This is a genomic window from Tessaracoccus bendigoensis DSM 12906 (assembly GCF_900141915.1).
Classification (GTDB): Bacteria; Actinomycetota; Actinomycetes; order Propionibacteriales; family Propionibacteriaceae; genus Arachnia; species Arachnia bendigoensis.
Genome location: NZ_FQZG01000013.1, coordinates 1 through 57,671 on the forward strand (window position 1 = coordinate 1; position 57,671 = coordinate 57,671).

A 57,671-nucleotide genomic window follows, 5' to 3' on the forward strand; every position below is an offset into this window, starting at 1 on the left:
ACCCAACCCCCGCCCCACCCAAAATGAGCAGGATCCGACACTCAACGGGAAGCTGACGGCATCGTCAGCAGACAACGCGACGACGCCGTCAATGAACAGTAAATCCTGCTCAAACCCGCACCCAACCCCCGCAAGTCAGGCGACCGGGTCCACCTCGGTCGACCCGAACGGGCCAGACGGCTCCTCGCCGACGAAGTCCGTCAACCGCCCGAACGACGCGATCAGCATCTTCTCGTTGCTCTGCCACGAGTACTTCTCAGCCAACTCATGCAGATGGGCCTGCGGCACCGGGTGAGCCAGTTGGGCCGTCGCCTTCTCCGCGAGGTCCACCGGGTCGCCGGTGGTGAACACGTTGCCCATGCCGTTGTCGACGACGAACTGCGCCATCGTCTTCGCGTCCGACGACACGAGCGGCAGCTCCGCGTGCAGGTACTCGAACAGTTTGTTCGGCAGCGTCCGGTCGTGGTTCGGCGACCCGCCGGGAAGCGGGTGGACGGCGACGTCGGCGCCGTGCAGGTAGTAGGACAGGTTCGCCTGGTTCACCGGGTCGAGGTAGTGGATCCGATCGCGGACCCCCAACTCCTCGGCGAGCGGGTCGAGCTTCGTCTGCATCGGGTGCGGCAGCGGCATCGTCACGATCGCCAGGTGGATCTTCTCATCCAGGTGCGCCATCGACTCGATCAGCGTCTCGATCCCACGCGCCCAGCTCATCACCCCGGCGTAGACCAGCAGAGGCACGCCATCCCCCAGCCCCGCGGCCTCACGGACCGTGACGTCGCCCACCATCGGCTGGAAAACCGACAGGTTGACGACCGTCTCTGGCAGCACCGGCAGCTTGTACTTGTCCTGCAGCAGGTGGGCGTGCGACTCGGTGACCGTCATCACGTAGTCGGCCAGTGGCATGAACGCCCGCTCGGTGCCGAGCAGCGCCTCATGCGCGGCCGGGTTGCCGATCTCCTTGGCCGGCAGACCCGCGAAATCCTCCCGGACGTCGTAGGACAGCTTCACGAAGCGCCCGTTCTCCCGCAACTCCCGGGCCGCGGCCCACGCAACTGGAAGCACCAGCGGGTTGTGCGCGTGCAGCACGTCGGGTTCGAGTTCGACGAGCAGATCTTTGAGCGTGTAGACGAGGTTGTGCGCGACCGGCAGGTTACGCGGCATGTCGAGGCCCTCGAACGGGTCGTCCGACCTCCGCAGCTTCGCACGGACGGCCTTACCCCTGGTGACCAGCCGGTCCTTGACCGTCAACGACCCGACGACGCAGAGCTTCGCCGTGGTGATCGCCCACTTGGCGACCGACTTCGCGGAGGCGACGTCGAGGCCTCGGACACGCCCGGCGTACACGTCCCGCTGCCTCCTCAACCGCGAAGCGCGACCGGCGTTCGGGTTGGGCTTGGGCGCCTGCTCGGTCGGCCAGGCCTGGAGCGGCACCCGGATCACCCGGGTGTGCCCGCCAAGGAGGAACTCGCCGGACTCGCCGCCTGCGGGCTCCGTCGAGATGATGATTGGCTCGAATCCGCCACGGTGCAGCGTCGTCGCGATGCGCTTGATTCGCGAATCGAAGTCGACGGGCGCGTGCCGGAACAGCACGATCCTGGGCTTGGGCACGATCAGTTCCCCTTCCCGAGCGAGATGAACGTGGTGCCCGCGAATCGCGCGGCGTCGAGGACCCGACGTCCGTCGACGACGACGCCAGCTCCGGGCAGGTCCTCTGCCCCGAGGTCGCGGTACATGGCGTGGTCGGTTTGGACGATGGCCGCGTCGACCTCGTCCCCGATCTGATAGGCGTCGAATCCCATCGCCGCGAGTTCGGCGTCGCTGAACAGCGGGTCGTGCACGAAGGGCCGTGCCCCCCGCTCGGCAAGGGCCTTGACAACCGGGAACACCCCGGAAAGCGCGGTCTCCTTCACCCCGCCGCGGTAGGCGGCGCCGAGCACGGCGACCCGGCGTCCCTCGAGCGACCCGAGTGCCTCGGCGGCCAGGTCGACGGCGTAGGCGGGCATGGCGGCGTTCGCCTCACGGGCGGTGGCGACGATGCTGGCGTCGGGGTCCGTCCAGAGGTACAGCTTGGGGTAGACGGGGATGCAGTGGCCGCCGACGGCGATCCCGGGGCGATGGATGTGGCTGTACGGCTGCGAGTTCGACGCCTCGATCACCTGGAACACGTCGATGCCGTGGCTACCGGCGAACCGGGCGAACTGGTTCGCCAAACCGATGTTGACGTCGCGGTACGTGGTTTCGGCCAGCTTCGCCATCTCTGCCGCCTCCGCGGTGCCGAGATCCCAGACCCCGTTGGGCCGGGGAAGGTCGGGGCGCTCGTCGAAGGCGAGGACGGCCTCGTAGAACGCCTTGGCGTGGGCGGCGCCGTCCTCCGAGAGGCCCCCGATGAGCTTGGGGTACTTACGCAGGTCTGCGAACACCCGGCCGGTGAGGACCCGCTCTGGTGAGAACACCAGGTGGAAGTCACGGCCCTCGGTCAGGCCCGATACTTCCTCAAGCATCGGCTTCCAGCGGCCTCGGGTGGTGCCGACAGGAAGGGTCGTCTCGAAGCTGACCAGCGTCCCCGGCTTGAGGCCACGACCGATGTTGCGGGTCGCCTCGTCCATCCAGCCGAAGTCCGGTCGCGCCTCGGCGTCGACCAGCAGGGGCACGACCACGACCACGGCCTCCGACTCGGCGACCGCCGCGGCCACGTCGGTGGTGGCTCGCAGCCGACCGGCGGGGACCACCTCGGAGAGCTTCTCCTGGAGGTGTGCCTCACCGGGGAACGGCTCGGTCGCGGCGTTGACCAGGTCGACAGTCTTCTGGTTGACGTCGGCACCGATGACCTCTTGCCCGGCGTCGGCGTACTGGACGGCGAGCGGCAGCCCGATCTTGCCGAGCGCTACGACCGCAATCTTCATGGGTTTCTCCTCCCGGGCCTTGGCCCTGGGTCAGCCTACGCGCCGCAACGCACGGCACCTATCCCGGACGCGGCAACCGCGCCGCACAGTGGTGCGGCGCGGTCGGCGTCATGCTTTTCAGCTCTGCAGCGCGACGAACCTGCCGGTGGCAGCCGATTCGATCATCGCCTCGCACACCTCGACGACGCGGGCGCCCTGCTCCATCGTGACGATGTCGGCGCCTTCCTTACCGAGGACGGCGTCACGGAAGTTCTCGTGCTCCGTCCGCAGCGGCTCCGGCTTGGGGATCGCGAACCGGGTGACGTCGCCCTCGGTGACGCCACCGAACTGCGCGATGTCGTCCCAGCTCTCGTGCACCTGGCCGTTGGCGTAGAACGTGAGGTCGGCGGTCAAGGTGTCGGCGATGAACATGCCCTTCTCGCCTGTGACGATGGTGAGGCGTTCCTTGGTCGGCGTCAGCCAGTTGACCAGGTGCGAGGTCATCACACCTCCGGTGAGCTGGCAGGTGGCGGCGACCATGTCCTCGTACTCACGCCCGGCCTTCGACACGGTGCGGGCCGCGACCAGTTCGTAGTCGCGCTGCGTCACCCAGGCGGTCAGGTCGATGTCGTGCGACGCGAGGTCCTTGACGACGCCGACGTCGGCGATGCGGGCCGGGAACGGTCCCTGACGGCGGGTGACTACCTGGTAGAGGTCGCCGAGTTGCCCGTCTGCGAGTCGACGGCGAAGTTCCTGCAGGGCAGGGTTGTACCGCTCGATGTGGCCGGTGGCACCGACCAGGCCGCGCGACGAGAATGCCTCGGCGAGCCTACGGGCAGCCGCGGTGTCGACCGCGAGCGGCTTCTCGACCAGGGCGTGCACGCCGGCCTGAGCAAGCGCGGTGCCGATCGGCTCGTGGAACTTCGTCGGCGTGGCGACCACCACGTAGTCGAGGCCCTGTTCGATGAGAGCCTCGACGCTCGGCAGCACCTCGAGCCCGCCTGCGACGCCGAACGCGTCACCTGCCGGGTCGGCTACCGCGACCAGGTCGACCCCGGAGATGGCGCGCAGGTTGCGCGCGTGGTGACGGCCCATGGAGCCGAGGCCGATGAGGCCGGCGCGGAGGTTCGCCATGGTCACGCACCGGCCTTGGCGAGGGTGCTCACCGCGGTGACGATGCGCTCAAGGTCGGCTTGCGAAACCGACGGGTGTACCGGGAGGGAGAGGCACTCAAGGGCCGCCTGCTCGGTGTTGGCCAGGTGGTAGTCACGCTGGAACGTCTTGAGGCGGTGGTTTGGAACCGGGTAGAACATCCCGGAGCCGATGTTGTACTCGTCCTTCAGCGCCTTCGCGAGGCCGTCACGGTCGCTCGCGACGCGGATCGTGTACTGGTGGTAGACGTGCACCGCGCCGTCGGCCACGGCGGGGACGATGACGCCTTCGAGGTTCGCAGACAGGAATGCCGCGTTGTCCTGGCGCTGCTTGGTCCAGGCGTCCACCTTGGTGAGCTGCACCCGGCCGATGGCGGCGTGGATGTCGGTCATTCGGTTGTTCAGGCCGACGACCTCGTTGTGGTATTGCTGCAACATGCCCTGGTTGCGGTAGAGGCGCAGGTTGCGCTCGATCTCGTCGTTGGCGGCAGAGACCATGCCGCCCTCGCCGGAGGTCATGTTCTTGGTCGGGTAGAGCGAGAACATCCCGAACACACCGAATGCGCCGACGGGGGTGCCGTTGAGCGAGGCGCCATGCGCCTGGGCCGCGTCCTCGAAGATCATCAGGCCGTGCTTGTCGGCGACGGCCTGAAGCTCAGGCATCTTGGCGGGGTGCCCGTAGAGGTGCACCGGCATGATCGCCTTGGTCTTATCGGTGATGAAAGACTCAACCGATGCCGGGTCGAGCGTGAAGTCGTCAAGCGCGATGTCTGCGAACACCGGGGTGGCGCCGGTCAGCGCGACGGAGTTGGCCGTCGCAGCGAACGTGAACGACGGGACGATGACCTCGTCGCCCGCACCGATGCCGGCGCTCAGCAGCCCGAGATGCAGGCCGGAGGTGCCGGAGTTGACCGCCACACATGCGCGTCCGAGGCCGAAATGCTCGGAGAACTCCTTCTCGAAGGCCGCAACTTCCGGGCCTTGCGCGATCATGCCGGAGCGCAGGACACGGTCGACGGCCGCGCGCTCCTCATCGCCGATCAGCGGCTTGGCCGGTGGGATGAAGTCGTTCACTTTGAAACCTCCACGAGGATGTCGTCTTGTTCTTGGTACTGCTGGCCGGTCTCGGGGCAGACCCACGAGCCGTCGGCCTCGCCGGGTTCGAGCGGCACACCGGCACGCCCCACCCAGCGGATGCGTTTGGCGGGAACCCCCGCCATGAGTGCGAAATCCGGCACGTCCCTGGTGACGACCGCACCGGCGGCGATCATGGCCCAGCGGCCGATCGTCACAGGCGCGACGCACACGGCCCTGGCGCCGATGGACGAGCCGGTAAGGCAGGTGACGCCGACCGCCTCCCAGTCGTCGCCGCGCTTGAGCTTGCCGTCGGGGTCGACCGAGCGGGGGAAGTGGTCGTTGGTGAACACGACGGCGGGGCCGACGAACACGCCGTCCTCCAGCACCGCGGGCTCGTAGACCAATGCGTAGTTCTGCAGTTTGCAGTTGTCGCCCATCTTCACGCCGGTACCGACGTAGGCCCCACGCCCAACGATGCAGTTCTCTCCGAGTACCGCGTCCTCACGCACCTGCGCCAGATGCCAGATTGAGGATCCCTCGCCGATTGTGGCGTCGGGTGAGACGTCGGCGCTTTCCTGAATGCGGACCATCCACCAATTCCCTTCGATCGCTGAGGGTGAGCATACCGCGCGGAGTTTCGTTGTCTGGGGTCAACCCGTGAGATGCGCGGGCACGCTGGTCATCGAGGTGGGCCTCAACCACCGTCAGGTCGCGGCTGAGGAGCGCCGGGGGTTGGGCCGACTCCCGAGGGACTGCCGAAGAGGGCCGGACGCTGGGACGGCGACTCCCGAGGGGACTGCCGAGAACCCACGAGGGACTGTCGACACCCCGAAGGACTCCCGACAACCCCCGACACCCCCGAAGCACTCCCGACACCCCGAAGCACTCCCGACACCCCGAAGCACTCCCGAAAATCGACCAGTGGCCAGTTCTGATCCGTCTTGCCTGGAAAATCGACCACTGCCGCTTTTCCGACCACAACCCAGGACACCCACACAAGGCAGTGGCCGATCCTCGACACCAGACAAAGCACAATCGACCACTGGCCGATTTTCCGAGTCGGGACCGGGGACGGGGCGTCCGGACCAGGACGGGGGCGAGCCGGGACCGAGCCGACCCCGGGAGTGCCCGCATTGGTCAGGTGTTCGAGCGTCTGAGCCTTCCGTCCGGCCTCGTCGTCCGCGGAAGTTCAGCGGTGCACGAGTTCCAGGATCCGGGCCGCGGCCTCGTCATAGGTGTTGTGCCCCGCCCTGGACGCGACCGCCGCCTTCTTCGCCGCCGCACGCAGGCCCGCTCGCCATTGCGGGTCGGTGGCGAACCTACGCAGCGCCTCCGTCGTCTCGGGCACGTCACGCACCAGGGTCCCCGCGCCAGTGCGGCGGATCAGGTCGGCGACCCTGGGCAGCGGCGTCGCGATCGTCGGCAGCCCACAGGCCTGGTATTCGTACACCTTCGACGGCATCGCCTCCACGAATGCCGGGGTGTCGGCCAATAGGCACAGGCCGACGTCGGCGCCCTCCGCGACCCGCCACGCCCGCAGCGGCTCCTGCCTGCCATGCGAGGTGATCCGGCGGGCGTCGGGCTGCGTCAACCTCTCGGCGAGCCAATCCCGATCGGTGTCTGCCACCGGGCCGACCAGGTCAAGCGTCCAAGGCTCCTCATCCCCCGACGTCGCCGCGACGGCCTCGACCATCGTGCGCAGCCCCCTTGTCTCCCGGTTGTCACCGATGTAGATCGCACGCCACGGCGCCTCGTCGCTCATCTCTCCCGGTTCGGGGAGCAGCGAGAAGTCGGGCTCGTTGCGCATCACGTACCTGCTGCGGGCCACGCCGGGCGGCACGTGCTCGTCGGCCACCAGAACCAGGTCGGCCCGCGCGATCAGCCTGGTCAGGAGCCGGACCGCGCCCTGCAACACCTTAAGCAGGGGCATCGGCACCCAGGCCCGGTCCCTGAGGAGCGACGCGTAATCCTCGTGCACGTCTGCGACCCAGGCAGCCCTGCCACGGGTGGCGAGGAAGGCCGCAAGCGATGTCTCCGGGTCGATCGTGATCAGCACGTCGGCGGTCGGACGCCACGGGAGGGCGAGGGCCTGCACGGCCCGCACGACCTTGTGCGCCCTGCGCCGCGAATGCACCCGGCATCCGACCGGGCCGCGCTGCGCGTCACCCAGACCGAACACCTCGACGTCGAAGCCGGCCCGGCGGAGTGCCGCGGCCGTGCGGTGCAGCCTTGCGTCGGCGACGTCATGCCCAGTTGTGACGATGGCTGCCCTGGGGTTCAGAAGTCCTCCATCACTACGGCCTCGTCCCCGACCTTGAGGAACTCGAGATACGCGTCGCAGATCTCCTTCGGTTCGCCGCGGCGGATCAGCCGTCCCTTGTGCAGCCAGATGACCTCGTCGGACATCTCCTGGATAGAGGTGAGCGCATGCGAGACCAGGAGCATGGTGCCGGCCGTCTCCATCAACTCAGACATCTTCTGGCTAGCCTTCTGCTTGAACTTCGCATCTCCTGCGGACAGCGCCTCGTCGATGATGAGGATGTCGGGGTTCATGAACACCGACACCGAGAACGCCAGTCGTGAACGCATGCCGGAGGAGTAGGTGCGCAGGGGCATGTCGATGAAGTCGCCGAGATCCGCAAAACCGGCGATCTCGTCGAACCTCTCGTTGACCTGATCGCGGGAAAGCCCCGCGGCCATCCCGCCGAGGAGGACATTCTCGCGGCCGGTCAGAGCGGTGTTGAAACCGACGCCGAGCGCGAGCAGGGTGCTGACCTTGCCACGCACCTCGATGCGGCCCTTCGTCGGGGGAAGGATCCCTGCGACGGCGCGCATCAGCGTCGACTTGCCAGCACCGTTGGCGCCGATGAATCCGGTGCACTTCCCGGCAGGCACGTCGAAGGACACGCCTTTGATCGCCTTGACCTCACGGTAGCGGACCTGCTCATGCCTGGCTTTGCGCACAAGGGCGTTCTTCAGTGAGTTCTTGCGCTCAAGACTCACCCGGTAGGTGATGTCGAGGCCGTCGACGACTACGGCAGCGTCGTCTGAGTAGAGGGTGGGCGCGGCGACCGACTCGTCGCTCTTGGGCTCCTCGGCCCCTGGGTCGCGCTCGATTGGTTTCTCAGAGGCGGACAGCGAACTCACGCTCCCTTGACATGTAGACGAGGCCACCGACGATCGTGAGCAGGAGGCTCCAGCCGACCGCGATGACAATGTAGGTGAGGGAAGGATTGGCGGCATGCGTGGCGTCGCCCCAGATACCGAGCACCGAGGTGGCCGGGTTGAGCTGCACGAACGGGCCCATGTGCTTCCCGATGGCGGTGTCGAGGAACTGCTCTGCCGTGTAGAGCACCGGCGAGGCGTACAACCAGATCCGGATGATGTAGGGCAGGAACTGGGCGGTGTCACGGAAGTAGACCTGCAGCGTGGCGACGAGCGCCCCGATGCCCATCCCGACCATGGTGGCGCAGAGAATCGCGAGCGGAATCCAGAGCATGTGCACGGTGAACGGCTTGCCCCACAGCAGGTGGATCACCAGATACACGAGCAGCGTAGGGAGGTAGCGACGCACCGCCAGATATGTGTTCGACACGATCAGCAGCAGCTTTGGGAAGTTCATGTTCAGCACGAGCGACCCGGAGTTTGTGACCGAAGTGGCGCACGACTGGATGATTCCGGTGATCAGGAAGAACAGGAACAGGCCGCCTGCGATCTGGGGGAAATCCACGCTGCCGCCACTTGAGCCGCGCAGCACGACAACCAGCAGGAAGTAGACCGCCGCCAGCAGCAGCGGGTTGACGACCAGCCACAGTTGCCCGAGCACCGTGTTGGTGTTCGCGGCACGCATGTTGGTGTTTGCCAGTTCCATGGCGAAGTCCCAACGCCGCCACAGGTCCCGGAAGTACTCCCCCATCCGGGGAAGGCCCGCCTTGTGCGGGGTGTAAATGTGTACGTCCGAGCGAGACTCGGTCTTTCCCTTCACCTTCTGACCCCGTCATTCTGGGCGAGGCGGCACCGCTTCACGATGTCCTCTCCTCCCTCGTGCGATCCAAATCTGCGTATACCGCCACCAGACGGTCGGCGTCGCTTTCCCAGCTGAGCTCGCTACGCGCTGCCCTGACATTACCTGCCCACCGCGGATAATCTCGTACCACGGTCCCTATCGCGCAGCGCAACGATTCAGCATCGCCCGGTGTGTAAAGCGCGCCCAGGTCGTATCGGCGTACCATCCGGGCCAGTTCACCGACATCCGTGGCGACGAGTGGCACCCCGAGGCTGACGGCGTGGAACAGCTTGTTCGGCATCGCGAGGCGGTGGTTGAGCCACTTGTTCGAGTGGGTCACCAGCGATACGCCTGCCTCCTGCAGCAGTTGCGACGCTTCTTCGAGGGGCCGGGCCGGCTGCACGTCGAGGCGGGCGCGGTCGAAGGTCGTCAGCCAGGTCTCGTCGGCGGGGCCGATGACGGTGATGGGCAGGTCGAATCCCCGGCTGGCTTCCGCGATCGTCTCGAGTTCCCGGAATGCGGCGACACGGCCTGCGTAAACGAGCCCCCGGGGCCGCGGCAACGGTTCAGGCAGGTCGTCGCGGAGGGGGAAACTGTTGTGCACGACGGTGACGTTGTCCCAGCCGTACAGGTTCCGCAGGGCGTCTGCGACACCCTCACCGACGGTGAGCACCGCGGCGGCGCGGCCCCCGAACTCGGCCTCCTCCCGGCGCTCGCGGCGGTCGGCCAGCGGTGTGGGGCGATATTCGCGCGGCAGCCCTGGCCAGAACTCGTGCGAGTCATAGACGAACGGCACATTCCGCTCGCCTGCCAGGGTCGCCGCCGCCCTGAGTGCGGTGAAGTCGTGGGCGTGTACGACGTCGAACTGACGGCCACGCCCGTCCTCGATCGCGCCGTCGGCCCATCGTCCGAAGGCGGAGTGGCGGTGTTGGGGCAGGAGCGCCCAGCGGGCGAGCCGCGTCACCGGGGACATTTTCCTGCCTTGGAGCGACGACCCGCCCTCTGCCCTGAACACCGACGAGGTGCCGACGCTGGAGACGGTCAGGCCGTCACCCGGGTCGAAACCGTCTGGCACCGAGCGGCCGACGATGTGGACGCTGTGTCCGGCCTGCACCAGGGTGCGCGCCTCCCGGAGGACCCGGGTGTCGGTCGCAACCGAGGTCGCCACCAGCATCAGGATGTTCACGATTCGACGCCCTCAGAGGCCCATGAATCCGGAGAGCACCTCGGCGCTGCGGGTCCCGTCGTGCCACTCCCGGACGTAGCCACGTCCGGCCTCGGAGATTTCCGCGGCCCGGGCGGGGTCGGTCAGAAGGTTGCGGAGCACGTCTTCGAGGGTGTGTGCATCGGCCTCGACGATCGGCACGTCGCCGGGGATCCGCTCACGGACCCGGTCGGCGACATGCCCGATGACGAGCTTGCCACCGGACATGGCCTCGACCGCGGTGATGCCGTAGTCGCCGAGCCTGAGCTGGTCGATGACGATGTCGGCGTCCATCATCCTGGCCCGCATCTGATCGCGGGTCAGGTGTTCGTCCCGCACGTAGCGGATCAGCCCCTCAGATTGCAGCAGCTCGCACACCTCGTCTACCCGGTCGCTGCCCTTCATCGACCCTCTGCTCGGGACATGGAAGACGATCGGGGCCCCGTCCCGGGTCAGCGGCACGACGTCGCTGTGCCAGAAACCGGTATCGACGACGATGGGCAACCAGGACGCGCCGGGCAGGTAGTCGAGCAGGTCATTTGTGGTGACGTAGACGGGGCCGTCGAACGCCAGCACGTGCGGGGTGATCGCCTCGACCTGCTTCTGCAGCACGGCGGTCAGTTCATCGCTCGCGTCCACAAACGGCGAATCCGGCTCCAGTTCCGTGTGCCTCCGCGGGTTCCGGATGTCGGAGCCGTGGAACACCAGCCCCTGCCGGATGCCCTGCTGACGGAAATAGTTGGTCTCCTCGTAGAAGAACTTTCCGAAGTGGGCGCCGACGCTCGCGCGGGCCGATTCGGTGAGGACGTGCGATACGCGATTCTCCAGCTTGCGCATCAGGTTTCGCTGCCAGGCAGGCGAGACCCACTGCTGATAGGTCACCGTCTCGTCTACCGGGAACTTGAGGGGACCTTCGCGGTAGATCCAGACGGACTCCGCGATCGCCTCTGGGTGTTCGCGCATCAGGCTGGTCGCCCACAGCTGGGGTTGACCGCCGGTGTTGGCCGTCCCGATCCGCAGCCGGGGACGCGGCTCGAAGATCTCGGAATCAGACAAGCTGGCGCGCTGGCGGAGCATGTCGGAGCGGATGGCGGCGAGTTGCCCGTGCAGGCTGCCGGGGCGCAACCCCTCCTTGGCCCGCTCGGCCGTGACCCCGAGCACGACCTTCTGGACCGTCGGCTCGAACTCCTCGAACGTGTGGGACGCGACGAGTTCGTCGGTCAGCCTGGCACGGTACGAGTCGAGGTCGCCTAGCAGCTTCCTGGTCGCCTCGACGATCGACGCCGGGTTGGAGTGCTCGAAAACCTCTCCGATGCCAAGGCTGGTGACGCGTTGGGTGAGCCAGTCCATGTTGGAGGTGAGGATCGGCAGCCGGGCCTGCACCGATTCGTAGTACTTGTTCGGCGCGGCCCAGTTGTGGTTGCCGACCGGCAGGAACGGGAAAATCGCGGCGGTCGCCGACGAAAGGTATTCGGCGACCTCGTGGGTCGGGGCGAACGGCACGAAGTGGACCCGGTTCCTGACCCCCAGCCGCTCGGCCTGCTCCTCCAACTCGACGACGTAGGAGCTGCCCCGCCGCGCACCGATCGCGAGATGCACCTCGGCAAGCTCGGGCAGCGCGGAGATCACGTCGTGTACCCCACGGTGGTATGACAGGCCACCGGCATAGACGAGGAGGGGGGTGCCCTCTGGCAGCTTCAGGAAGTCACTGATCGTCATCGGGTGCTCAACCGGCGGCAGTTGGCCGATCGGCGCGTTGGGCACCAGCTCCGGCTCCACGGGAAGGTCGTACTTCTCCTGAAGAAACTCCGCGATGGGCTCGCAGACGGTGAAGGTCGCGTCGACCTGCCTGATGTACTCGGATTCGAGCGCCGGGAACCCCTCAGTGACGTTCGGGTCCTCGCTGGCGAGGCCGTAGACGTACTCGCGGGCGTCGTAGACCACACCGACCCGGTGCCCGCGTGCACGGAACACCGTGGCGACCTCGGTGGCCAGCGGAAGCAGGTGTACGTCGGTGACGATCACGTCGGGCTGCAGCTCGATCAGCGTCGGCTTCATCGCGGCGGTCATCACGCCCACCTGCGGAAGCGCTTTCTCCCAGAACCTATGGTCGTCGGCACCCTCGACCGGTTTGGCGGGGGCGACCTTGGCGCGCACCTTCCCTGCGGCCTTCGTGGCCCGGCTCTTGACGGAGTTGGTGAAGTGGTCGACGCGGGCGACGGCCCCGAGTACCTTCTGCGGGGGTCGCCGCTTCATCGTGACGTGGAAGGCCTTGCGGACGGCGCGGTAGGTGAGCGTGAGCCGCGCTGGCCCGGCGACGGGTGCCTTCGGCGAGCAGAGGATGTAGTCCAGCCCTGCGATCGTGCCCTGCGGGGGAATACCAGATCCGAAACCGACCATGGTGACGCGGTAGCCGGCGGCGACGAGCGCCAGGCCGTTGCGGTGGGCCCGCGCGTCGATTTCGATGTTGTTCGGCAGGGCGATGACCGCGTGCGGCTGCTGCATGCTTCTCCTTGACGCTGTTTGACTTCGGGAGGACGACCTCCGCCAACGGCAGTCTAAACGTGGCGGCGTGCATTCCCTGAAGTTGCGCCGGTTGAGCCGCCTCGTGAGGGAGGACAACGCCCAACTCTCGCCTAACATCGTGATGTTGGTTCATCCACGAACAAACATCACGATGTTAAGGGGAAGAACCCAAGCGCAGGACCCCAGACAAGGTCACGAGGGTTTCGTCACCGGCCCGGCGCTTCGCGCTGGGGGCCGGGCTCAACCAACGCACGGCCCGGCGCTTCGCGCTGGGGGCCGGGCTCAACCAACGCACGGCTCAACCGACGCGCGGCCCGGCTCAACCGGCTCAACCACCATCCTCCGTCCGTACTTCGCTTCCACTTCGACCCTCCGGCGCCGGAACAACTACAGTGATGCCCGTGGCTAAAGTACTGACCTCCCTCCCCGTCGGCGAGCGCGTCGGCATCGCCTTCTCCGGCGGACTCGACACCTCCGTCGCCGTCGCGTGGATGCGCGAGGCCGGCGCCGTCCCCTGCACCTACACCGCCGACATCGGGCAGTATGACGAGCCCGACATCGCCTCGGTTCCAGGCAGGGCGCTCGCCTACGGCGCCGAGCTGAGCAGGCTGGTCGACTGCCGCCCGCAACTGGTCGAGGAAGGGCTCTCCGCACTCGCCTGCGGCGCCTTCCACATCCGCTCGGCCGGCCGGGCCTACTTCAACACCACCCCCATCGGGCGCGCCGTCACCGGCACCATGCTGGTGCGCGCGATGGCCGACGACGACGTCTTCATCTGGGGCGACGGGTCGACCTACAAGGGCAACGACATCGAGCGGTTCTACCGCTACGGCCTGATGGCCAACCCTCAGCTGAGGATCTACAAGCCGTGGCTCGACGAGGATTTCGTCCGCGAACTCGGCGGCCGCGATGAGATGAGCCAGTGGCTCACCGCCCGCGACCTTCCCTACCGCGACTCCAAGGAGAAGGCCTACTCCACCGACGCGAACATCTGGGGCGCCACCCACGAAGCGAAGACGCTCGAGGACCTCGACGTCTCCCTGGAAACAGTCGAGCCGATCATGGGCGTCAAGTACTGGGACGCCGCAGTGAACATCCAGACCGAGGACGTCACCGTCGGGTTCGAGCTCGGCAGGCCCGTGTCGATCAACGGGCAACGTTTCGACGACGCCGTCGCCCTGGTCATGGAAGCCAACGCGATCGGTGGACGTCACGGGCTCGGTATGAGCGACCAGATCGAGAACCGCATCATCGAGGCGAAGTCACGCGGCATCTACGAGGCCCCCGGCATGGCCCTGCTGTGGGCCGCCTACGAGCGCCTGCTCTCAGCCATCCACAACGAGGACACCCTCGCGAACTACCGCAACGAAGGGTTGCGGCTCGGCCGACTGCTGTACGAGGGACGCTGGCTCGACCCGCAGTCGCTCATGCTTCGCGAGTCGATCCAGCGTTGGGTTGCGTCCGCGGTCACGGGCGAGGTCGACCTGCGGCTGCGTCGCGGCGACGACTACACCATCCTCGACACCCGCGGCCCGCACCTGAGCTACCAGCCGCACAAGCTGTCGATGGAGAGGGTCGAGGACGCCGCGTTCGGCCCGACCGACCGCATCGGCCAGCTGACCATGCGCAACCTGGACATCGCCGACTCCCGCGAGAAGCTGGAGCTGTACGCGTCACAGGGTTCCCTGCTGGCAGGGCACCAGGAACTGATCGGTCGACTCGAGTCTGGCGGTGCCGCCGCCATCGCCGAACTGGGTGCGCCCGGCCCGTCTGACCTGGACCGAGCCGTCGAGCGTTCCTCGATGGATTCCGGCACCGACTGATCCCGGCCTTCGCGGTCGGGCCAGGATGTCGTCGCCCGACCCTCCAGGAATTCCCCGGCTGGCTATGCTCACTTTGTGGCGACCACCGATGACACGCACCCGAGAGACCACCTGCTGAGCTTGGCCGAACAGCAGGCTGCCGACGCGACGGCGCGCCTGCAGGACGCTGGTCGCCTCATCGACGAACTGCGTCGCGACGCCGTCGAGTTGGCGACCCGACTCGACCGGGTCCGCACCGACAATGAAGCGCTGCAGGCCGAGGTCGAGGCGCTCCGCGCGGAGCGTGACGCGGTGAAGGCCGACCTTGCCTCCGCAACCGCCGCCAGCGAATCCCTGGAGGCCAAGGTCAGCGAAATGGCTGACCGCCTGCAACGCGACCCGCTGCGACGGGTCGCCCGCGCGATCCGCAGGAAGTAGGCGGGCGTGAGCGATCCGTTCGACCAACTCCGTGCCCGACATGACTTCGTTCTGTTCGCCGTCACCTATCCGCATGGGTGGCGCACCGGGTCGGAGTTCGTGCGGCAACGCGTTCGCGCCTACGCCGCCGCGGGGCTGGAGGGTGTGGTCGTCGACTATTCCCCGCTCAATGTCGAGTCGGCCCGCTGGCAGCCGGAGGACGACGCCCCGGTCCTGTCGATCCGGGCGGATCAACTCGCCTCTGCGATCGACGCCGCCGTCGCAGGCGGGTCAGCGCTGCTGGCGCATTCCCCGACCCCGGTCGCCATCGATGAACTACGTGCCCGCGTGCCCGGCGGGCGGCTCGCCATCTGGTTCCACGGCTACGAGGTCCGAGACTACCGCCGGCTGCACGGCAACACCGACACGCACACCCTGACGGCGATCCGGCACATCCGCGACGGCCAGAACCGCGACCGGTTCAAGGCGGCGGCCCCCCTGTTCGCCGACCCGGCCATCACCAAGGTATTCGTCTCAGCCACCCAACGGCGCCACTCGGAGTTCGACGTCGGAATCCCGGCCACCAACACGCGGATCATCCCCAACTTCATCGACGACGACACCTACCGCGCCAGGGTGCGGCAGCCAGGTGAGGAGCGCCGCATCCTCCTGCTGCGCAGCTTCGCCACCCACAACTACGCAGGCGACATCGCCGTCAAGGCCCTCGACCTTTGCTCGCGCCGCGACGGCTTCTCCGACCTCGCCATCACGATCCGCGGCTACGGCGCACTGTTTCGGGAGGCGGTCGCCGACGTGCGCCGGTTCGACAACGTGACCGTCACGGAAGGTTTCTCCAGCACCGCCCAGATGGCTGCCCTCTACGACGCGCACGGCGTTGCACTAGTGCCCACCCGCTACGACACACAGGGCGTCATGCTCGGCGAGGCGATGGCCAGCGGCGCGGTCACGATCACCAACCCGGTCGCCGCGATCCCCGAGTTCACGGACGCGAAGTCGTCGCTGGTGCCGAGGGGCAACGATCCGCGCGCGTTCGCCGACGCGATCTGGCATCTGATCGGGCACCCGGAGGTGATGCCAAAGATGTCGACGGCCGCCGCCGAACGCGTCCGGGCGCAGTGCGGCCGGGACCAGACGATCGGTCTCGAACTGGAGCTCATCAAGGAGTTGTCCGCATGAGTCTGCACAGCCCGGTCGTGTTCACCGACGACCCCGCCCTCACGTCCGAGGCGCGTGCCAGGCGTTGGCCGGTGGTCTCCCGGGACGGCGCCACGCTGCGCATGTCCGGGGTCAGGCAGTCTGCCCCGCTGCCCGAGCCCAACATGGACATCACCGCCGGATCGCTAACCGACGTGGCCGCGGGCGGTTGGAAGTTCGTCCTCGACTGGGTCGCCAAGTATGTCCACCGTCCGCTCCTCGTGCTCGAGCCGGGCTCCTGGGCAGGCGACCTGGGTCGCTGGGCCGAGGCGACCCGCGGCTGGGGCTGGACCGAGGCGAGCGAGGTTCCCGGCAAGGGCCCGAGCCTTTCCGGGTTGGACAGCGCAGCCCTTGCCGAGTTGCCTGCCGCACCGGAACCTCCCAGCCCCGCCGACCGGATCCCCGGCCGCGGCCGGATGCTCCTGGTGCGCCACGGCGAGTGGACGGAGCGACAAGGAGCCTGGGTCGACGCGGCCGAGCGCATCGGATTGCTCGTCGACATCGCGTCGGATCGCATTCTGGACGGCCGCGACCGGGTCCACGTCGTGGCAGACCTCGGCCCGGCGAACCTGACCCTCGACGCGGGCACGGGACCGCTCGACCCCGCCTATGCGCTGGCGCTGGCCCGCGCGGTCGACTCCGGCGACCCGACGTTGGGCGCGGCCGGCCACTGGCAGGTCGCGTTGGAGCACTGGTTCAAGCCCCGCCCCGACGACTTCGATGTGGTCGTGCTCGCTGGCCCACCCGTCGGGTTCTTCGGGTTCGGCGCGTTCGCTTCCCGACACTGGTACGCGCGCGTCGTGATCGATCATGCAACGCATGCCCCGTGGCCCGCCGACGAAACCGCGGCGCTACTCCTGAAGGACTGGGAGCAGGGGTGGCACCTCGCCGCCGACGCCGTCACGGTCGCCGACGAACCGACGCTCGGCCAGGTCGCTCCCAGCGGCCCGGACGCGACGGTCGAGGTCGCCGATGGGGCCAGGATGGAGACGCTGCTGCAGGTACTGAGCGACCACTCGTTCACCGCGATGTGAGCCACCATTGTCCCCGCTGCTGGCAGAGCGGATTCCTCCGGTCCTTGTCGAGCGGCAAATGCCGATTCGGAAGTGTCCATTTGGTCAGGTAGCATGCGCAGCAGGAGGCGTTTGCCGACCGGGCTTGCGCCGCTTGACCTTGGGTAATTGACCAGATCATGCAGACACGTTCCCGACGCCGATTCATCCCATTCCTGGTTGCCGCGCTGATCGCCGCGATCGGCATCGTCGCGGTCCCGGAGCCGCAGCCCGCCGTGGCAGACGACCACCCCTACACCACTCCCGGTGAACGGGAGTACAACGGCCGTAAGTGGCGCACCACCTGCTCAAACTACTCCACCAATGTGCAGCGCTGCCGGGCGGAAATCTTTGCCACGCAGGCCAGGCTGGTCAACGGCAGGTATCAACTCGTCAACGAGTACGTCTTCAACAACCTGACCTACCTTCCCTCGCCCAGGGAGAGCTGGAAGGACAACCCGTTGGCGAAGGCCGGCCAGTTCACCGGAACGGACGGCCGGATCTGGCAGACCGAGTGCGATACCGCATGGACCGGCAAGAACGGTTGCCGCAGCTTCGCCTGGGTCACCGTCATCAACCAGACCAAGACCGCCACCGGGTGGAAGTTCACGCCCGAGAACAAGTGGGTCTTCAACAACGTCGTCCAGTTCAAGGCTTCGCCGAAACCACCGGTCGATCCCGCCTACGACAACCCGTGCAACGCCAAGGCACCCGACGGCTGGGCGTTCACGGAAGAGGGGCGCCCGCACGTCATCAAGACGCCGTACACCCCGAACACCAACTACAACCCGATCTCGCTGGCGAACTTCATCAAGGTGGCTTTGCGGTCCACGACCCTGAGTGACGCCGACCGGTTGTGCTTCGCCCTGCTGGGCGCCAACCACCTGATCGACGACGGCGCGACGACGCGCACGTACCAGGGTGAGACCAGCCTTTGGCTGCCCTACCCGTTCGGGTTCAGCGCCAACCCCTCCATCCCTGCCCTGACGACCGGCTGGTACTCGGGCCTCGGCCAGGCAGGCGCCATGACCTCGATGCTGGAACTCGCCAACTTCACCGGCGACCCCAAGTGGGATGCGTACGCCGACCAGCTGTTCAACTCGTACCTCGTCCCGATGTCCGAGGGTGGCTTCACCAACCGCGATAACGGCTTCCTATGGTTCGAGGAGTATCCCACCGACCCGCCGACGGTGGTCTACAACGGCCACTTCCAGGCGGTGCTCGCGCTCCACGCATACGGCAGGGAACGCCGTTCGGCCGACCCGGAGAAGTCGGATGCGGCCTTTGCCCTCTTCGATGACACGCTCGGGGCACTAGCCACCCAGGTCCCGAAGATGGAGGTGCCCGCCGAGGGCGGCACCATGTCCTCCTACGACATGGTGCGCGGCTACGACGCCGTCCCCCTGCGGGCCGTGAGCGTCGGTTCGGGCACCGCCACGATCACCGACACCCGCCTCAACGAAGCGCCCAGCACCGCGCTCCCGATCGGCACGCAGACCACTTTGGCCCCAAACAGGCTGCTCAACTCTTCGATGGAGACCAGCGCCGGCGCGCTGACCGGCTGGGTCGTCGTCAACAACAACTTAGCGGGCATCACGTTGAGGGACGGTTGGCTCGGGGTGCACCCGACCGGCAACGCGTGGGCGGGCGTCGAGCAGACGATCGCGGCAGGCACGTTCCCGGCGGGCTCCGAGTTGTCCTTCTCGATGATGTCGCGCCTCGAGATCCCCGAGGGAAAGGCGGGCACCGGCGGCAAGGTCGCCATCTACTCGGTGTGCCCCAGCGGCACCACGTTGATCCACGAGAACGCCAAGAACCGCTCCCGTGAGGCGGCGTGGTCGGCCACCACCTTCAGGGCCCCGGCCGCCAACTGCTCGATCAAGGTGCAGCTGCTCACGTACTCGTACACGGTGACCAACACCACGGCCTGGTATGACGATGTCCAATTGCGGCTGGCCGATCCGGTCGGCGTCAGCATGACGCCGGAGTACGACCTGCTCGTGCACCGGACGCCCAGCAACCACCTCACCCTTCAAGGTTCGGGGCAGGTTCAGGTGCAGGGCTGGTACGGCGGACGCTGGCAGGACATCGGCGACCCGGTCACGCTGAGCACCGACGGCGCCCAGGTGGAGATCCCCGAGCTGTACACGGGCCGCAACATCAACATCAACTACCACGACGGCCACGTCTCCGAGCTGCAGCGCATCGCGGCTTTCGCCGACCAACAGGGGTTCCCCGAGGAAGCCGAGATCCTCGACGCCACCGCGTACAAGCTGAGCCGGATGTCGGTTGGCACGCCATACAACAAGGACAACCTCACCCGCGACTCCGAGCCGGAGACCATCACCCTCGACATGCTCACCGGGACCATCGAGGTGGCCGCCGAGCCGGAGCCGATGGCCATCCAGCCCAGGTCGGTCCCGACCAGCATGGAACTGCCCGAGGCCACCAGCTGAACTGGCAGCCACCACGCGACCGGGGGCCCGCCCCGGCCGCGTGGTAGTCTGCCCGGCGAGGTCCGACTATCCGTTGAACGGAAGGAAACCCACATGTTCTCGAGCGTCTGCGTTGTCGGCCTGGGATACATCGGCCTACCAACGGCCGCGATCCTGGCTGCGCAGGGGATCCATGTCACCGGCGTGGACGTCAAGGAGAGCTCGGTCGAGGCGATCAACGCCGGCCACGTGCCGTTCGTCGAACCCGACCTTGAGCGCTTCGTGGTCGACGCGGTCGGGAAAGGGCTGCTCCATGCCCAGACGGAACCGGGCCCCGCCGACGTCTACATCGTGGCGGTTCCGACGCCGTTCCACGAGGACAAGAGCGCGGACCTGTCGTACATCGAGGCGGCGGCCAAGTCGATCGCCCCGCACCTGAGCGGCAACGAACTGCTGATCCTCGAGTCGACATCTCCGCCCGGAGCGACCCATCACATGGCCGATGTCGTGTTCGAATCACGCCCAGACCTCGCCGACTCCGGTTTGTTGTTCGCGCACTGCCCGGAACGCGTGCTGCCCGGCCGCGTCATGATCGAGTTGGTCGACAACGACCGCATCATCGGAGGCATCACCCCCGAGGCGGCCGAGCGGGCCGCCGACCTCTACCGTTCCTTCTGCAAGGGCGAACTTCTCCTCACCGACGCGACGACCGCCGAGATGGCCAAGCTCGTCGAGAACTCATTCCGCGACGTCAACATCGCGTTCGCGAACGAATTATCCGTCATCGCCGACAAGCTCGGCATCGACGTGTGGGAACTGATCGAACTGGCCAACCATCATCCGCGCGTCAACATCCTGCAGCCCGGCCCCGGAGTCGGTGGCCACTGCATCGCCGTCGACCCCTGGTTCATCGTGTCGGCCGCCCCGGATGAGGCGCGCCTGATCCGCAGCGCCCGCGAGATCAACGACGCGAAGCCCGGTTGGGTCATCGACAAGGTGCTCGCCGCGGCCTACGGGCTCGATGCCCCGAAGGTCGCGCTGCTCGGGTTGGCGTTCAAGCCGAACATCGACGACCTACGCGAGTCGCCCGCGCTGGCGATCGCGGCGCAACTGGCCGACCGGATGCCCACCGCCCAACTGTTGGCGGTCGAGCCGCACGTACACGAGTTGCCCCGTCAGCTGGCCGGGCGCGACAACGTCACGCTGACCCCGCTCGCCGAGGCGCTTGAAACGGCCGACATCCTCGTTGTCCTCGTCGACCACGACGTATTCAAGGCCGTGCCTTCCGACAAGGTCGCCGGGAAGCACCTGGTCGACACCAAGGGTCTCTGGGACCGCAAGAAGAAATGAATCAGGCCCAACGACTCGTGCGACTTGCCGGACGGTTCAAGAACCACGTCACACCCCTGCTCGCCCTCACCGAAGGCCTTGTGCTGGGCGGGGGCCTCCTGCTGGTGGTCGATCATGCCATCCGCGGCGATGCACTGAGCGCGGTAGGGGCCCTCGCGTTGACGTTGGCCGCTGCGCTCCTCACGTGGAAGCTCCACACCACAGGCGTGGCCGTCGGGCAGCTCCGCACGCTCCTGAAGCACGCCCCGGCGCCCGCTCCGCAGGTGACGGTCGTGCCAGCACCCGCCCCGCAGGCGCCCGACCCGCGCGAGAAGCTCAACACCATCGGAACATTTACCCCCGAGACCATCCCCGGCGCGGAGTCCGGTCGGATCGCAGCGGCCGTCACAACGGATCCGGATGCCCCGTTCCGGCTTCTCGTCGCGACAAAGGGTGCCAGCGGTGGTGGCGCGGCGGGCCGCAGCCTCGCGCTCGTCGGTTCCGATGGGCTCGCACAAGCGTTGGCGGGACACTGCGCCGTCCACCGCATCCACCCCAGCATGAGCCAGGCGGAGTTCGTCAGCGCTGCCCCCGAGATCCTGGTGATCGAGGAGGACGCGTTGAACGGCGGCGCCTGGGATGGCGCCCTCGCACCCCAGGGGTCGCAACTGCTGCTCGAGCTTCGGGTCGCGATGGCGTCGATCCGGGCCGCTGAGGGATTCATCTACGTCATCCCCACCCGCGGCATGCAGGGGATGGCGGCTGAGGCGATGAGGGCCGACACCGTGCTCGTCGACGACGAGTTCGCGGCCCGGTTCACGGCCGAGGACGCACCCGACAGCCTGCTGAAGACGTTGGGGAATTACCGTCTCGGGGTGCCTGCGCTGTGACCCGCCGCAACATCGTCATCTACGGCGACGTCAACCTCAACATCGTGGACGGTTCGGCCGCGTGGCTGGCGTCCCTCGCGGAAACGCTGACTCTGACTGACTCGACCGTCCATGTGGTCCTCAAGGCAACGGTGACGACCGACCGGTTGTTGCGCCGGATGGCGGCCAACCCCCACGTCGTGCTACACGAAGCGACCCCACGGGAGGGCCAACCTGCCATGACGGTCGACGTAGCGGTCGACAGGTTGGAAGAAGTCACCGCGCAGGTCGGGGCGACCGTCCTGATCACACGTGGGCGTGACCTGTCGCTTGCCGTGGCCCGTTCCGACGCGCTAGCCCCCATCCTGTGGGCCTACGTCACCGACTTCGCGTTCCCGTTCTCGATCCTGCCCGCAGCCCAGCATGCGCAACTCCGGGAGATCGCAACCCGCGCGTGCAGAATGTTCATGCAGACCGAGGACAGCCGCAGCTACCTCGAATCGATCGTCCCCGAGGCTGCGGGCAAGACTCTCCTGATGACGCCGACGGTGCCAGACGATTTCTTCATCGACGAGCCGATCGAGGCGGACGGCCCGCTCAAGCTGATCTACTCCGGCAAGCATCACCCCGATTGGCGCACCCTCGAGATGCTCGAACTCCCGGCGCGCCTGGCGGAGATCGGGGTCGAGGCGACGCTCACCGTCCTCGGCGACAAGGTCAGCGCACCGGACAAGGTCTGGGTCAAGGCGATGCGTTCCGGGCTGGAACAGCCCCCCGAATCGGTGACGTGGGGTGGCGGGTTGCCCCGCGAAGACGCGGTCGCTGAGATCTCCCGGCACGACGTCGGGCTCAGCTGGCGCACTTCCCGGCTCGACAACAGCCTGGAGATCTCCACCAAGCTGTTGGAGTACGCCGCCGCGGGTGCAGCCCCGCTCCTCAACCGCACCCGAGCACACGAGGCCCTCCTCGGGGTCGACTACCCCCTGTTCATCGACGATGATTCGACCGACGCAGTGGTCGCGACCCTGGCTGCGGCCAGGGGCAACCTCGCAGAGGCGCGGGCCACGGCCCGCGCGGCCGCCCGGCGCTACTCAAGCAGCGCGACGGCACTGCGCCTCGAGAGCTACTTCGCCCGATCCGAGCCCGATCTCGGGGCGCATCCCGCGCGGAGTCAGCCACTGAACGTCGTCGTCGCCGGGCACGACCTGAAATTCGCGGGCGAGTTGCTGGCCATGCTGCAGGCCCGCCCGGACGTGGAGCTGCGGATCGATCAGTGGGAGGCCCTCTCAAGCCACGATGAAGCCGACTCCGAAGAACTCCTCGCCTGGGCCGATCTCGTCATCTGCGAGTGGGCAGGGCCAAACGCCGTGTGGTATTCGCAACGGGTCGCCCCGCACCAGCGGTTGTTGGTGCGACTGCACCGGTTCGAGCTCACGTCCGCTTGGATCGGCGACATCGCCATCGACAAGGTCGACGCAGTGATCACGGTCTCCGAGTACTACCAGGACATGGTGCGCGCCAACACGGATTGGCCCCACGAACTGATCCACGCCATCCCGAACGGCCTGGACATGCAGGATCTGAACAGGCCGAAACTGGAAGATGCCAGGTTCACCCTTGGCCTCGTCGGCATGGTGCCCTTCCTGAAGCGCCCCGACCGCGCCCTCGACCTGCTCGAGGCGCTGCGCGCAAGGGATCGCCGGTTCAGGCTGGCGATCCGCGGCAGAAAGCCCTGGGAATACCCGTGGATCTGGCGCAAGCCGGAGGAGCAGGAACCGTACCGGAGGTTCTTCGAACGGATCGGCTCTTCGGACGACCTGTTGGAGAACGTCACATTCGAGCCCTTCGGCGCCGACATGGGCAACTGGCTCCGGCGCGTCGGCTGGGTACTGTCCCCCTCTGAGCACGAAAGCTTCCACCTGGCACCTGCCGAGGGCATGGCCTCGGGGGCGCTGCCCCTGTTCTGGCCCCGCGACGGGGTCGTCCAGATCTTCGGAGACCGGTTCCTGTACGGCAGCGTCGAAGAGATGGCAGACGCGGTCCTCGCCATGGTCGACGACCAGGACTCCCGGCGTCTTGCTGTCGAGTTCGCGCAGGCGGCCGCGACACGGTTTGACGCCCCAGTCGTCGACGCCCAGTGGCTTGACCTCCTACTCGCGCCCTAAGTGACAGGCCGACGTCGTCACCTGCCGTTAGCCGCCACTGCCCCGTCAAGCAGCATCGCGGCCCGCTCGGCCACCGCCGCATGTGTCCGCTCGGTGCGCATCAGGGGCTGGAAGGCATCCTGGAACGCCTGGTAGTTGCCGGGTTGCAGGAACCAGTGCACGTCGTCGACGATGGTCGACTCCGGCACCCGGAAGACGCGGTGGTCGCCGAAATTGGAGCCCAACACCAGGTCGCGGTTGGCTGGGGTCGACATCCCAACCACGCTGCGGATGCCCGCGCCGAGGCAGGCGGTCCCCATGCAGAGCGACTGGGTTCCGGTGACCCCGCCTCCCACGGTGAACAGTGCGCCAGCCATCGTGGCGGCGACCGTGGCCTCCTCGGCCCATCCCAGCATCTGGAGCCGGACCCTCGGGTCGTGCGTGAGCTGGCTGAGCCCCGCTTCGAACACGGCAGCCATCGGCCCGCCGCCGAGCACCTCGATGCTGACCGAGCCGACCTCGGGTGCCTGGAGCAGGGTCTCGACGAGCAACCGGGTGGCGGGAATCTGGTTCAGCTTGTCCTGGCTGAGCCGCGAGGCGAGTACGATCCGGGCGGTCCCATCGGGTGCGATCCGTTCCTGCGGGGCGACCACGCGCTCGGGGAAGAACGCCGCAGAGGCGCCGTTGGCCAGGACGTGGACGATCGCGGGGTCGATGCCGTCGAAGGCGCTCATGGTGTCCTGCAGAGACGAACTCGCCAGGGCAACCAGGCTGACCGCCCCGGCCCAGGTGTAGCCCTCATCCGAAGAGTTCCCATGGCTCATGTACGCCATCGGCACCCCCCAGCGGCGGCTCACCTCAACCCCCATCCGGCGGGCTCCGAACGGCTGCGCGAAGACGATGTCCCACGGGCCTTCGGCCTCCAGCGCGGCCGCGGTCGGTTCCCAGTCGTCCCAGTCGACGTCGAGGTTCACGGCCGCCGCTGCACCGGCGCGTTCTCGGACGAGCGCGTTGTTGGACACCAGCGCGACCTCCCTGCCGAGCGCCGTGAGCCCCTTCACCATGCCGACGGCCCAGTCCTGCAACCCGCCCCAAGGGGCCGTGGTGTGGACCGGAAGCACGATTCGCTGTGCCCGCTTCACCGCCCTGCCCCTTCCTGCTCAAATGACATCGTCGAAACCTGCGGCCCCGGCCCGCGGTGGAAGAGCCAACCGCCCGCCGGAGGGTTTGAAGGGGGCACAGCCGGGGCGCCTTCGACGATGGCGGCTTCAGCCCCGGGGCTCGCGCGGCGTCTCCTGGCGATGGCCCGGTCCAGTTCATCCTTCCCCGCGCCTGGCCCGAGGAACGCCTCGAACGCGTGTCCTCCCCTCGACAGCAGCGCCATGTCGCGCCAGGTGCAGGGCGTCAGCGTGGCAGATTCGTGGAAGAGCCGACCCTTGCCGTCAAACTCGGCCACCAGTTCGTCGAGCCGGTCGTAGGCGTCCAACTCGTCGACCTTCAGCACGCAGTTTCGACGCAGCACCAGGGTGCGCGGCCCGAACCGATCAGGCAGACACGCGCGCACCGACTCGACGCCCCGCGCCCACGTGGTGCGCCATGGGGCGCCGGTGATGGGGTCGTCGGCCCCGGGCGTCAAGGCCACGGCGATCGGGCTCGGCTGGGGTCGGCGCCCGACGACGGCGTCGGCGAGCTCCGCGACCGAGGCGACCGGCGTCGGCCACCAGCGGCGCAGCAGGTTTGTCGCGACACAGGCCACCGTTTCCAGGTTCCGATCACTTCGTGGAGGGACCGACCCGTCGCGGTCGAACGGCACCCGGAGCCCGGCGATGCTGCGCGTGTGCGGAGCCAGTTGTTTCAGCATCGACTCTGCGGCCCAGGGCAGGACGATGTCGTCGGAGCCGAGCAGCAGCGTCCACTGTCCTTCGAGAGCATCAACCACCCGCCGCCACCCGGCTACCGGATCGTCGGAGATGTCGTGACGCCTGACCCCGCCCCAGGCGCCGAACCTTAGCCTTGGCACCACACTGTGCGCGGCCACCCACTCCCGCGGAAACGTGTCCCCGGTCAGGTCGACGACGTGCACGTCGATGTCGTCGATGCTCTGCGCCTGCGCGGCGAGGATGGTCTCGTCCTGCCGACGATCGGGGCCCGAGCCGACGATCAGGACCGACAGGATCGGCGGGGCTGCGACCGGCCGGGCGGGCCACAGCGGAAGGTTGCGCAGCGGGGCGGTTGCCGCGGCGCCGCCCACCGTGGTGGGCTCCAACGCGGCGACCCTGCCGAGCAGGTCGACCAGGAGTTCCTCGGCGTCACCCAACCGGGTGTCGAAACCCCGCACCGAGGCGTAGTCCGCCATTGTGAAGCCTCCGCCGTAGACCCGTTCGTCGGTTACACCTGCCAGCTCGGACACCCCCGGCTGCCGCCAGCCTGGGAGCACCTCGGCGGGCCCGCTGATCAGCGTCACGCGATCGGTGAGCACCCCTTGGAGGGCGGCCCCCCAGCCCACGGCTCGCCCGACCCGGGCGCTCCGCACAGGGACCAGCGATGCCCCCTCGTCCGTCAACTCACGGCTGAGCAGCCCACCTTCCAACACCATGACGGCGACGGGGCAACCGTCCGCGGCAGCCAGCCAAGCCTTGGCGACTTCAACGGTCGACGGGTCGTCGTGCGCGACGAGGTCGACAACCAGCGAAACCGACATCTCAGACGCCGAAGTCGGGGAGCCTGTCCCCGACACCGAGCAGGGCGGCGATCGCCGCGACGGAACGCTCAGCCGCGTGCCCGTCCCCATACGGGTTGACGGCGTTGGCCATCGCCTCGTAGGCGGCCGGATCGTCCAGCAGATTCATCGAATGCGCGACGATCGCATCGGTGTCGGTGCCGATCAGTTTCACCGTCCCCGCGGTGACGGCCTCGGGGCGTTCCGTGTTCTCCCGGAGCACCAGCACAGGTTTACCCAGGCTCGGAGCCTCTTCCTGGACGCCGCCGGAGTCGGTGAGGATGAGCTTTGCCCATTGCTGGGCGTGGACGAACTGGGGGTAGTCGAGCGAATCGCAAACCACGACGTTGTCGAACCGGTCGATCACCGGAATGATCACCTCGCGCACCTTCGGGTTCGCATGCGCGGGGAACACGAACAGGTGATCCGGGGCCCGCTCGGCGAGTGTCGCGACCGCCTTCGCGATCCGGGCCATGGGCTCGCCCCAGTTCTCCCTGCGGTGGGCGGTCAACAGCACCATCGGAACTCCGGCGTTACAGCCCTCCGCCAATCGTGGGTCGCTGAACTCGACCGGGCGGCCGATGGTCCATTTCAGGGCGTCGATCACGGTGTTGCCGACCACGGGGATCATGGCCGGGTCGACCGCCTCACGCAGCAGGTTCTGTTTGGAGATGGTGGTCGGGGCCAGGTGCAGCGCCGTGACCTGACCGGCGAGTTTCCGGTTGGCCTCCTCGGGGAACGGGGAGTGGATGTCCCCGGAGCGCAGCCCGGCCTCCAGGTGGACGACCGGGATCTCCTCGTAGAAGCACGCGATCGCGGCCATCGCGACGGTGGTGGTGTCACCCTGCACCAGCACGGCGTCAGGCTTGAAGCGCGACAAGACATCGGGGAGCCGCTCGAGGATCCTTGCGGACAGCTGCGTCAGGGTCGCGCCGTGCCGGAACACGTTCAGGTCATAGTCGGGGGTCACGCCGAACCAGCGGTTGATCTGGTCGAGCATGTCACGGTGTTGCCCGGTCGAGACGACGACCGGTTCGAGCACGGGGGACGCCTGGAGCGCCATGATCACCGGTGCAACCTTGACCGCCTCGGGCCGCGTCCCGTAGATGACCATTACCTTCTTCATGCCACGCCTTCCATCAGCCTCCCGACAGCCTACCGGGCTGCTGTGACCCTGTGTCGCACCTATCACTGCTGGATCATCGCGAACCGGCTGCGGCATCACAGCCTGTGGAGCCTGAACCGATCCAGCGATGGCCGAGCACCATCTTCCCTGGTCAGTGACACATTGATTGCGAGGTTGTCCCGATCGCTGAGCATTGCTACTCATCCCGGCGTCAGTGGATACCCAGAGAAGTCGGGTAGGTCCCCCCACGCTTCCGGAGCCCCACGGCCGCGGTTTCACGCCACTGTAGTAACAACCGGAAATCCACTGGGGGTTCCGAGGAGAGGGCCGAGCGATGAACACCACAGACACCACAGCCTGTGTGGTCTTTTCGAACATCTTCCTGCACCCGCTCATGGACGATGCGGCCAACCCCGAAGCACGCAACGAACGGCGTGAACAACAGATGCTGCGTACTCAGGCGGAGAAGCTGTGCGCCGGTTGCCCTCTCCTGGCACAGTGCCTGACCGATGCCGTGACCCGCTTCGATGTCGCGGGCTACGTCGCAGGCACCACGAAACGCCAGCGACAGGAGATCCGTGCCCGGCTCGGCGTGCAGGTCGCGGCCGAGGACCTGGATACGTTCGTCGGCGTCAACTCGGGCCGCCAGTTCGACCGAGGCGAGATCCAACGCATCCGCGCAGCCAACCCGACCCTCCCCCTCAGCGTCATCGCCACGAAGATCGGCTGCTCGGTCTCCACCGTGAAGCGCCATCTCCGTCGCGACGCCGAAGACGGTACCCCCACCCCCCGCACCAGGATGCAGCCAGCGCCGTCCGAGGTCCTGGCGGTCGCCATCGACGTCAAGAGAGGCACCCGCCGCTCCGCCGCCGCCTGACCGGTTAGGCTACGGGGAGCGCCCCTCGCCGGGCGGACGCCGACGAGAGGGGCGGGTGTGAAGCGGGTAATCACCTACGGCACGTTCGACCTGTTCCACGATGGTCACAAACGGCTGCTTGAGCGCGCCAGGGCCCTCGGGGACTATCTCATCGTCGGTGTCACCTCGCCCAGCTACGACAACGCACGGGGCAAGCTCAACGTCCGGCAATCACTGGTTGAACGGATCGGAAACGTCGTCGAATCCGGCTTGGCCGACGAGGTGATCGTCGAGGAGTACGAGGGGCAGAAGGTTCTCGACATCCAGCGCCTCGGCGTCGACGTCTTCGTGATCGGGTCCGACTGGGCGGGGAAGTTCGACCACCTGGCCGACTACTGCGAGGTCGTCTACCTGGAGCGCACCAAGGGGGTCTCAAGCACAGGGCTGCGTGAGGCGGGCGGGGTCCTCCGCATGGGCATCATCGGCACCGGCCGGATCGCGCGGAGGTTCGTCAGGGAGGCCCGCTACGTCTCGGGAGTCAACGTCGAGGAGGTCTGGGCCAGGACCCACTCCAACGCGCTGGCCTTCGTTGAGGAGTTCGAACTGGCGGGGGCTCCTGAAACGCTGCCCGACCTGCTGCAAGGAATCGATGCCGTCTACATCGCCACCCCCCACGAGACGCATGTCGGGTTCGCGCGCCTAGCGCTGGAGGCCGGGGTCCATGTTCTCTGTGAGAAGCCGATGGCGCTCAGCGTCGCGGAACTTGAACAGCTCTCCACGCTCGCCGACGAGAGGTCGCTGGTGCTGCTGGAGGCCCTGAAGACGGCGTTCGCCCCCGGGTTCCAGAGGATGGTCGCCGTCGCCCGCAGCGGCACGATCGGCAGCATCCGCTCGGTGAGCGCGACATTCACCAAACTCGTCCGCTCAGGGAGGGAGGTCGAGGGACCGGAGGCCGGGGCACTCTCCGAGCTGGCCTCATACCCCTTCCTCGCCATCGTGAAACTGCTGGGCACGTCTCCGGAGTCGGTAACTGCCCGGGCACTGAAAACGGACGGGCACACCGTAGACCTTTTCGCACGCGTCAACGTCGACTACCCGCACGCGATCGCCACCGCGACGGTGGGGCTGGGCGTCAAATCCGAGGGCAGCCTTGTGGTTTCGGGCACGGAGGGCTACCTGTACGTCCCTGCGCCCTGGTGGCTCACCGACTACTTCGAGACGCGCTTCGAGGATCCGCGGCAGAACAGGAAGTACTACACCCCGTTCGACGGCGACGGGCTGCGCTACGAGTTGGCCGAGTTCAGCTCGATGATCCGGGACGGGGCGAGCGAGTCGTTCATGCTGCGACGCTCCGACTCGCTGGCCATCGCGGCCCTGATGGAGCGGTCCCGACGCGATGCACGGCCGTTCGGCGGCACCCAGCCGTGAGCCGCTCCGGCGTCTCTGCGATCGCGCACCGGACGCTCCGGCTGGCCGAGGCGGGACGGGAGGGAGCAGGCCATGCCTGGACCCGCATCCGCGACCGCGGGCTCGCCTTCCCCGGCTCCGTCTGGGTGACGTTCCGGGGCAACTCGGTGCCCGCTTCACCCTGGGAATCGTCGCGCGCTGCAGTCGACGCCACGCTCGCGACCTGCGTCGAGGCGCTCGGGTCGCTCCCGCATCGGGTCGACGCCGATGGCTGGGAACTGCCGACGATCACGGTCGCCGACTGGGATGCGGCGATGGCCGCCCTCCGCCGCACCGACGGGCCACCTCTGTACACCGGCGACCCCCACCCACTGCCTCTGGACCGGGCGCACCCGTCCGAGGTGGCCCGCCTGTTCCACTTCTGGGAGGTGGGTGGCCGCATGGTGGCGGGGCCCGACGTCGGCGTCGACATCTGCCTCTCGGACACCACCCGGGCACCCCGGGTGGGTGACATCGACCTCGTGTTCACGTGGGTCGACGGGAGCGATCCGACGTGGCGGGCCGCACGGGACGCAAGGCTCGGTCGATCCCCAGGGCTGCACCCGACGGCGGCCAACGACGCCCGCTTCGATCAGATCGACGAGCTGCGATACGCGTTGCGCGCCGTCGAGCGCTACGCCCCCTGGCGTCGCCACGTGTTCCTGGTGACCAACGGCCAGCGCCCCTCCTGGCTGGCCGAGGAGTTCCCGCATGTGGTCCTCGTACGCCACGAGGAACTGTTCGACGATCCGACGGCATTGCCGACGTTCAACTCACACGCGATCGAGTCGCGGCTGCACCACATCGACGGCCTGGCGGAGCGCTGGGTCTACTTCAACGACGACGTCTTCCTCGGCCGCTACACCCCACCGTCGGTCTTCTTCGATGAGTCGGGCAACCCGCGGGTGTTCCTGGCCGAGGAGACCATACCGGACGTGTCGCCGTCCCGCGAGGACCAGCCGGTCGTCGCCGCGGCGAAGAGCAACCGGGAGGTGCTGGCGCGGCTGACCGGCCAACCGCTGCGGCACAAGCTCAAGCACGTGGCGCATCCGCAGCTGCGGTCGGTCGGTGCAGAGCTAGAACGCCGCGCACCCGCCGAGTTCCGCGAGACCGGCCGCTCGCCGTTCCGCGCGCCGGAGAACCTGTCGGTCGCCTCCTCGCTCGCCCCCCACTACGCCCTGGCCACCGGAAGAGCCAGCCTTGGTAGCGTCTCGCATTTCTATGCAGACGTGGGCTCTCCCGAGTTGGCGTGGCGGCTCCCCCACCTCCTCGAGTGGCGCGACGCGGACATCGCGTGCCTCAACGCGACCGAGTCGTCGCCACGTGCCAGCCGTGCGGTCGTCCGCGGTTTCCTGGACGCTTACCTGCCGACGGCTTAATGATTACTCGACCGGACGGAACAAACCCGCAGTCGCGAAACGAGGAGGATTCGCCTCACCGGCGGCGGGATCGATCTGCGTCCTGAATTGCCTCGACCAGCCTTTGTGAGTTGCCTCCACCGCTGAATGCAAAGAACGAATCAACCCGGTCACGGTAGCGGGCGGGCATCGCACACGAGTCGACGATCAGATCGCGCAGGGTGTCAACCAGTTCCGGCACCGTTGCAACCACCGGGCCGAAGCCGTCATCGTCATATGAGAAGTAGCCCTCGCGGTACAGATGCCCACCGAAGAACTCCTCACGGTCTCCCTGAACGTAGACGACAGGCTTGCGCAGATATGCGAAATCGAAGGCGACGCTGGAATAGTCGGTGACAAGCACCTCTCCATGAGCGAAGAAGTCGCGGTAGTCGTGTGGGTACTCCCCGATCGAGATGCGATCGGTTCCCCTAAATCGGAATGCCTCCGCCGCATGAGACGGGTGTAGCGCAAAGACTCCCCGATAGCCGCAGGCCCTCATCACATCGTTCAGCCTTCGATCACCGATCACCCCTTGCCAGAACTGGAAGTAGTCGCTCTCTGCGAAGTTCGGCGCGCTCTGGACGCGTCCGGACTTCTTGTCGAGGGCCCCACTGAGGTTGCGGCGCCAGGTGGGGGCGAAGACGATGAGCCTATCTGGGTCATTCTCCAGCCTGTCGAAGCGGGGCATCCCGGTCAGCGCCACCTGTTCGGGTCGGTACCCGTAGGGGCCGTTTAGGATGGATTCCCTCTCCCGCTCGGCGCTGGTGACAAAGAGATCGAAGCCCTTCGCGGGACGGTTCAGCCAAGCACTCTGATCGTCCTTGGTAACACCGTGTTGGAGGAAGACGGAGCGTGACTTCACAAGATCATTGAGCATGGTGGGGCTGGCCCCCAGGAGATTGACCATGTAGTCATCGCCAGCCGAGTTCAACACCACCGCAGCGTCGAGGTAAGAACGGATGTGCTTCCGGCTGCCCGGTTCGAGTACCACGCCCAGCCTTGAGAGTTCCTTATACTCCCCTGCGCACCTGCTGAGCACGAATCTGGGCTCTATCCCTCGGACCGGGTTCGCCGCAAGGTATCTGAACAATGCTTCGCCATTATCGCCTGCCTCCGACTTGTGGTCGGCGATCAGCCAGATGTCTTTGCGCCTGATGAGCCTGCGTGTCAGCACGCCGACACGTGCCAGCAGATCGGCCTTCGGGTACCTGCCCTTGACCCCCCTCAGCAAGAGTCCGACCTCGGCCATGATCATGCCGCGGACAGACAGATGGCGGCGGGCAATGCTGAACGGCCGACGAAGCGTGTACAGGGTGTGGCCGTCTCGTCGGTAGTAGGGGAGCTTGGGACTCCCCGCGAACCGGGTGAACCGATTGAGTCGCGGCGTCACCGGTGCCTCGTCGCCAGCCCCGTCACCCAGGTGCACCACGGCGCGCAGATCCTCTCCTGCTGCCAACCGCACTCGGACCCGGAAGCGCCGCGCCGCCACGAGATCGTCGGCGAGCCTATGCCGGACCGGCGACGTATCCGGGAGGATTTCGGCCGGATAGTAGCGCTCACCAGCCTCGAATCCGTAAGACCATTGCCCGATCTCAACCGCCCGGAACCTGCCTTCAAGCACCACGTCATCGCCGTCTGGTTCGAAGAAGTCGATATCGCAACGGATTGGGCGGTGCCTGGCTCCTGGCCGAGGCTCGAAACTGTAGACCGGGAATCCGTCAAGCCGGAAGATGCGCTTGTCTCGGACCAACCGTTGAGCCAGGTGGCCATCCTCACGCAGGTTGAGCATCGCGAGCCGGACCTCGATGGGTGCCCTCTGCGCCATGATGACTTCCACGTCGAGCTGACGCAGCAGGTCGCGGAGGTCTGCGCGGTACCGGTCTTCGAGGGCTGGGTCCATCATCGAGAGGTCGCCGCGTACCCGCCAGGAGAGGTCGTATGCCACCATGGCCTGGGCATATCGAGGGGTCGCACCATGGAGCTCCCGGCCCGCATCGAGCATCCGCTGATAAGCCAGTGCCGGTACCTCCGTGTAGTACTCAGACCGGAACTGGCTCCCGGAGACGAGCGACCCCCCGACCGCGTGGCGTCGATTCAGATAGCGTGGTCCTGCGACGACCCCGTATTTCATCTTCTTGAGGATCACCTGCGTATTCAGGGTCTGGTCCTCGGAGATGAAGAGCCGCTCATCGAAGGCCAGGCCGTCAAGCGCCGCCGCCCTTATGAAACTGCCCCCTCCGTGCGGCTGGACAAGGTTCCACTCCTGCTCGACGTCAATGACGCGGGTGGTGTCGAACCTGCTCCTGTTGTTCCAGTGGGGGCCATTCTTGGTGCCGAACATGTGCAGCCCTATGGCCACTAGATCCACTTCGTCGCCGTGCTCTGCAAAGAAGTTCGCCACGTCGCCGATCGCGGTGTCCGAGTAGAGGTCATCCGCGCCTAAGAACCCCAGGATCTCACCCCTTGCCTCGCGGACCCCACGATTCAGCGCGCTCGAGACACCACCGTTGGGCTTCGAAAAGCACTTGACGACCCCGGGGTGCACGCTCTCATAGGTTTCGCAGACCGACGCGGTGTCGTCTGTGGAACCGTCATCGACCACCACCACCTCGACCATCTCAGAAGGAACCTGCTGGTCCAGGACCGACTGGATCGCCTGCCCCAGGTACCCTTCGGCGTTGTAGGCAGGGATGATGATGGAAATGAGTGGGGCTGGCGCACCGCTGGTCACTGTAATCCGGCTTTCGAATTTGGGAATTGGATGGGCTGGCGCAACGGATCGTCTCGCCCATGAAACGCGAACAGGATACCAAGCGGCCTCTTGCTCGGCCCCGTCCGGACGCCGGGCCCCGGCACCGTCATGGGCGGTCGCTCTCGAATCCGCTGGTCAGCGGGAAATAGGACTGGAGAAAGGCCGTGAGAGCCCGCCTCGCGGGCCCGTCGACCTCACTCGATCCGGTGTCGTTGAGGCAGAAGACCGCGAACCGGCGGTCGCGCAGCCAGCGCGCCAGGACAGATTCGATGTCGGGCCGGGAAATGTCGGCGTAATTATACGAGATGCCACCGACCACTGCCCTGCCGGTGGCCGCCCCGTAGCGCTGCGCCAGCCCAGAAAGGACGGAGTGGTCGGTGTGGGAGCGGAACCTTGCTGCCACATTCGCGGCGAACACCTCGGGGAAACGCTCCTCCATCTCGCTGAGGACCGCCACCCGGTGCGCGTGCGGCGTGTGCTTGAGTTTGGTGGTGATGGTGCGTCCCAAGACTGCTTCGAGCAATGCCCGGTTGTTTTTCGCGGCGCTCGTGACCGAGACGTCGTCCGCACGGCTCGGCCCTGGGTCGATGGTCGCCTTACTGGGGAAGAACTTCGGCTGCCCCGCACCGGTGAAGAACTGCTCGGGACGCACCGGCCGCCCGAAGAAGACGTCGTCGTTGAGATAGATGAATCGGTCGGACAGCCCGGCGATGTGGTGCAGCCGCGATTCGATCGCGTGCGAGTTGAACACCGGCAGTTCGTCTGGCGTGAAGATGTCCCTGTGGTCCACCACCGTCAGGCGGGGGTGCGCGAGGTTCAACCAGGCCGGGAGTTGGGCATCGGTCACGAGATAGAGACGGTTGAACCAGTTCGCATACATCTCCACGGAACGCAGCGAGTAGCGCAGTTCGTCGTGGCTCTCGAATCGGGACGCGATCTGGGCGTCGGGGGAGAATCCCTCCCCGCTCCACCTCGCCCGCTCGGCCAGCCAGGCCGGGTCGGCGCCGTCCACCCACGTGTAGACGATGTCGACCGGTTCGACGACCGCATCGACCGACGGCTTGAAGCGCGGCTCCGGTTCGAGTAGCGCGGCCTGGACCTGGGGGGTGATGTAGGACGCGAACCCGTTCTTCGGCCCTCCCGCGCTGACCAGCGTGCCAACCTCGAAGGTGCCACCGTCGACCCGTTCGACGCCCTCCCGGCCGATCTCCGTCCAGCGTTCCAGCCTCACGCATTCCTCCCGGTCAGCCACCCGCCCACCGTCGGAGGAGACCAGCCTGCGGAACAGATCCACCGACCCGCGCTCCGGTGCGGAACCGAGCGCCGCCACGGCAACCAGCCTTGTCCCGATGGCGGCCCACAATCCCGAATCGGCAGCGCCGGCCGCTAGCAGGCGCCAGGCGCGCTCCCACTGTTGTCCGCTCACCACGAGCACCGGGGGCCACTGCCCCGGCAGACGGTATGCGGGCACCTGATCCTGCGCCAACGCCTCGACCACGACCTCGGCGAGGCGACCGAGGTGTTCCTCAGCGTCGAACTCGGTGACCACCTGGGCGCGGTACGGGCGTGCCGACCCGACGATCAGGTCGCCCGCACCCGGGACGTTGCCCAGCCTGGTGCGTGCATCACGCAGTCCCGCAAGGAGGCTGCGCTGCACGCGGGTCTCGCCGTGCAGGATCGCCGACGCCCGGGCCCGGGCCCCTGCGGGCAGCGCCCGGTACAGGCGTCTACCGGTGCGCTTCGCGGCACCTACGGGTCCACTCATCGGAGGCTCCCTTCATGGTTTCTCGGGATGGGCATGTCCTTCACACGATCGGTGGTCGGCCGTGTCTGGTCATGGTCGCCACCGTCGACCACTTGAGTTTGGGGCGGCGCCGCCCCTCCCAGGGTCGCTCGGTCCAGCCGTCGAACCAGCCGTTCCACCACACCCGGTCTGCGTGTTCCGGCAGGTCGCGCACCAGGTGGTGCAGGGTCCACGTGAGCACATAGGCCCAGGACAAGGGCCAGTGCAGGCAGCGTCGCGCGAGCCAGACCCTGTTCCTGGCGTTCATGTAATGGAACTCGCTGTGCCGGGTCGGAGCCACCACCGGGTGCCCCACGAGCAGATCGGCCCGGTACTCGACGCGTCTGCCGACGTCCCAGACCCGCCAGGCCAGTTCGATGCCCTCGTGCGCGTAGAAGAACTCGGAAGGCCAGCCGCCCGTCGAATCGAAGACCACCCTCGGCAGCACGACGGCCGTCTCCAGCACCGAGAAGACCTCGCTACTCCTCGCGGGGTCGCCCTTCCGGATCCGTGGGATCCAGCGGCGCGGTTCCTCGCCGCGGCGCTCGGGATCGATGATGCGCGGCTGGATCATGCCGAGCGTCGGGTCTGCGCGCAGCAGGGTCGCACAGTCGGCCAGGAACGTGTCGGACAGGAGCCAGGAATCGTCATCCAGGAAGAAGATGAACTCCCCCTGCACGAGCTCCGCGCCCGCGTTCCTGCCCGCAGGGATGCCGAGGTTCTCACCCAGCAGGTCGACCCTGACCCCCTCGGGCACATCCACCGCTTTCGACCCGTTGCACACCACCACCACGTCGAGGTGCACGTCGCGTTGCGCGAGCAGTGAATCCAGGGCCCGCTTCAGTTCCACGGGGCGCTTCCCCATCGTCAGCACCACCGCCCCGTAGGCATACCCTGAGGCAGGATTCATCCGGTGGCCAGCCTCGGCGACTTCCAGATCGCGACGAAGTGCCCGGCGCTGACCACCCAGATTCCCACGGCCAGCACCGCCACATAGCCTGGCCACACCGCCGGGGCGAAGGCTGCCACGACGGCAACGACCAGGCTGACCAGGGTCAGCTCGATGGAGTGGAAGATGCGGTGGAACGGCACAAACCGGGACAGCCTGCGAAGCCTCGCCAGGAAGGAGCGGCCGGGGATCTCGCGGAGGCCTTCCTGGTCCGGCAGGCGGTCGAGCCCCGAGTTGGTCCGCGCGAGGGTGACCATCATGTTCAGCGACTTGTTGAACCAGATCCCCGCGGTCAGAAGCGCCCCGAGGAACGCGAAGCGCCAGTCGAACGGCGGTCCTATCAGGAACCCGGCGGAGACGCCCAGGAAGAGACCGATCGAGCCCTCTGCCACGTAGTGGCCGATCTGGTCGAGGAAGATGCCCCGGGGGCTCATGGTGTCGCGCCACCTGGCGACCTCACCGTCACAGCAGTCGAGCAGCATCTGCAACTGCGTCAGCAGCACGGCCACGATCGGTCCCCACAGCCCCGGCAGCAGCAGCGCCGGGCCCGCCAGGCCGCCCGCGATGATCATCAACCAGGTGACCCCGTTCGCGGTGATAGGGGTCCGCACGAGCAACCAGGTGAGGTGCACCGAGATGCGCCGCATATACAAGGTGCCCGTCCAGTGCTCCGCGGTGGCCCGCCCGAGCACCGAGTCGGGTTGCACCACGGCACGCAGTTCGGGAAGGGTCGGCCGCTGCGGCCGCGCTGGCGACGGCGTCATCGCCGCACCCCTTCGTACGCGGTGACCACCTCGTCGGTCGGCCCGTCCATCTGCAGCACTCCCTGGTTGATCCAGATTGTGCGGTCGCAGGTATCGCGGATCGACGACATCGAGTGCGAGACGAGAAAGATCGTGCCCGCCTCGGTGGCGAGTTCACGGATCCGGGCCTCTGAGCGCTTCCGGAACCTCTTGTCGCCGACCGCGAGCGCCTCGTCGACGATGAGGATGTCGTGGCTGCGGGCCGACGCGATGGAGAACTTCAGCCTCGCCTGCATCCCCGACGAGTAGGTCCGCATCGGCAGGTCGATGGAGTCACCCAACTCGGCGAAAGCGGCGATATCGCCTTTGAGTGTCTCGACCTCCTCTCGGGTGAAACCCATCGCGAGCCCGCCAAGGACAATGTTGCGCGACCCCGACAGGTTTGGCAGGAGAGCCGCCCCGACTCCCAGGAGGTTCGGGCGCGACCGGGCGTAGACGGCCCCGGCCGCGGGCGGGGTGAGCCCTGTCAGGGCCCGCATCAAGGTGGATTTGCCCGACCCGTTTGACCCGATCACCCCGATGGTCTCGTTCTCGTACGCGGTGAAGGACACCCCTTTGAGCGCGTGTACCTCCCGGATCCCGCGCGTCATATTGAGCAGCCCGCTTCGGGCGTTGCCCGCCGCCTTTCCGGAGGCGAAGACGCGGTACTTGACGTGGAGGTCGTCGACGACGACCACGGGCACCCGGGGCTCAGTCGCGTCCATAGCGCTCCTCCGCCCGCCAGAAGAAGACCGCTCCGCCGAAGAACACGAGAATCGAGCTGAGGGCCAGTACCCCCCAGTAGTAGGAGGGGTAGTCCGAGCCGCCGATCAGGTGGTGGCGGGCGATCTCCAACACCTGGTAGAGCGGGTAGAAGTCGTAAGCGCGCAGCACCGCCGGATGATTGGCGAGGATCCGGTCGACGGCGAACAGCACCCCGGAGGTGTAGAACAGGATGCGGCTGATGAAGGGCAGCAACTGGGTCAGGTCGGCGACGTGGACCGTGAGCCGGGCCGTGATCAGCGCGATGCCGGCATTGAACAGCGTGAAACAGGCGACCAGCGGGATCATCACGAGCCAGTGCCACGACGGGAAGTGCCCGAACACCATTAGGATCGGGATGAGGACCACGAGCATGATCAGGAACTGCAGGAAGCGTTCAACGGTCGCGGCGAGTGGCAGCGTCATCCGGGGGAACGCCAACGACTGGACGAGGTTGCGGTTTCCGCTGATGGCCTTCGAACCGTCGTTGAAGCAGCCTTGGAAGAACTCGAACAGGAATACCCCGACCACGACGTAGGCCGGATAGTCGGGGGGACGGTTCCCCGCCTGCAACAACCCGAAGATCAGCCCGTAGATGCAGGCGTTGAGGATCGGCCGGAGCACGACCCAGGCGATCCCCAGACGGTTGCTCTCCAGCCCGGCCCGCATCCGGAACCTGGCCATGGTGACGATGAAGTCGCGCCGTCGCCAAACCTCGGCGACATACGCGGGGAAGGAAGGCCGCGCACCGACCCGCGGCAGGTCCCATGCCTGGGCTGAGGGAGGCGACGACACTGGGGGGCCTTTCGGGTGAGCGATCCCGAGCAGTGTACCCGCACAACCTATCGTCAGGAGGCGACCGCTGCCGTGTCCGCGAACCAGCGGTCGAGCTCCTCGACCGTGCCCAGGTCCTGGAAGCCCCCGGTGACGGCGTCGGCGGCGGCCTTGACCTCGTCGGGCGCATCCCCCATCGCTACCCCGCGGCCCGCCCATTCGAGCATCTCGATGTCGTTGCGGCCGTCCCCGATGGCCAGCACGTCCGCGCGGTCGATGCCGAGGTCGTCGCACACGATCTGCAGCCCGTGGGCCTTGTCGACGCCCTGCGGGGCGATGTCGAGCCAGGCGGACCAGCCGATGAAATAGGAGACCTCGTGCAGCCCGAGTTGCGAGACCAGGCCGGAGAACTTCTCTTCGGTGCTCTCCGGGTCACGCACGATCACGCGTGAAACGGGCCTGGAGGCCAACTGCTCAACGGATTCGAAGGTGATGTCACCGAGGAGTTCACCCGGTGGGAACTCCTTGTTGACCCGCCAGTCGAGCCCATCCTGGACGGCGATCCGGGCTTGGGGCGCCAGTTGCGCCACCCGGGTGACCACCGCCGCCGGGTCGAACCGGCTCTCGTGACGGACCTCGAACGGCGGATAGGTCACGACCATCGCCCCGTTGGACGACACCGCCCACCCCGGGGGCAGGCCGAGTTCATCGAACACCGTCCGGGTCGCGAGCCACGAGCGACCGGTCGACAACACCACGGGCACGCCGTTGTCCACGACCCGGCGGACCGCCGCGTGTACCTCCGGCGGCATCACGCCGAACCCGTCGACCAGCGTGCCGTCGATGTCGAGGGCCACCAGCCTGGGGCGGAACCCTGACGCCGTCTCGTGAGTCGGCCGGCGCAGCGTCCTGGCAAGCCAGCCCTGCATGTCAGCCAAGGCTCTCTCGGCCGCCGAGGAACGGGCGCAGCGCCTCGGGGATCCGGACGGAGCCGTCGGCCTGCTGATGATTTTCCAGCAGCATGATGATGATGCGGGTCATGGCGCACAACGTCCCGTTGAGCGTCGCGACCGGGCGGACACCGTCTTCGAACCGGCCCCGGATGTTGAGTCGCCTGGCCTGGAACTCGGTGCAGTTGGAGGTTGAGGTGACCTCGCGGTAGCGCTGCTGCGTGGGCAGCCAGGCGTAGCAGTCATATTTGCGGGCGGCGCTGAGGCCGAGGTCGCCGGACGCGACGTCGAGCACCTGGAACGGCAGTTCGAGCTCTTGCAGGAACTCCTTCTCGTAGCCCAGCAGCCTCTGGTGCCAATCCTCCGCATCGGCCGGTTCGCAGTAGACGAACATCTCGACCTTGTCGAACCAGTGGACCCGGAAGATGCCGCGGGTGTCCTTGCCGTAGGAGCCGGCCTCTCGGCGGAAGCAGGGCGAGTAGGCGGCGTACCGGCGAGGCAGGCTGGCGCCGTCGAGGATCTCGTCGGAGTGGTAGGCGGCGAGCGCGACCTCGGAGGTGCCGACGAGGTAGAGGTCGTCCTCTTCCAGGTGGTAGACGTCCTGCGCGGCCTGGCCGAGGAACCCGGTGCCTTCCATCGCGGACGGCTTGACCAGCGCGGGCGGGATCATCGGGGTGAAGCCCCACTCGGCGGCCTTCGTCATGGCGAGGTTGAGCAGCGCCAGCTCGAGTTGCGCGCCGACGCCGGTGAGCACGTAGAAGCGCGAGCCGGAGATCTTGGTGCCGCGCTCCATGTCGATCGCGCCCAGTGCCTCCCCGAGCTCGAGGTGGTCCTTCGGCTCGAAGCCTTCGGCGGCAAAGTCGCGGGGGGTGCCGCAGGTTTCGATGACGATGCCCTCGTCCTCGCCACCTTCGGGGACGCCGTCGATGACGAGGTTGCCTAGCCTGCTCATCAGGTCGTGGAACCTGGCTTCGGCTGCGGTGGTGGCGGCCTGGGATTCCTTGACATCGGCGGCCAGCTGCTTCGTGGCGGCCAGCAGTTCCTGCTTTTCTGCGCCCTTGGCCTGGGCGACCTTCTTCCCCAGCGACTTCTGCTCGGCGCGCTGCGTCTCGGAGGCGAGGATGGCGGCCCTGCGAGCCTCGTCGGCGGCGATGAGTTCGTCGACCAGCTCGACCGAGGCGCCGCGGGCGGCCTGGGAGCGTCGGACTCGGTCGGGGTCTGCCCTCAACCACTTCGGATCAATCATGTCGCCAACCATACTCAGGCGACGCCCGGTCGACCGCGTTGGCACGCTCGGTGCAGGTCAGACGTTGAGCACTATTCCGGGTTCGTTTACCGAAATGACGCCCAGCTGCGGCGTGTCGCGGTTCGAGACCGGGATAGTGCTCAAACCCCTCACCTTGCGCAGCCCAAATCTCCGTGCACGATGGTCCGCGGGCGTTGCGTCGGTCGTGCACGAATGCGGCCCAACCACCCTTGCCACACCCCTCGACGGGGCAAGATGGGGTCAACCAGCGCAGGGGCCCAAGGAGGGGACACCATGAAGCGTCTCGACACTGACGTCGTCATCATCGGAGGCGGGTCGACCGGGCTAGGAGTGGTCCGTGACGCCGCGATGCGCGGCTACCGCGCGGTGCTCGTCGAACGGGTCGACCTCGGTCAAGGCACCACTGGACGGTTCCACGGGCTGCTGCACTCCGGTGGCCGCTACGTGGTCAGCGACCCCGGTTCGGCCACCGAATGCGCCGAAGAGAACGCCATCCTCAGACGCATCCAGGCGGGCGCGGTTGAGGACACCGGCGGCTTCTTCGTCACCCTCGCCGACGACGACCCCGCCTACGCCGACAAGTTCCTCGCGGGGGCGGCGGCGACCGGCGTGCCCGCCACCGAGATCTCCGTCAAGGAGGCCCTGCGACGCGAACCGCGCCTCGACCCGCGCATCAAACGAGTCATCGAAGTGGCCGACGGCTCGGTCGACGGCTGGCAACTCGTGTGGGGGGCCGCCCGCTCCGCGATGGCCCACGGCGCACAGGTGCTGACGTATCACCGCGTCACGAAGATCGAGCGCGACGGCGAAAGGGTCGCCGCGGTGATCTGCCGCGACGAGAAGGGCGGTGAGGACGTCCGCATCGACTGCACCTTCGTGCTCAACTGCGCCGGGCCATGGGCGGGGCAGATCTCCTCGATGGCCGGTGCCCGCGAGGTCGCCGTCGTGCCGGGCCGCGGCATCATGATCGCGATGAACCACCGGCTGGTCAACACCGTGATCAACCGCTGCGTGTACCCCACCGACGGCGACATCCTCGTCCCCGTGCATACCGTCTCCATCATCGGCACCACCGACATCCACGAGACCGACCCGGACCACCTGCCCATCCCACACGCCGAGGTGCAGCAGATGCTCGACGCCGGCGAAGCGATGATCCCCGGCTTCCGCAAGTCGCGGGCGCTGCACGCCTGGGCCGGGTCGCGTCCACTGATCAAGGACTCGCGGGTATCCGTCGACGACACCCGCCACATGAGCCGCGGCATGGCCGTCATCGACCACTCCCAGACCGACGGCCTGGCAGGCATGCTCACGATCGGCGGCGGCAAGCTGACCACCTACCGGCTGATGGCCGAGCACATCGTCGACGCGATGAACCGCCAACTGGGCGAGGAGCGGCCCTGCACCACCGCGGACGAGGAGGTGCCAGGCAGCGAGGACCGCAGGCTCTACACCGTCACCCACCGCCTGCACGACCGCGAGGCCGACCGGCTCGACGACCAGATCATCTGCGAGTGCGAGCTGATGAACCGCCAGATGTTCGTCTCGTTGCTCAACGAGCAGCCCGACGCGACCCTCGACGACCTCCGCCGCCAGCTGCGCCTGGGCATGGGCCCTTGCCAGGGCGGTTTCTGCGCCGCACGGGCGGCCGGTATCGCATGCTCGGAGCAGGCGATCGACGCCGAACGCGCAAGCGGGCTGCTGCGGCTGTTCCTGAAGCACCGCTGGATCGGGATCTGGCCGATCCTGTACGGCCAGCAGGTCCGCCAGACCGCGCTGGACCATTGGATCTTCAACGGCACGCTCGACGTCGAGCACCTGCCCCAACCTGAAGAGGAGATCGTGCGATGAGGGACGCCGTCGTCATCGGGGCCGGGCTCGCCGGCCTCACCGCCGCCCTGCGGCTCGCCCGGGCCGGGCGCTCGGTCACGCTCGTGACGAAGGGACCGGGAGGCTGCCAACTCTCGCAGGGCACCGTCGACATCCTCGGCTACACCCCCGACCGCGTGACGCGGCCCTTGGAGGCCGTCGCCGCCGTCGACCAAAGCCACCCCTACTCCGGAATCGGTGCCGACAGGGTGGCCGAGTCGGTGTCGTGGCTCAGGGACGAACTCGGGCCCGAGCTGCTGGTCGGCGACCCGGCCGGCAACTTCCACCTGCCGACGGCGGTCGGCGCGCTGCGTCCCACCGCGCTGGCCCAGCCTGGCATGGTCGCGGGCGACGCCGTCGGCGGCCGCACGTACGCCGTGGTGGGGGTTCGGCAATTGAAGGACTTCCCGGCCGACCTGGTCGCCGGGAACCTGGCCCGCTCGAAGGCCCCCGACGGTGGGTCGCTCGGCGCGACCGTCGCCTGGGTCGACCTACCGGCGAGACGGGGTGAGGCCGACCCCACGTCGCTGACCTATGCCCGCGCGATGGACGACGAGGCGTTCGCCGCCAAGTTCGCGAGGGCGGTGGCCGCGGTGGCCGGGGAGGGTGACGTGGTCGCGCTGCCCGCGGTGCTCGGCGTGCGCCGCCTGGGGGTGTGGCGGCAGGTGCGAGACGTCCTCGGGCGCGAGGTGTGCGAGATTCCGCTGCCCCCACCGTCGGTGCCGGGGCTCAGGCTCTACGAGGCGCTGCTGGGGATGGTGCGGGCGGCCGGGGTGCGTTTCATCCAGGGCAACCGGATCGTCGGCTTCACCCCTGGCGACGGCGGGATCGAATCGGTGACGCTCGCCGCGGCGGGCGGTGCCAGGCATCTCAAGGCGGCCTCGTTCATATTCGCGCCAGGGGGCTTCGAGAGCGGCGCGCTGGACGTCGACTCCCACGGCCGCATCTCCGAGCCGGTCTTCGGGCTGCCGCTCACCGCCGACGATGCCGCCCCGCTGATCCCGTCGGTGTTCTGGGGGCCGCACGAGCTGTTCGAGGTGGGGGTCCGCACCGACGATGCGGGTCGACCGGTCGACGGCTCGGGCGCGGCCGTCCATGACAACCTGTTCGTCGCCGGTGGGATCATCGCGGGGGCAGAACGCTGGCGGGAGAAGTCCGGCGACGGGGTCGCCGTCGCGACGGCCTACCGGGCCGCAGATCAGATCACCGGAGGTGCACGATGAGCAAGCGGCAAGATGAGCGGGCCAAGGAGCTGAGGGAACGGCTCAACAACGAGCTGCAGCGGATGAGCCTCGACATGTGCGTCAAGTGCACGATCTGTGAGACGAGCTGCCCGGTGGCCCCGGTCACCCCGCTCTTCTCCGGGCCCAAGTTCGTCGGCCCACAGGCGGAGCGGTTCCGCGACGGGGAGTCGGTCGACCACTCGGTCGACTACTGCTCGAGCTGCGGCACCTGCAGCGTCGTGTGCCCGCAGGGCGTGCATGTCGCGGAGTTGAACTCCCTTGCCAGGGCGGTCATGAAGGCCGAGCAGGGCGTGCCGGTGCGCGACCAGCTGATCACCCAGACGGTGCTGATGGGCAAGGCGATGACGCCGGTGGCGCCGATCGCCAACGCCGTGCTCGACAACAAGCTCGCCCGCATCGCCATGGAGAAGATCGTCGGGGTACACCGTGACGCCCCCATGCCGACGGCGCGCACGCAGTCGCTCCACTCGTGGTTGAAGAAGCGGCCTGCCCGGACGAAGCCGGCGACGCGGGGGTCGGTGGTCTACTTCCACGGCTGCGCCGGTGGCTACTTCGAGGTGGACGCGGCGAAGAAGGCCATTGAGGTGCTCGAACACATCGGCTATGACGTGATCGTCCCCGAGCAGGGCTGCTGTGGCCTGGCCGAGCAGAGCAACGGGCTGTTCGAGAAGGCCAGCGCCTCGGTGCGCAAGCTCGACGAACAACTGCGCTCCGCGGGCACCGACCTACCCATCGTCAGCACGGCTGGCAGCTGCACCGGGATGCTCAAGCACGAGGCCCACGAGATCCTCGGCATCCACGACCCGGAACTCCTCGACGTCGGCACCCGGATCCGGGAGATCTCAGAGTTCCTGATGGAGCTCTACGAGGCCGACGAGCTGCCCACCGACTTCCGGCCGATCAACATGCGGCTGCCGTACCATGCGCCGTGCCAGGTCAAGAGCCAGGGCATGGGCACGCCAGCCTACGATCTGCTGCGCCTGATCCCCGGGCTCGAGGTGATCGACAGCAACGTCACGTGCTGCGGGATCGCGGGCACCTACGGGTTGAAGAAGGAGAAGTACGAGATCGCGCAGGCGGTCGGCAAGCCGCTCTTCGACATGATCAAGGACACCAACGAGGGTCTGGCAGCGTGCGATACCGAGACCTGCCGCTGGCAGATCGAGAAGTCCAGCGGGGTGACGACGGTGCATCCGATCGTGCTGATCCATCAGGCCTACGGGTTGGGAGACGGCGAATAGATCGCCGGTCACGGCCGTAAACACCGGTTCAGGCCCGGGCTTGGCGCCCATCGGCCGGTGCGGTCGGGATTAATCAGCGGCGGGCAGGCAGGTCGAGCATCTCGATGCCGGGCAGTTCCGCGAAACGCGCCCGCGCATCCAAGGTCACCAACACCCGCCCGGTCTGGGCGGCATGTGCGGCGATGATCAGATCGTGTGCACCGCGTGCCCTGTGTGACCGTCGGGCGTGAGCGATCAGTTGGGCATGGTAGAGCGCTGTTTCGGCGTCGTAGTCGAGCACCTCCAGCACGTCGATCATCGCCGCCAGCGCCCTCGAACGGGCGGCCGCACGCTCCGCAGTCTCGGCCAACTCTATGCCCGTGCGGTACTCGGCCACGGTGACGGCAGCGATGGCCAGGTCATCGTCGTCGAACTCGGTGCGGTCGATTTCAGCGCGTTCATAGGCGATCAGAACGTTCGTGTCCAGGATCAGCGCCCGCCCCACGGATCCTCCCCCTCAGCGTCCAGCAGGGCGACCGCCTCGGCGATGTCTCGTTCGAACCGGTCTTCGGGCGGGGCAATGCCCTGCAGGGCAGCGCGCAGGTCACGGCCGGTGCGCCTCGTGGCCGGTCGGATCTCGGCCACCATCTTGCCTCCCCGGCTTATGGTCACCGTTTCCCCGGCCGCGACCGCATCAAGGAGATCGGAGAACCTCCTCGATGCCTCGGTGGCGCTGACGGTTCGCATGCGACCCATTCTACTCGACTATCTGATTATCTGATTTTTGACGGTGTCAGCGTTGCCCTCCTCGCGGTCCGCCTGTCGGCCGAGGCGGATATGGTGAACGAATGCGCACCCGGCAACCGATCCCCTCAGAGATCTGGGTGCTGGTCTGTGCCGCTTTCCTGATCGCGCTCGGTTACGGCCTAGTCGCCCCGATCCTGCCCCAGTTCGCCCGCTCGTTCGACGTCGGAGTCGTCCTCGCCTCGGCGATCGTGACGGTGTTCGCGCTGGTCAGGCTAATCTTCGCTCCCGCTGGTGGCGCCCTGGTCGCGAAGTTCGGCGAACGTCGCATCTACCTGATCGGCCTGTTCATCGTCGCCGTCTCGAGCGCGCTGTCCGGCCTGGCGCCGGATTATTGGACGCTCATGGCCTTCCGCGGCCTCGGCGGCATCGGTTCGGTGATGTTCACCGTCTCATCGATGGGGCTGCTCGTGCGGCTCTCGCCGCCTGCCCAGCGCGGGCACACCTCGTCGCTGTACGGGACCGCGTTCCTGCTCGGCAACATCCTCGGCCCGACGCTCGGGTCGCTGTTGCAGGGCTTCGGGATGCGGATCCCGTTCTTCATCTACGCCGCCGCGGTGCTCGTCGCGGCGCTCGTCGTGACGGTGTTCCTCCGTGGCGGCGCCGGTGGCCGACCACTCGAGGACGACGCACGCGCCGAGAAGATGACGCTGGCGGAGGCGCTCGGGCTGCCGTACTACCGCGCCCTGCTCCTGACGGCGTTCGCGCACGGCTGGTCCAACTTCGGGGTGCGGATAGCGCTGTTGCCACTGATGGCCGCCAGCGTCCCGGCGATCGGCGAGGCGGCCGCGGGCCTGGCGTTGACACTCTTCGCACTCGGCAACGCGGTCACCCAACAGGCGACGGGGAGGCTGATCGACCAGCGCGGCAGGCGTCCCTTCCTCGTCCTCGGCCTGGCGATCTCTGCCGCAGCGACCGCCCCGTTCGGCTGGCTCGACACCCTTCCCTGGTTCCTGGTGCTCGCGACCCTCGCGGGCGTCGGCGCGGCGTTCATCGCGCCAGCCTCGCAAGCCCTGCTGGCCGACCTGATCGGGTCGAACCGCAACGGCGGCCAGGCCCTGTCGACCTACTCGATGGCGACCGACCTCGGCTCCATCGCAGGCACGCTGCTGGCAGGCACGATCGCCCAGCTCGTCGGGTTCGGTTGGGCATTCGCTGCCACCGCTCTGGTGATGATCGCTGCGGCGATGCCGTGGTTCCTGGTCAAGCGGAAGACCCCCTGACGTGCGACGCCACCTGCCACTCCTGACCACGCTGCTGACAGGCGTGGCCGTCATCGCGTGGACGCTGTGGATCCCGACTGCCCTCGACCGGCTCTGGGCGTGGCCCTACCTCCCCAAGGGACCGTTCCCCGGGCAGCTGGCGGAGGTGTGGGCCCAGGTATCACAGCCGACCGTGTCCTATCTGGCGATGATCGGGCTGGTCGTCGCCTTGTTCCGGTGCCGCTGGCGCGACCTCGCCGGCTCGGTGCTGCTGGCGGGCATCTTGACGGTGTCGTCGGTCACGGTCCTGAAATCGCTGGTGGCGAGACCACGACCGAGCACGCCTTGGCTCGGCAACCTGGGCGCGGACGCCTCGTTCCCATCTGGGCATGCGGCCGCGGCCACGGCCCTGGCCATCGCCGTCGTCCAGGTCACCTGGACGCTCACCGGGGGCCGCCGCCCGACGGTCATCGCCACCGTCGGCGCTGTCCTGACGGCCTCCGCGGTGGCAATCGGTCGCCTGCTGCTCGGGGTCCATCACGTCAGCGACGTGCTCGGTGCCGCGCTCATCGCGTGCTTCGCGGCCAGCCTCTCCGCGCTGATCACCGGCGCCTGGCGGACGGCGTCAACCGCGACGCAACCAAAGGCGATCCACGTCGTGTGGCACACGCACCGGGTGCGGGGCCTGGCCGGGGCGCAGGCCCGCCTGGCCCGTGAGGCCGCGGCGCGCGGTTGCCCGCCACCGGTGTGGCTGGCGACCGAACGCGACGGCCACGGCGTCGCGCAGGCCAGGCAGGCGGTCCTGGACGGGGCGGACCTGGTCATCGCGCTCGGCGGTGACGGCACGATCAGGCAGGTCCTCACCGCAGTCGGCACGGCCGCCGACGTCGCCGTCCTGCCCGCAGGCAGCGGGAACCTCCTTGCCAAGAACCTCGACATCCCGCTCGACCTGGGCCGGGCGATCTGGCTCGCCCTCGACGGCCAGGCGACCCCGCTCGACCTGATGCGTGTCGAGTTCACGGACCTGGACGACGCGGTCGCGGCCGTCATGGTCGGGGCCGGGGCCGATGCCGCCGTCCTGGAGGACACCTCGGAGCGGGCCAAGCGGTTCGGTGGCCCCCTGGCGTACCTGCTCGCGGGACGTCGGCACATCGGTGCCCGGCCCAGCGCTGTCACCGTCACGGTCGACGGGACGGCTCACGCCTTCGACGCCTCGCTGGTGACGGTGGGCAATGTCGGCTCCTTGCATCCCGGGATCGCCCTGATGCCGTCGGCGGACCCGTCGGACGGTCGGCTGGAGGTGCTGGTCGCCTCGCCCCGCGGTGCGGCGGACGTGTTGAAGATGATGTTCGACGTGCTGCTGGTGCGCGACCCGATCCCCCGCACGGCGCGGTTCTCGGGCTCCGTGGTCGACCTCCGGTTCGGGATCCCGACGCCGTTCCAGGTCGACGGCGACGTGGTCGGCCGCATCGACGAGGCAAAGGTCGCGGTCCTTCCCGGGGCCGCCCGGCTGGTGACCCGTGCCCGCGGTCACCGCTGATCCGTTCAGCGGGACAGGCTCGCCACCCAGGCCGCCGCGGCCGCGAACTCGCCGTCGCTGAACCCGACGCCGATCTCGGGGCGCCGCTGGTTGGCCCGCGGGTAGGAGCCGAGGAAGTAGACCTGCGGACACACCCGGTGCAACCCCTGGAGCGCCTCGGCGACCCGCTTCTCCCGCAGATGGCCCTCACAGTCGATGGAGAAGCAGTAGGAGCCGAGTGTCGTCTTCGTCGGGCGCGACTCGATGCGGCTCAGGTTCACCCCACGCACGGCGAACTGCTCCAAAATCTCCAGCAGGGCGCCCGAATGGTCGCGCCGCATGAACGCCACCAGGGTGGTCTTGTCCGCCCCGGTCGGCTCTGGCACCCGACCGGCCGGGCCGACCTCGACGAACCGGGTGACCGCCCCGACATTGTCCTCGATCTGATACGCCAACTCGGTCAGCCCGTAGAGGTCGCCCGCCACGCGGGCGCACACCGCGGCGTCGTAGCGTGAATCCGGCCGTGCCACCTCCGCGGCCGCACCAGCGGTCGAACCGGCCTCCGTGACGGTGGCCTCCGGCAGGTTGGTGGCCAACCAGTCGCGGCACTGGGCCGCGGCGTGCCCGTGCGTCAACACCTGGCGGACGGCCGCGAGGTCGGTTCCCTCGCGGACATAGAGCCCGAACTCGACCGGGATCACGATCTCGCCCTTGATGGCGAGCGGGGCTCCGGCGATCAGTTCGTCCAGGGTGGCGGAGACGCCACCTTCGACCGAGTTCTCGATCGGCACCACGGCTCGGCTGACGGCGCCCTGGCGGACGGCGTCGAGCGCCTCACGGACGCTGGCGAAGGCGACCCCATCCTCGGTGGTGATGGTGCGCAACGCCTGGTGGGTGAATGTCCCTGCGGGACCGAAGTATCCGAGCACGCACCCTAGTTTCCACCCAAGGGCGGCCGGATCGCCACCCGTCCAGACCCGGGAACGCCTGAAGTCGCCGCAGTTGGGTCCCTTGGGCGCTGGCCCACAGGCGCACTAGCCTGACCAGCATGAAACCTCTGCTGGGGCGGTTGGTGGCCGCCGTAACCGTCGGCGCGGTCGTCGGCGTCGGCGCAACCGCCCCGGCGGTCGCGGATGGTCCGGCTCTACTGGCCCAGGACAGGTGCGCGACCTCCGACCCGACCCCGACCGGCCAGTTGAGCAACGCCTGGCAGCTACAACGCCTCGACACGGAGCAACTCTGGAAACTGTCCACCGGGAAGGGCATCAGGATCGCCGTCATCGACACCGGCGTCTCCACCATCGGCTCGCTCTATTTCGACGACAACCGGGTAACGGCCAGGGACATGATCCCAGAAGCGGACAATCCGGGCGGCGACTTCCTCGACTGCGAGCACGGCACGATAGTCACCTCTCTGATCGCGGCAGGGCGCAACGCCGACGGAGAGTCACTGAACCCTGCAACCAGCTTCGCGGGCATCGCTCCTGACGCCGAGATCCTCGCCTACCGCACACTCAAGGCGTCCAACGCCGACGCGGGCAGCCAGAGCGAAGAGAACCTGCAGTACACGATCGACGCCGTCCGGGAAGCGACGAGGGAGGGCGTCGACATCATCAACCTGTCACAGGTGACATTCCGCGACCCGCTGCTGTCCTCTTTCCGGGCCGCGGTCGCCGATGCGATCGACGCGGGGATCGTGGTCGTGGCCGCGGCGGGCAACTCATCCCAGGGTCAGGGGGAGACGCCCTACCCTGCGGCGTTCCCTGGGGTCATCAGCGTCGGCATCTCGAACCGGGCGGATGCGGGCGACTGGGCGACCAACCCGAGCCACCACATCACCATTGGGGCGCCGGGCAAGGACCTCGTCGCACTCCGACCGTCGCGCCTCACCTCTCAGCTCACCGTCGAAAACCAGGCCTACGTCACCGACGCGACCGGCACGTCGTTTGCCGCGCCGATCGTCACGGGCGTCGTCGCACTCCTGCTCGACTACGAGTTGCGCACCAGGGGTGTGGATCTGACTCCCGCCGAGGTCACGCAACGGCTTGTCGCGACGGCCGACCGGATGAGCGCCCCACTCCCAGACCCGTACGTCGGCAACGGCATCGTCAACCCGATGCGGGCATTGACAGATCTGACGTCGGGTCCGGCCTCCGTGCCGTCGGCCGTACAGAGCGTCGTGCCGGAGATGCCGACCAATGAGCCGCGGCGCATCCCCGCGGTATCCATGGTGGCGCTGGGGGTCGGGATCGGCGCGGTCGGGGCCGTCATCCTCGGGCTGGTCGCCGCAATCGCGATCCCGGCCTCGCGCCGCCGGCCGGGGCGCCGCTGACGTCAGGGCTCGATGCGCGGCAGGTGCGCCGTCTGGATCAGTCCCTTGAATCCGCGCGTGATGAGCGTGCCCCTTCCCGGTGGCATCGGTGAACCCTTCACGTCGCCGTACAGGTTCCCCTCCTCCTTGTTGCCGCTCATCACGAGGGCAGGGTTCACGGAATCCTTCATCCGGCTGATCAACGGGTCACCGAAGATCACCCGCCCGGCTCCACCGAACGCGCGCGTCATGATCAGGTGCAATCCGATGTCGCCCGCCTGGTTGATCAGGTCCGCGAACGGCGCCATCGGGTTGCCCGAGGCCGTGGCGACCAACTCGTAGTCGTCGACGACCACGAACACCTCGGACCCGGTCCACCAGGAGCGGTCACGCAACTGCTGCTGCGTGACGTCCGGCCCTGGCAGCCTGGCCCTCACAGCCTCAGCGGTCTGCTGCAGCATCGGGGTCGCCGCTGCGGCCGATGGGTAGTAACCGATCAGGTGTTCGGTCTCCACCTCACCGAGCAACGAACGCCGGTAGTCGACGATGATGATCTTGGCTTCCTTGGGCGTGAAGCGGGTCGTGATGCCCTTCAGGAAGAGCCTGAGCAGGTTCGACTTGCCCGACTCGGGGCCACCGAACGCAACGAAGTGCGGCTCGCTCATGGTTTCCAGATTCACCGGCGCCAGTTCGAGTTCGTCGACGGCGTACGGGATCGTCTTGTCTGGCCCGTGCCCGATGTCAGGCAACGCCGAGTAGTCAAGGTTCTCCGGCAGCAGCCGCACCTCCGCGGCCCGCGGACCCTTCCACGCCTTGTTGACGGCGCCGATGAACGCGCGCTGCCCGGCGCTGACGTCGGTGGCGTCCTCCACCCCGTCGATGCGTGGCAGCCCGATCATCGTGTGGAGCCCACCGCCCATGATTCCGCGCCCGGGACGTGCAGCAGGCACGATCGCCTGGATCTTGCGGTCGATCTCCGAATCGAAGGGGTCACCGAGTTTCAGTTCGATGCGCGACTGAAGCGTGTCCTTCGTCGCGGCCCGGATCTCCGACCATTTGGCGGCCGCGACCCAGATGTGGATGCCGAACCCGAGACCGCCGTTCGCAAGGGCCTGGATCTGCGGTTCGAGGTTCTCGAACTCGGCCTTGAGCGTCGACCAGCCGTCGACGACCAGAAACACGTCTGTCGGGAACCGGTCAGGAGCGATGCCGCCGTCCCTTCGGCCTTGCCGGTAGGTCGTCATCGAATCGATGCCGAGTTCGGCGAAGCGCTGTTCCCGGCTGGAACGCAACGACACGATCTCAGCCACGGTGCGACGCACCCGGTCGACGTCGAGGCGGCCGGTGACCGAGCCGACATGCGCCAGCTTGCGCATCGAGGTGAGCGACCCGCCTCCGAAGTCGAGGCAGTAGAACCCGACCTCCTGCGGGGTGTGCGTCAGCGACAGCCCCGCGATGCCTGCCCTCAGCGCCATCGACTTTCCGGCCTGTGGGCCGCCGACCACACCCAGGTTGCCGCCCGAACCATCGAAGCGGATCCACCATGGGTCGCGCCGTTGCTGTCGTGGCCTGTCGATCAGGCCGAACGGGGCTGCGAGGGCCCCACGCATGGCAGGGTCGGACGCCTGGAGCCCGCGGCCCTCCACCTCGGCCAGGCCGCCGAGCAGTTGGTTCATCGCCGGCGGCTCGTCGAGGGGTGGCAGCCACACCTTGTGCGAAGGCCAGCCATGTCCCTTGAGCCGACCCACCGCTATGCCGAGCAGCGTCTCCTCGTCCTCATGCTCCTTGTCGTCGGCGTCGGGCTCCTGCGGCCCGAGGGCCGCGGCAACCGGCGGTGCCGCGAGGTCAAGGGCCGGCGGTACGGCCGGGATGACGTAGTCGGTCGTGAACTCGAGCACAGGCGGGGTCCAGCCCTTACGCTCGACTACCACTTCACCCACCGGCCGATCCTCAGGCGCGGGCGGTGCCGCGCTGCCGTGCCACGGCCCCGAGACGTAGGCGGCCTTGAACCTGGTCATGCCTGTCGTGTCGAACTTCAGATAGCCGTTTCCGGGAGGCGTCGGCAGCTCATAGGCATCGGGCACGCCGATGACGGTGCGGGATTCCGCCGGGGAGAAGGTGCGCAGCGCGATCCGATAAGAGAGAAAGGTGTCGAGACCGCGGAGCTTGTTCTCCTCGAGGCGCTGCGACGCAAGGAGTTGGTGGACGGCGATCGACCGGCCCACGCGGCCGATCTGCACGAAAAGGTCGATGAACTCGGGTCGGGCGCTGAGCAGTTCTGAGAACTCGTCGACGACGATGAAGAGGCTCGGCATCGGGGGGATGTCGGCACCGGCCTGGCGGGCGGTCTCGTAGTCCTCGCGGTTCTTGAAGTTGCCAGCGTCACGCAACACCTCCATGCGCCGGTCGAGTTCGCCACCGATGGCGTCGGCCATCCTGTCGACCAGCGAAAGTTCCCCTTCCAGGTTCGTGATCACGGCCGAGACATGCGGCAGATGCTCGAGCCCGAGGAAGGTCGCGCCTCCCTTGAAGTCGACCAGGATGAAGTTGAGTTGCTCGGTCGAATGCGTCATCGCCAGGCCGAGCACCAGCGTGCGGAGAAACTCCGACTTACCGGAACCGGTCGCACCGATGCAGATGCCGTGCGGCCCCATGCCGCCCTGCGCCGATTCCTTGATGTCCAGCTCGACCGGGGAACCGTCGTCAGCGGTGCCGAACGGAATCCGCAGGTGCTGCCGCAGGGGTCGGGGTCGCCACGCCATGCGCGGGTCGAGCGTGAGGGGGTCACCGACGCCGAGCATGGTGGGAAAATCCTTCGGTGCCTCGAACACCGCCTCGGCTGGCCCCTCGTCGCCTCCGGCTGTGAGTTCCGGCATCCGGTAAGGCGCCATGGCGCGGGCCAACATCTCGCAGTAGACCATCGGCACCTGGTCGGGGCGCCCGAACGGGGTTTGTGCATGCGCGGTGCGCGCGGTGCGTCGGTGCAGGATGACGGAGTCCGGCGTCACCTCGAAGACCGCGACACCGGCCTCCAGGCTGCGCGGCAGGTCGCGGCGAGCGGTCACCTCGATCATGACGGCGTTGGTGTTGGGGGTGACAAACTGCTGAGAGTTGACGCCTTCGACTCCGTCGGAGACGACGACGGTCAGGGAGGGCGGATTGGTCGAGGCCTGGGCGGAGGTGCCCATCTGCGAGAGTTCCCCTGCCCCGGTGGCGAACATCCGAACCGGACCGACGCCGTCGCTCTCGGTGGGATGTTGGAGATGCGGCAGCCATTTGACCCATTGCCAGGCTTCCTGGTTCGGCTTGCCTGCGGCAACCATCAGAGACACGTCGCTCGGGGCATGCCAGGTGACGAGTTGGGCGACCATCGAGTAGGCGACCTTCCGGCATGCCTCCTCGTCCCCGACCAGGGAGATCGCCCGGAACCCGCGGAGGTCGACCGCCAGCGGCACCGACTGGATCACGCGATGGGTGCGGATGAAGCGACGCAGCGCACCGGTGGTCAGCGGCTCCAAATCCTCGAGGGGCTGCGCTTCGGGCGGGGTGATCCGCTTCGCCGACTGCTGTCTCCCGACCGAGAGCCTGACGGAGCCGAACTCCTCGGCGTCGGGTCGCCGCTCCCACATCCGCACGCCTCCGACCACGGTCCACAGGCTGTCGGGTGCCGGATGCCGGTAGGCGACGCTCGAGCGCTGCTCTTCGGCGGTGCGGGCGAAGTTGCGGCGTGTCTGGGCCAGGTAGCGGAAGTAGTCGCGCCGGTTCGCATCGAGTTGGGACGACTGGTCGTCGTTCTGCCTGCCCACCTGAGAGAGCATCATGCCCATCATGGAGACGGCATACAGGCCGCCCACAATGCTGCCCATCAGGCCGCGTCCCCCGCCCGCGAACATCAGACCCATAGCGAGCCCACCGGCGACCATCGGCAACATCCGCAGTAGGTTCCCGAACGGCTTCGACGGCGTGGGCGGCGGAATCTCCGGCGGCGACTCGAGCAACAGGTCGCCTCGTGGCATCGCCGGCGGGGTCACCCGCTTCGGCCGATGGAACGTGATCAGACCCATGCCGTGACCCCTTCCTGAAGTTGCTCGACGCCTTGAGGAACCACTGACCAATCGCGTCCTCGCTGCGGCGCACCGGATCGGGCGATCTGCCCCCACCACGCCTAACTTAACCGACGCCCAGTCCGTGCCGATGCCACCGACGTCGCTGCCACCGGTGCGCCCCGGTGGCATTAGGGTACGAGGCGTGAGTATCTTGCCCGAAGAAGACCTCTCCCGGGTCACCATCATCTCGAGCAGCCGACGGGTCGATCTGGCGCTGCCGGGCGCGGTGACGCTGAGCGAGTTGATGCCGAGCATCGTGCGGTTCTCCGGGCTGGAGTCGAACACCCCGACCGAGGCCGTCCATGCCTGGGTGCTGCAGCGTTTCGGCTCTGATCCGTTCGATCTCTACACCCCGGTCAACAAACTGAACCTGCGCGACGGCGAGACCCTGCACCTCAGGCACCGGGAGAACGCAATCCCGGACGCCGCATTCGACGACGTGGTCGATGCCGTTGCGGGGGCCACCAACTCGCGATCGTCCTGGGGTGCCGGGAACTCGCGGCTGTTCGGCCTGATCCTGCTCATGACGGTGCTGATCGGACTGCCGCTGCTGCTGATCGTGGCCCAACCCGACATCGACCCCGACCTCGCACGCATCGACCCTTGGCTGCGGTTCCCGCTAGGCGTGGCGGTGGCTGCGACGGGGTTCCTGAGTTTCGCCGCCTGCATCGGCTCGATCGCGCTGGCAAGGGCCGCGAATGAGACGCCCACCGCGACCTGCCTCGCGTGGGCCAGCGCCACACTGGCAGGGATCACGGGCTGGTTCGCGGCCGTTCCAGTCTCGGATTCGGTTCCGATGGCCGTGCGGCTGGTGTTGTGCTCCGCGCTGGTCCTGGTCATGGCCGGGGCCTGCGCGCTGGCAGCCAGAGTCAGCGCCCTCGCGCTCTTCTCTGTCGCCCTGACGGCGCTGTTCACGCTGGTCGCGGCCAGTTCGATGATCCTTCTGGGAAACCAGAGCGTGGAGGTCGCCGCGGTCACCCTGACGGTGATGGCGTTCCTGACATCCTTCCTCCCGACGCTCAGCTACCGCATCGCGGGCATCGCGCTGCCCAACCTTCCCGTCACCACCGAGGCGATGCTGGCCGATGAGACCCCGGTGCAGTCCGACATCGTCAACCGGGCGCTTTTCGCCGACCGGCTGCTCGGATCGATGCTGGCCGCCACCTCGGCGACGGCCGTCCTGGCAGCGCTCCTGACGTTGATGCAGGGCACACTGTGGTCGACCCTGCTCGTCCTGTGCGTGGGCCTGGCGTTCCTGCTCCGCGCACGCGCGTTCGTCGGCCTGATGCAGCGGCTCGCGCTGCTCATCGGTGGGGCGATGTGCGTGGCGATGGCGGCCATCGCCGTCGGGGTCGGCGCGGCGCAATCGTTGGCGGGGCTGTCTTCAATGTTTGTGGTCTGCCTGCTGCTGGCCTATGTGTTCGCCCACTACTGCGCGGCCATCTACCACCGGGTCCTCTCGCCCACCTGGGGCCGGTGGGGCGACGTGTTCGAGTGGCTGGCGATCATCGGGATCGTTCCCGCATTGCTGGGCGTGCTCGACCTCTACTCATACTTCGCCAGCCTCCTGTAGAGGCCCTTCCGCTACCCTCCGAAGAGCAGACGGTGCTCGGTCGGTGACGGCACTACCGGGACCCGCATGACGCGCCGGACACCGGCCAGGACCGCCTCGGCCTCCCCCAGATCCGTCGCCGCCCTCGCCTGTCCGGACGACAACGCGT

General features: G+C 67.6%; 44 protein-coding genes (1 of these 44 running past the window's edge). 18 read left to right on the forward strand and 26 right to left on the reverse strand.

Annotated elements, in window-relative coordinates; all coding sequences use genetic code 11:
• Positions 1-135: 135 nt before the first annotated feature.
• From BUC15_RS04605 to BUC15_RS04650, 10 genes are all read right to left on the reverse strand, one after another.
• A complete protein-coding gene (locus BUC15_RS04605) occupies positions 136-1,608 on the reverse strand; it encodes a glycosyltransferase family 4 protein (protein WP_073186367.1) in 1,473 nt (490 codons plus the stop codon).
• 2 nt (positions 1,609-1,610) lie between these two features.
• On the reverse strand, positions 1,611-2,903 hold the full coding sequence (locus tag BUC15_RS04610; RefSeq protein WP_073186368.1) for a nucleotide sugar dehydrogenase: 1,293 nt from the start codon (positions 2,901-2,903) through the stop codon (positions 1,611-1,613).
• Between the two features lie 117 nt (positions 2,904-3,020).
• Complete coding sequence (locus tag BUC15_RS04615; RefSeq protein WP_073186369.1) at positions 3,021-4,016, reverse strand: Gfo/Idh/MocA family protein; 996 nt, start codon at positions 4,014-4,016, stop codon at positions 3,021-3,023.
• Positions 4,017-4,018: 2 nt separating this feature from the next.
• Positions 4,019-5,107 carry a DegT/DnrJ/EryC1/StrS family aminotransferase gene (locus BUC15_RS04620; protein ID WP_073186370.1) on the reverse strand — a complete coding sequence of 363 codons (1,089 nt, stop codon included), beginning with the start codon at positions 5,105-5,107 and terminating at the stop codon, positions 4,019-4,021.
• Entirely contained in the window at positions 5,104-5,700 is a 597-nt protein-coding gene (locus tag BUC15_RS04625) for an acyltransferase (protein WP_073186371.1), read from the reverse strand. Before BUC15_RS04625 ends, BUC15_RS04620 begins: the two co-directional genes overlap by 4 nt.
• Before the next feature lie 599 nt (positions 5,701-6,299).
• Positions 6,300-7,244, reverse strand: coding sequence for a glycosyltransferase (locus BUC15_RS04630; protein WP_217652113.1), 945 nt, complete (start codon positions 7,242-7,244; stop codon positions 6,300-6,302).
• 143 nt (positions 7,245-7,387) lie between these two features.
• Positions 7,388-8,257 (reverse strand): ABC transporter ATP-binding protein, encoded by an 870-nt coding sequence (locus BUC15_RS04635; RefSeq protein ID WP_245787890.1) that lies wholly within the window; start codon positions 8,255-8,257, stop codon positions 7,388-7,390.
• Positions 8,235-9,095 (reverse strand): ABC transporter permease, encoded by an 861-nt coding sequence (locus tag BUC15_RS04640; RefSeq protein WP_073186373.1) that lies wholly within the window; start codon positions 9,093-9,095, stop codon positions 8,235-8,237. Before BUC15_RS04640 ends, BUC15_RS04635 begins: the two co-directional genes overlap by 23 nt.
• Before the next feature lie 37 nt (positions 9,096-9,132).
• Complete coding sequence (locus tag BUC15_RS04645; protein WP_073186374.1) at positions 9,133-10,302, reverse strand: glycosyltransferase; 1,170 nt, start codon at positions 10,300-10,302, stop codon at positions 9,133-9,135.
• A 12-nt stretch (positions 10,303-10,314) separates the two neighbouring features.
• On the reverse strand, positions 10,315-12,825 hold the full coding sequence (locus tag BUC15_RS04650; protein ID WP_073186375.1) for a glycosyltransferase family 4 protein: 2,511 nt from the start codon (positions 12,823-12,825) through the stop codon (positions 10,315-10,317).
• 413 nt (positions 12,826-13,238) lie between these two features.
• Here BUC15_RS04650 and argG point away from each other — a divergent pair, with 413 nt between their 5' ends.
• The 8 genes from argG (at position 13,239) to BUC15_RS04690 (ending at position 24,130) form a co-directional block, all read left to right on the forward strand.
• Positions 13,239-14,669 (forward strand): argininosuccinate synthase, encoded by a 1,431-nt coding sequence (gene argG / locus BUC15_RS04655; protein WP_139280089.1) that lies wholly within the window; start codon positions 13,239-13,241, stop codon positions 14,667-14,669.
• A 75-nt stretch (positions 14,670-14,744) separates the two neighbouring features.
• On the forward strand, positions 14,745-15,086 hold the full coding sequence (locus tag BUC15_RS04660; RefSeq protein WP_073186376.1) for a hypothetical protein: 342 nt from the start codon (positions 14,745-14,747) through the stop codon (positions 15,084-15,086).
• Between the two features lie 6 nt (positions 15,087-15,092).
• Positions 15,093-16,262, forward strand: a complete 1,170-nt coding sequence (locus BUC15_RS04665; RefSeq protein WP_073186377.1) for a glycosyltransferase family 4 protein — start codon at positions 15,093-15,095, stop codon at positions 16,260-16,262.
• Positions 16,259-17,314, forward strand: a complete 1,056-nt coding sequence (locus tag BUC15_RS04670) for a hypothetical protein (protein WP_073186378.1) — start codon at positions 16,259-16,261, stop codon at positions 17,312-17,314. The genes BUC15_RS04665 and BUC15_RS04670 overlap by 4 nt, the downstream gene beginning before the upstream one ends.
• 158 nt (positions 17,315-17,472) lie before the next feature.
• Positions 17,473-19,788 (forward strand): D-glucuronyl C5-epimerase family protein, encoded by a 2,316-nt coding sequence (locus BUC15_RS04675; protein ID WP_073186379.1) that lies wholly within the window; start codon positions 17,473-17,475, stop codon positions 19,786-19,788.
• Positions 19,789-19,881: 93 nt separating this feature from the next.
• Positions 19,882-21,117: a UDP-N-acetyl-D-mannosamine dehydrogenase gene (gene wecC / locus BUC15_RS04680; RefSeq protein WP_073186380.1), complete on the forward strand. Its 1,236-nt coding sequence runs from the start codon at positions 19,882-19,884 to the stop codon at positions 21,115-21,117.
• On the forward strand, positions 21,114-21,986 hold the full coding sequence (locus tag BUC15_RS04685) for a hypothetical protein (protein WP_073186381.1): 873 nt from the start codon (positions 21,114-21,116) through the stop codon (positions 21,984-21,986). The genes wecC and BUC15_RS04685 overlap by 4 nt, the downstream gene beginning before the upstream one ends.
• Positions 21,983-24,130, forward strand: a complete 2,148-nt coding sequence (locus BUC15_RS04690; protein ID WP_084189362.1) for a glycosyltransferase — start codon at positions 21,983-21,985, stop codon at positions 24,128-24,130. Before BUC15_RS04685 ends, BUC15_RS04690 begins: the two co-directional genes overlap by 4 nt.
• 17 nt (positions 24,131-24,147) lie before the next feature.
• Here the strand turns inward: BUC15_RS04690 and BUC15_RS04695 are convergent, their stop codons facing one another.
• The 3 genes from BUC15_RS04695 to wecB are packed head-to-tail and all read right to left on the reverse strand — an operon-like array spanning position 24,148 to position 27,954.
• Positions 24,148-25,251 (reverse strand): glycosyltransferase family protein, encoded by a 1,104-nt coding sequence (locus BUC15_RS04695; protein WP_073186382.1) that lies wholly within the window; start codon positions 25,249-25,251, stop codon positions 24,148-24,150.
• The gene (locus BUC15_RS04700) at positions 25,248-26,810 is read right to left on the reverse strand and encodes a hypothetical protein (RefSeq protein ID WP_073186383.1); all 1,563 of its coding nucleotides are present in this window, start codon (positions 26,808-26,810) and stop codon (positions 25,248-25,250) included. The genes BUC15_RS04695 and BUC15_RS04700 overlap by 4 nt, the downstream gene beginning before the upstream one ends.
• Position 26,811: 1 nt before the next feature.
• Entirely contained in the window at positions 26,812-27,954 is a 1,143-nt protein-coding gene (gene wecB / locus BUC15_RS04705; RefSeq protein ID WP_073186384.1) for a non-hydrolyzing UDP-N-acetylglucosamine 2-epimerase, read from the reverse strand.
• A 334-nt stretch (positions 27,955-28,288) separates the two neighbouring features.
• Between wecB and BUC15_RS04710 the strand changes: the two genes are divergently transcribed.
• The 3 genes from BUC15_RS04710 to BUC15_RS04720 are packed head-to-tail and all read left to right on the forward strand — an operon-like array spanning position 28,289 to position 31,635.
• Entirely contained in the window at positions 28,289-28,831 is a 543-nt protein-coding gene (locus BUC15_RS04710; RefSeq protein ID WP_073186385.1) for a WhiB family transcriptional regulator, read from the forward strand.
• Between the two features lie 57 nt (positions 28,832-28,888).
• Positions 28,889-30,238, forward strand: a complete 1,350-nt coding sequence (locus tag BUC15_RS04715; protein ID WP_073186386.1) for a Gfo/Idh/MocA family oxidoreductase — start codon at positions 28,889-28,891, stop codon at positions 30,236-30,238.
• Positions 30,235-31,635: a Stealth CR1 domain-containing protein gene (locus BUC15_RS04720; RefSeq protein ID WP_073186387.1), complete on the forward strand. Its 1,401-nt coding sequence runs from the start codon at positions 30,235-30,237 to the stop codon at positions 31,633-31,635. Before BUC15_RS04715 ends, BUC15_RS04720 begins: the two co-directional genes overlap by 4 nt.
• A gap of 55 nt (positions 31,636-31,690) precedes the next feature.
• Here BUC15_RS04720 and BUC15_RS04725 read toward each other — a convergent pair whose 3' ends face one another.
• The 8 genes from BUC15_RS04725 to serS all read right to left on the reverse strand — a co-directional run bounded on the left by BUC15_RS04725 (position 31,691) and on the right by serS (position 41,654).
• Entirely contained in the window at positions 31,691-34,387 is a 2,697-nt protein-coding gene (locus BUC15_RS04725) for a bifunctional glycosyltransferase/CDP-glycerol:glycerophosphate glycerophosphotransferase (RefSeq protein ID WP_073186388.1), read from the reverse strand.
• Between the two features lie 127 nt (positions 34,388-34,514).
• Complete coding sequence (locus tag BUC15_RS04730) at positions 34,515-36,173, reverse strand: stealth family protein (protein ID WP_073186389.1); 1,659 nt, start codon at positions 36,171-36,173, stop codon at positions 34,515-34,517.
• 40 nt (positions 36,174-36,213) lie between these two features.
• Positions 36,214-37,101, reverse strand: a complete 888-nt coding sequence (locus BUC15_RS04735) for a glycosyltransferase family 2 protein (RefSeq protein ID WP_073186390.1) — start codon at positions 37,099-37,101, stop codon at positions 36,214-36,216.
• Positions 37,098-37,904: a CDP-alcohol phosphatidyltransferase family protein gene (locus BUC15_RS04740; RefSeq protein ID WP_073186391.1), complete on the reverse strand. Its 807-nt coding sequence runs from the start codon at positions 37,902-37,904 to the stop codon at positions 37,098-37,100. Before BUC15_RS04740 ends, BUC15_RS04735 begins: the two co-directional genes overlap by 4 nt.
• On the reverse strand, positions 37,901-38,647 hold the full coding sequence (locus BUC15_RS04745) for an ABC transporter ATP-binding protein (protein WP_073186392.1): 747 nt from the start codon (positions 38,645-38,647) through the stop codon (positions 37,901-37,903). The genes BUC15_RS04740 and BUC15_RS04745 overlap by 4 nt, the downstream gene beginning before the upstream one ends.
• The gene (locus BUC15_RS04750; RefSeq protein WP_073186393.1) at positions 38,634-39,479 is read right to left on the reverse strand and encodes an ABC transporter permease; all 846 of its coding nucleotides are present in this window, start codon (positions 39,477-39,479) and stop codon (positions 38,634-38,636) included. Before BUC15_RS04750 ends, BUC15_RS04745 begins: the two co-directional genes overlap by 14 nt.
• Before the next feature lie 53 nt (positions 39,480-39,532).
• Positions 39,533-40,387 carry an HAD family hydrolase gene (locus BUC15_RS04755; protein WP_073186394.1) on the reverse strand — a complete coding sequence of 285 codons (855 nt, stop codon included), beginning with the start codon at positions 40,385-40,387 and terminating at the stop codon, positions 39,533-39,535.
• Position 40,388: 1 nt separating this feature from the next.
• The gene (serS, locus tag BUC15_RS04760; protein ID WP_073186395.1) at positions 40,389-41,654 is read right to left on the reverse strand and encodes a serine--tRNA ligase; all 1,266 of its coding nucleotides are present in this window, start codon (positions 41,652-41,654) and stop codon (positions 40,389-40,391) included.
• A 294-nt stretch (positions 41,655-41,948) separates the two neighbouring features.
• Here serS and glpA point away from each other — a divergent pair, with 294 nt between their 5' ends.
• Genes glpA through BUC15_RS04775 form a run of 3 tightly spaced genes read left to right on the forward strand, consistent with a single transcriptional unit; the run spans position 41,949 to position 46,029 of the window.
• Positions 41,949-43,526 carry an anaerobic glycerol-3-phosphate dehydrogenase subunit GlpA gene (gene glpA / locus BUC15_RS04765; RefSeq protein WP_073186396.1) on the forward strand — a complete coding sequence of 526 codons (1,578 nt, stop codon included), beginning with the start codon at positions 41,949-41,951 and terminating at the stop codon, positions 43,524-43,526.
• Positions 43,523-44,767 (forward strand): glycerol-3-phosphate dehydrogenase subunit GlpB, encoded by a 1,245-nt coding sequence (gene glpB, locus BUC15_RS04770; protein WP_073186397.1) that lies wholly within the window; start codon positions 43,523-43,525, stop codon positions 44,765-44,767. The genes glpA and glpB overlap by 4 nt, the downstream gene beginning before the upstream one ends.
• A complete protein-coding gene (locus BUC15_RS04775; RefSeq protein WP_073186398.1) occupies positions 44,764-46,029 on the forward strand; it encodes an anaerobic glycerol-3-phosphate dehydrogenase subunit C in 1,266 nt (421 codons plus the stop codon). Before glpB ends, BUC15_RS04775 begins: the two co-directional genes overlap by 4 nt.
• Positions 46,030-46,102: 73 nt before the next feature.
• Here the strand turns inward: BUC15_RS04775 and BUC15_RS04780 are convergent, their stop codons facing one another.
• Both BUC15_RS04780 and BUC15_RS04785 read right to left on the reverse strand, forming a co-directional pair.
• Entirely contained in the window at positions 46,103-46,513 is a 411-nt protein-coding gene (locus BUC15_RS04780; protein WP_073186399.1) for a type II toxin-antitoxin system VapC family toxin, read from the reverse strand.
• Positions 46,498-46,755 carry a type II toxin-antitoxin system Phd/YefM family antitoxin gene (locus BUC15_RS04785; protein ID WP_073186400.1) on the reverse strand — a complete coding sequence of 86 codons (258 nt, stop codon included), beginning with the start codon at positions 46,753-46,755 and terminating at the stop codon, positions 46,498-46,500. The genes BUC15_RS04780 and BUC15_RS04785 overlap by 16 nt, the downstream gene beginning before the upstream one ends.
• A 101-nt stretch (positions 46,756-46,856) precedes the next feature.
• On the opposite strand from BUC15_RS04785, the gene BUC15_RS04790 reads away from it, so the two are divergent.
• Positions 46,857-48,035: an MFS transporter gene (locus tag BUC15_RS04790; RefSeq protein ID WP_073186401.1), complete on the forward strand. Its 1,179-nt coding sequence runs from the start codon at positions 46,857-46,859 to the stop codon at positions 48,033-48,035.
• Position 48,036: 1 nt separating this feature from the next.
• Positions 48,037-49,554 (forward strand): bifunctional phosphatase PAP2/diacylglycerol kinase family protein, encoded by a 1,518-nt coding sequence (locus BUC15_RS04795; RefSeq protein ID WP_073186402.1) that lies wholly within the window; start codon positions 48,037-48,039, stop codon positions 49,552-49,554.
• A gap of 5 nt (positions 49,555-49,559) precedes the next feature.
• Here BUC15_RS04795 and pheA read toward each other — a convergent pair whose 3' ends face one another.
• Complete coding sequence (gene pheA / locus BUC15_RS04800) at positions 49,560-50,462, reverse strand: prephenate dehydratase (protein WP_073186403.1); 903 nt, start codon at positions 50,460-50,462, stop codon at positions 49,560-49,562.
• A gap of 119 nt (positions 50,463-50,581) precedes the next feature.
• Between pheA and BUC15_RS04805 the strand changes: the two genes are divergently transcribed.
• Entirely contained in the window at positions 50,582-51,865 is a 1,284-nt protein-coding gene (locus tag BUC15_RS04805; RefSeq protein WP_073186404.1) for a S8 family serine peptidase, read from the forward strand.
• Positions 51,866-51,867: 2 nt separating this feature from the next.
• Here BUC15_RS04805 and eccCa read toward each other — a convergent pair whose 3' ends face one another.
• A complete protein-coding gene (eccCa, locus tag BUC15_RS04810; protein ID WP_073186405.1) occupies positions 51,868-55,908 on the reverse strand; it encodes a type VII secretion protein EccCa in 4,041 nt (1,346 codons plus the stop codon).
• Between the two features lie 184 nt (positions 55,909-56,092).
• Between eccCa and eccD the strand changes: the two genes are divergently transcribed.
• Positions 56,093-57,523, forward strand: a complete 1,431-nt coding sequence (eccD, locus tag BUC15_RS04815; RefSeq protein ID WP_073186406.1) for a type VII secretion integral membrane protein EccD — start codon at positions 56,093-56,095, stop codon at positions 57,521-57,523.
• Positions 57,524-57,534: 11 nt separating this feature from the next.
• On the opposite strand, the gene BUC15_RS04820 is transcribed toward eccD, so the two are convergent.
• Positions 57,535-57,671 carry the end of a hypothetical protein gene (locus tag BUC15_RS04820; RefSeq protein ID WP_073186407.1) on the reverse strand. It continues 520 nt past the right edge of the window, so 137 of the gene's 657 nt are visible here — the last part of the coding sequence; its start codon lies beyond the right edge, outside the window; it ends in the stop codon at positions 57,535-57,537.

Coding starts and splice junctions, on each gene's coding strand:
- BUC15_RS04610 (WP_073186368.1), bottom strand. CDS start 2,903: ATGAAGATTGCGGTCGTAGCGCTCGGCAAGATCGGGCTGCCGCTCGCC.
- BUC15_RS04805 (WP_073186404.1), top strand. CDS start 50,582: ATGAAACCTCTGCTGGGGCGGTTGGTGGCCGCCGTAACCGTCGGCGCG.
- BUC15_RS04740 (WP_073186391.1), bottom strand. CDS start 37,904: ATGACGCCGTCGCCAGCGCGGCCGCAGCGGCCGACCCTTCCCGAACTG.
- BUC15_RS04755 (WP_073186394.1), bottom strand. CDS start 40,387: ATGCAGGGCTGGCTTGCCAGGACGCTGCGCCGGCCGACTCACGAGACG.
- BUC15_RS04625 (WP_073186371.1), bottom strand. CDS start 5,700: ATGGTCCGCATTCAGGAAAGCGCCGACGTCTCACCCGACGCCACAATC.
- BUC15_RS04710 (WP_073186385.1), top strand. CDS start 28,289: ATGAACACCACAGACACCACAGCCTGTGTGGTCTTTTCGAACATCTTC.
- BUC15_RS04670 (WP_073186378.1), top strand. CDS start 16,259: ATGAGTCTGCACAGCCCGGTCGTGTTCACCGACGACCCCGCCCTCACG.
- BUC15_RS04650 (WP_073186375.1), bottom strand. CDS start 12,825: ATGCAGCAGCCGCACGCGGTCATCGCCCTGCCGAACAACATCGAAATC.
- BUC15_RS04735 (WP_073186390.1), bottom strand. CDS start 37,101: ATGAATCCTGCCTCAGGGTATGCCTACGGGGCGGTGGTGCTGACGATG.
- BUC15_RS04730 (WP_073186389.1), bottom strand. CDS start 36,173: ATGAGTGGACCCGTAGGTGCCGCGAAGCGCACCGGTAGACGCCTGTAC.
- serS (WP_073186395.1), bottom strand. CDS start 41,654: ATGATTGATCCGAAGTGGTTGAGGGCAGACCCCGACCGAGTCCGACGC.
- BUC15_RS04790 (WP_073186401.1), top strand. CDS start 46,857: ATGCGCACCCGGCAACCGATCCCCTCAGAGATCTGGGTGCTGGTCTGT.
- BUC15_RS04745 (WP_073186392.1), bottom strand. CDS start 38,647: ATGGACGCGACTGAGCCCCGGGTGCCCGTGGTCGTCGTCGACGACCTC.
- eccCa (WP_073186405.1), bottom strand. CDS start 55,908: ATGGGTCTGATCACGTTCCATCGGCCGAAGCGGGTGACCCCGCCGGCG.
- glpA (WP_073186396.1), top strand. CDS start 41,949: ATGAAGCGTCTCGACACTGACGTCGTCATCATCGGAGGCGGGTCGACC.
- BUC15_RS04700 (WP_073186383.1), bottom strand. CDS start 26,810: ATGTCGGTTTCGCTGGTTGTCGACCTCGTCGCGCACGACGACCCGTCG.
- BUC15_RS04785 (WP_073186400.1), bottom strand. CDS start 46,755: ATGCGAACCGTCAGCGCCACCGAGGCATCGAGGAGGTTCTCCGATCTC.
- wecC (WP_073186380.1), top strand. CDS start 19,882: ATGTTCTCGAGCGTCTGCGTTGTCGGCCTGGGATACATCGGCCTACCA.
- BUC15_RS04685 (WP_073186381.1), top strand. CDS start 21,114: ATGAATCAGGCCCAACGACTCGTGCGACTTGCCGGACGGTTCAAGAAC.
- glpB (WP_073186397.1), top strand. CDS start 43,523: ATGAGGGACGCCGTCGTCATCGGGGCCGGGCTCGCCGGCCTCACCGCC.
- BUC15_RS04775 (WP_073186398.1), top strand. CDS start 44,764: ATGAGCAAGCGGCAAGATGAGCGGGCCAAGGAGCTGAGGGAACGGCTC.
- BUC15_RS04615 (WP_073186369.1), bottom strand. CDS start 4,016: ATGGCGAACCTCCGCGCCGGCCTCATCGGCCTCGGCTCCATGGGCCGT.
- BUC15_RS04675 (WP_073186379.1), top strand. CDS start 17,473: ATGCAGACACGTTCCCGACGCCGATTCATCCCATTCCTGGTTGCCGCG.
- wecB (WP_073186384.1), bottom strand. CDS start 27,954: ATGAAGAAGGTAATGGTCATCTACGGGACGCGGCCCGAGGCGGTCAAG.